Consider the following 57,671-nt stretch of genomic DNA (forward strand, 5'->3'; position numbering starts at 1 on the left):
CAGGAATGCGCCAACTACTTCGCCGCATGCGGATATGATGCAGACTGATCGAAAACCGCTCTAGCCAGCCGGCAAAGGTGCCGGCCGGCGACGATTGGAACGCGTTCTGATTGTCCGGCATGTGGCCGGGTAGCTCGGACGGGCCGGTGTGGTCCGTCCGAATCCGGCAAAAGTCCGGTCCACTGGCGGATGGGGTGCGGCATGCCGGGTCGACGTCGTTCGTACGGGTGCAGCGTTCTGAACGTTCGCGTCGTTCAGGACTAGTACGACCGAGGGAGACCCGGCGACGGGTCGCCTACTGGACCGCCGGATCGGCGGGGAATTGCGTACGGGCCGGGGCGAACAGCGTGCGGGCGACGGTCGCGCCCGGCACGGTCGTCGCGGTGCCGACCCAGCGCCAGTGCCATGGTTCCCACTTCACCTGCTGGCGATTGCCCGCTGGAAACGACATTTCGAACCCGTAACGCGCGGCATTGGCGCGGAGCCAGCGACCGGCGGCGGTTGCGGCGAAGCATGCTTCCGCATGGCAGGCCGGTCGGTCGATTGTCCCGAAATCGATGACATAGCCGGTGGCATGCTCGCTATGCCCCGGCGGTGCGGAGGCCCATGCGCGATCCGCGAAGCCCGCCGACCCATCCGGCCCGATCCCACCGCAGAAGGTCTGTGCCTGCAACGGTTCGGACCGGTGACACGATATCGCCCGCAACTGGCCCGCGACCGCCGGATCGGAGTCGGCGGCGGCGAGCAGGCGCGCGAGATCGGGCAACATCGCCGGATGGACCCGGCAACTGCCACCGGGCGATAGCGTCGGCGGGACCGGCACGAGCGCGCTGGCCGGCGTATCGGGATAGCGGAAATGGTGGAACAGGCGACCATCGGCGGCGGGACGTACCGTGCCCCGCCCGCACAACGCGATCGGCGGTGCGGAAGGCGCCACGCGGATCTCCGGCGGCGCGACAGTTTCGGCGGTAGGAGCCGGGGCAAGGACCGGTGGCGGCGCGACTGGAGTGGCGGCGGGTGCGCAACCGGTCGCGGCCAGCAATGATATCAGGGCCGATCGGCGGAAAAGGGAGTTCGATACGCGCACTGACGTCTCCGTTTCGCAGGATCGTACCGTTCCGGCTCTGGCATGGCGGGCGCAAGGGTGGCAAGGGAGGGAAATGCTCGACGACCTTGTCCTGTTCATCGATGGCGAGGCGATCGTCCTCGACAAGCCCGCCGGCCTTCCGGTCGATCCGCCGCGTGACGGATCGCCCAGCATCGTCGGTCGGGCGGACGAACTCCGCTTCACCTTCCTGCGCGAACCCACGCCGGTCCACCGGCTGGATCGCGATACCAGCGGCTGCCTGTTGCTGGCGCGCAATCCAAAGGCGCATGCCCGGTTCCAGCAGGCGTTCGAACAGGGGCGGGTGACCAAACGCTATCTGGCGGTGCTGGACGCCATTCCCGATGGCGAATCGGGAGAGATCGACCTGCCGCTGGCCAAGGTCAGCAGCATCGAGGACGGATGGCGGATGGTCGGCGATCCGGCGGGCAAGCCGTCGCGCACCAACTGGCGGTTGCTGCGGACGGTCGGCGATCGCGCGCTGGTCGCGCTGTTCCCCGAGACCGGGCGGACGCACCAGATCCGCGTGCATATGGCCGAGGGGCTGGGATGCCCGGTCGCGGGCGATCCGGTCTATGGCCGGGGCGGTGGGGCGATGCTGCTTCACGCCACCGGGTTGATGGTGCCACGCGACAACAAGCCCGCAATCGACGTGACTGCGCCATGGCCCACCAGTTTCGTGGCCGCCGGGTTCGAGGAATAGCGCAAGCGCCGATGCCGCGCATTCCCATCACCCGGTCGATCGCGATCGACAGTGGCGAACTGGTCGAAAGCTTTACGCGGGCGTCGGGCCCGGGGGGCCAGCACGTCAATACGACCGACAGCGCGGTGCTGCTGCGGTTCGACGTCGTCGCATCGCCGGGACTGCCCGACGCGGTCAAGCAGCGGCTGGCGGTGCTGGCAGGATCGCGGCTGACCAAGGACGGCGTGCTGACGTTGCGCGCCGACGGGTCGCGGTCGCAGGAGCTGAACCGGCGCGAGGCGCGCGAGCGGCTGTTCGACCTGATCCGCGAGGCGACGATCGTCCCCAAGAAGCGCCGCCCGACCAAGCCCACCCGCGCATCGCAGACGCGGCGGGTGGATGCGAAGAAGGGCCGGGCGCAGGTCAAGGCCGGGCGCGGCCGGGTGCGCGACGATTGAGCCGAGTCCCCCTCCAATGAAGGGGGACCGTCGCGCATCAATGCATCGGGGCGCTCGCCTCGACCTTTTCGACCCATGCCGGATAGAAGACCGGTTGCCGCAGCGACCAGCCCGACGCGGTCGCGGCAGCCTCGCTCAGCGATTGCAGCAGCTTGCGACGCAGGTCGGGATGCAGATGCGGCAGCGCCGCCGATGCGCAGAACGCGCCGGGCAGCCATGGCCGTGCCTCCGCCCCAACCAGCCGCTCGTACAGGAACCGATACGCGCCGAACGTCGTCAACCGACCCTGTCCCAGATCGAACGCGGTGACCATCAACAGCGGCGTCATGAACGGTTCGATCGCGTCCAGCCCGCTGTCATCGGGAACGCAGGCGCGGATGTCGGGCAGCCGATCATAGACGCGCGCCTGGGCGCGGATGCTGGCGGCTTCGACGACATCGCGCGACCAGCGCTGCATCGCGTCCTGACGGTCCAGCCCGATGTCGAGCGACCGGCGGATATATCGCTGCGTCGCTGCCGAAAACCCGGCGAACTCCTTCATTTCGGCCAGCGTCATCACGCCTTCTGCCGGCTTGCGTGCCCTACCCATCGTCCAAACTCCCCGCCCGTGACCATGCGACCCATGCAACAGGAGATTGCCCGAAACCGGTTGACAGCTTGCTGAACATGCCGTCCGGGCGTTCGTCCACGACACATCCGAACATGGTTCGTGTTGCGTTGCAACACGTTCGACGGCGGTTCGTCGCATTTCACCGATCGCGGGCATGACAATAAGACCGCAGATTCCGTTCATCTGCGGGTCATCGCCGTCGAAACACGCTTCGTCCGATATGGTTCCCGCATGGGTTTCCGTGGCTGCGAATCCCTGCTTGAGGACATTCACGGTCTTTTCGGGGCGTGGGGATTTTATGACGTTCGGTGCGGTTGCAGCGCGTTTCGCGCTGGTGGTTTCGTGCGCCCTTGCGATGGTGGCACCGGCGCAGGCGCGCTTCTGGCAGTGCGCCCCCTATGCCCGCGAGATTTCCGGCGTCGCGATCTTCGGCAACGCCCACACATGGTGGGGTCAGGCCGCCGGCCGCTACGAACGCGGTCACGTTCCCCGCGAGGGCGCGGTCCTGTCGTTCGCCGCTACGTCGCGCATGCGGCTGGGGCACGTCGCCATGGTGTCGAAGGTCGTCAGCGAGCGCGAAGTGCTGCTCACCCACGCCAACTGGTCGCGGCGCGGCGGCGTGGAGCGGGATGTGCGCGCGGTCGACGTATCGGCGGCGGGCGACTGGAGCGAAGTGAAAGTGTGGTTCGGCCCGCTGGGCGGCCTCGGCACGTCGGCCTATCCGGCCAACGGTTTCATCTATTCGGGCCAGCCGCCGCACGACGACGACACGCCCGCGATCGACCAGCCGGTGCAGCTTGCCGATGCCGATGCTGCAACCGTCGGCGGCCATGTGCCGACCCGGCTGGAACGGCCGATCGTCGCGCTGAACGACTGACCGGGTTCAGGCAGGGCGGAAGGTCAGCGCGTCGCCGTTCATGCAATAGCGCTTGCCGGTCGGTTGCGGGCCGTCATCGAACACATGCCCCAGATGTCCGCCGCAGCGGCTGCACAGCGTCTCGACCCGCTCCATCATCAAGCCACGATCGCGCCGCGCGGTCACCGCGTTCGGCAGCGACGCATAGAAGCTCGGCCATCCGGTCCCGCTTTCGAACTTCGTCGACGATGCGAACAGCCGGTTGCCGCATCCGGCGCACCCGAACACGCCTGCGCGTTTTTCCTTGTTCAGCGGGCTGGTATAGGGACGCTCGGTGCCCTGTTCGCGCAGGATATAATATTGCTCGGGCGTCAGCCGCGCCTTCCATTGGGCATCGGTCAGCCGAAACGGAAACACCTGCGCCGCCTCGCTTTCCGACGGGGCGCAGCCGATCAAAGCGGCAAGGGCGGACAGACCCGACAGTTCGAGCAGGCGACGACGGTGTAGCGACATGAAGCGTGTCCTTTCGTCCCGACGATGTGGGGTTCCGGCGGCCGCACGCAACGGCGCGGCGGAGGGTCGGTACGCCGGATACCTTCCTGCCTCGGGAAAGGGTGTTCTGGATCGGCGTCACCGTGCGGATGGTGGCGGGGGGGGGGGGGCGGCGGTCATGCACGGCATCGCGCGTTCCGGCGAAACGGCTTTCGCTACATCCGTCCATTTGCCGCAGCCATGCTGCCCGTTGCAGCGCCACCGTTCGAGACGTTCACTGGCAGCTAAAAATCGCAAGGTGGCAGGCCTGCGCAGCAAACGGATCACCCCCGACCGCGACCAGCGTCGGGTTGCCAGTTCATCGGAACGCCCGCGCGAGCGTCCCGATCTTCGGTCCCGCCCGCGAGGACCGCCGCCGACCGTCCTGCACGGGTTCCGGTGATCGCCCTACCGCCCCAGCAGCACCCGCGCCTGTCCCGCGATCTGCGCCAGCATCGCGGCGCCCGCCACCGGTGCCTGTCGCGCGCGATGAACCACCGCCGCGAACTGCGCCACGCGCGGACGGTTGGCCTCCAGCCACGTCTCGACCGCCGCCTGCGGGTCCTTGCCCGCATTGCGGTTGAGGAAGTCGAAGCGCAGTTGCTGGAAATCGCGTGCCAGGCCGGCGATCAACAGTCGTTCCCACGGATCGCCGGTCTGGATACGCGCCGCCACCGCCTGCGCCCAGTCCAGTCCGAGCGCGAAGCCCAGATGCGTGAACGCCTGCGTCAGCTTCGTCTCGTCCAGCTTCAACCGCCGGCCAAGATCGGCAAGCCCGACCACGCCGTCCAGCTCGAACAGCCGCACGACCTGTCCCGCCAGTTCCTGCGGCGCGCCGGCATCGTGCAGCACGCCGGCGATGCGATCCCGTTGCTGCGACGCTTCGGCCCGCAACAGCGCGCGGGTCTGACGCGACAGCGATTCGACCCCCTTCGCCAGATGCGCGACGGCATCGGCCGGGGCGGTTCCCGCCGGAAAGGCGCGCAACAGATCGGCGATCTGCGACCGCACGCCGACCGCCATCTCGTCGAGCAACGCAATACGTGCGCGTTCCGACACGTCGGCGTCCTCGATCGCGGCATATAGCGCAGCGATGCCGAACAGCCGTTCCGCGGCAACGAACATTCCGACGATGTCCGCCAGCGCCGCGCCTTCCTCCTCGGCCAGTTCATAGACGTGCAGCACGCCCAGCCGGTTGACGATGCGGTTGGCCAGCTTGGTGGCGACGATCTCGCCACGCAGCCGATGGGCGAGGATCGCATCGCGGTGGGTTTCGCGCATCTCGGACGGGAAGGCGGCAAGCAGTTCGTCCGCCAGATCGTCGCTGGTGGCGATCGGCGCGTGTTCGATCGATTCCTGCAACGCCAGCTTCACGCTGGCCAGCAACACGGCCAGTTCGGGTCGGGTCAGGCCGCGCCCGTCCTGTGCCCGGCGGACATAGTCGTCATTGGCAGCCAGCCCCTCGACCACCCGGTCCAGCTTGCCAGCGGCTTCGAGCATTTCGATGACGCGGACATAGCTTGGCACCGCGACCGGGCCATCATTTTCCATCACCGACAGCGCCAGCGTCTGGAGGCGATTGTCCTCCAGCACCAGTTCGGCGACGTCGTCGGTCATGCGTGCCAGCAACGCGTTGCGATCGGGCAGCGCCAGCCGGCCCTCCACGACCTCCCGGTTCAGCGCGATCTTGATGTTGACCTCGTTGTCCGAACAATCGACTCCGGCCGAATTGTCGATGAAGTCGGTGTTGATCCGGCCGCCGGCGACGCTGAACGCGATCCGCGCAGCCTGAGTCACGCCCAAATTGGCGCCTTCGCCGATCGCCTTTGCCCGCAACTGCTGTGCGTCCACGCGGATCCTGTCGTTCGCCGGATCGCCGACGTCCAGATGCCCTTCGTGGCGATCCTTTACGTACGTCCCGATGCCGCCGAACCAGATCAGGTCGACCGGTGCCTTGAGGATCGCAGAGATCAGCGCGGACGGTTCCATCTCCACGTCGGACACGCCCAGCATTGCGCGGACCGGTTCGGACAGCGCGATCGTCTTGGCAGTGCGCGGGAACACGCCGCCCCCCGCCGAGATCAGCGACGGATCGTAATCGGCCCAGCTGGAGCGGGGCAGGGCGAACAGCCGGTCGCGCTCGACCCAGCTCGTCGCGGCATCAGGGGCGGGGTCGAGGAAGATGTGACGGTGATCGAATGCCGCTTTCAGCCGGATCGTCTTCGACAACAGCATGCCGTTACCGAACACGTCGCCCGACATGTCGCCGCATCCGACCACGTCGACCGGCTGCGTCTGAACGTCGGTGCCCAGTTCGAGGAAGTGACGCTGGACCGATATCCACGCACCCTTCGCGGTGATGCCCATCGCCTTGTGATCGTACCCGACGCTGCCACCCGACGCGAACGCATCGCCCAGCCAGAAGCCGCGTTCGAGCGCCAGTGCGTTGGCGACGTCGCTGAACGTCGCGGTGCCCTTGTCCGCCGCCACGACGAAATAGGGGTCTTCGCCGTCGAGGATGGTGACGCCCGCCGGATGCACGACCTTGCCGTCGACGATGTTGTCGGTGATCGACAACAGCGACCGGATGAAGATGCGGTAGCTTTCGGTCCCTTCGGCCAGCCATGCGTCGCGGTTCGACGGGGCGGGCAGTTGCTTGGGATAGAAGCCGCCCTTCGCCCCGGTCGGCACGATGACCGCGTTCTTGACGCGCTGCGCCTTCATCAGCCCGAGGATCTCGGTACGGAAATCGTCGCGCCGGTCGGACCAGCGCAGCCCGCCGCGTGCGACCGGCCCGGCGCGCAGGTGGATACCCTCTACACGCGGCGAATACACGAACACCTCGCGCCACGGCAACGGCTTGGGCAGGCCCGGCACCTTGGCGCTGTCCATCTTGAACGCGATCGCTTCGGCGGCGGCAGGGGAGAAGGCGTTGGTGCGCAACGTGGCGGTGATGACCCCGCGATAGCTGCGCAGGATACGGTCGTCGTCGATCGCGGAAACCGCATCCAACCCGGTTTCGATCGCCGCATCGGCGGCGGCCACGGCCGCATCGCGGTCGGGCCGGTCGAGCGCGTGCGCAGCGGTGAAGCGTTCGATCAGCGCGGTAGCGACGCCCGGCGCGCGGCGCAGCGCATCGACCGCGGTCGACAGGCTGTAGCTGAGGCCCGTCTGGCGCAGATAGCGGAACCATGCGCGCAACAGCACGACCGACGATGGGGCGATTCCCGCCTCCACGGTCAGCCGGTTGAATGCATCGTTCTCGGCCCGGTTTTCCAGCACCGCCTCGATCGCGCGTTCCACGGTCGCGACGTCGAAACGCGGCGGCGTGTCGGATGCGACCATGACCTCGAAATCATGGATGTAATTGTTCTCGTCATCCTCCAGCCGGGTCGGCAGTTCCTCGATCACACGCAGCCCGAAGTTTTCCAAAACCGGCACCGCGTCCGACAATGCCAACGCGCCGCCTCGGCGATATACCTTGATCCGCAGCGTCGCGCCGTCGCCTGGCACGATCCGCACCGATCGCGTCGTTGCATCGGTGAGCCCGGCGACGCGGACGATATCGCGCGCCGCCTCGTCCGGCAGGTTCGAATTGCGGTAGTTGTTGGGAAAGGCGTTGGCGAAGCGCAGCGCCATGCGCGTCGCGCCTTCGGGCACCAGTTCGGCCAGCGCGCTTTCGACCGCCGGGCGCCAGCCGCGCACCATTCGTTCGATCCGCCGGTCGAGATCGGCCGTATCGGGCATCCGCCCGTCCTGCCGCAGGTCGAGCACGTAGCGGATGAGCGCCGCTTCGCCGTCCTCCATCGCCATCGACCAGTTGAGGACGGAGGCGTTGGCGGCCTGTGCCAGCATCTCGCCGATCGCAACGCGACGCTGCGTCGTCACATCGTCGCGGCTAAGCCACACGAACCCGAACAGATGCCGTCCCAGCGCAGAGCGAATGAGCACGAGGCGCGAGCGCGGGCGGTCGGCGACCGACATCGCGGTCAGCGCCAGTTGCTCCAGCGCGTCGGGGTTGAACGCGATGGTAAGGTCGTGCGGTAGCGTCGCGATCGCATGGCCCAGCGCCTTGCCCGCATGACCTTGCGGGTCGAAGCCGAATTTCTCGCGCAACTGCGTCAGGTTACGGCGCAGGACGGGGACATCGGCGGCGCCGGCCTGCAACGCCGCGCTGGTCCACAGCCCGCCATGGATCGACAGGCCGGTCACGCGCCCGCCTTCGCGGATCGGAACGAGGATTAGGTCGATCGGTGCGCGGCGATGCACGGTCGAAATGCAATTCGACTTGAGCAGCAGCACGCCGTCATTGCCCGCATCGAACCATTCGATCGCGCGCAGTCGCGACTGGTCGGCCAGCAACGGCACGTCGAGCCGCGCACGCGACAGCCCCAGCCGGTCGCCGACCACCCCTTCGCGCGACCAGCGTTCATGCGCCAGCTGCGTCAACTTCCCGCCGATGAACCAGTCGAGCAGCGCCGCATCCTCGGCCGTCGCGGCATTGGCGGACAGCGCGGCGGCATCGGCGCGCATTGCCGCCTGCATCGCGCGCCAGTCGGCCACGGCGGCACGGACATGGTCGAGGTTGCGCTCGACTTCCGCCACCACGGCGTGACGGACGCGGGCGTCGGCGCGTTCCATTTCGATATAGATCATCGATTCGCGACGGCCTTCGCCCGCCAGCCCGGTCAGCGTTCCCGCCGGATCGCGCGTGACCGCGATTACCGGATGCAGGATGCGATCGATCGCGATGCCATGGGCGACGATCGTCCCTGCGATCGAATCGACGAGGAACGGCATGTCGTCGTTGACCACCGCGAGGCGCATGCGCCGCTGATCGCCGCGCGTCAGTGTTTCCAGCGCGACGCTGACCGTGCCGGGCGAACGGTGCGCGGCGGCGGCGGCGACGAACGCGGCCGATTCGGCCTGTGCGGCGGCATCGAAGCCTTCGAGTTCGCCGGGCAGGGCGCTGTCGACCAGCAGTGTTTCCAGCGGGCGGGCCAGTTTCGCTTTCGGTGTCATGGGGTGGCTATGCGCCCGGAAAAGAACAGTCTCAACCCTTGTGGCGACTGCGAACAAAATGTCGCGCTGCGGTAATTATCTTACCAGCCGACGTTATCTATCTTCCAGCTCGCAGGCTCGTTCGGCTCTGACCAGCCCGGTCAGGCCACCCACAGACCCCGTAATCAAGGCGGGCAGTCCACCTTCGGACACGCCACTTCGCCGGGCGTGGCTCAGTACGGCTGCGGCTTCGGCATGCGCCTCGCCGAAGACGAGCCGTACGACCGTCGCGATCGGATCGGTCGCGGCGTGGCGCAGCCCGGCATCGGCCAGCATCGCGGCATAGCCATCGGCATCGCGTTCGATCGCCAGTGTCAGATCATAGGCGCTGCCCAGCGCCGCGATGCGCGCGGCATAGGCCGCCTCCTCGGCAACGTCTGCCGCATCGGCGCGTTCGCGTGCGACTTCCAGCCGGTCGGCCAGTGTTTCGCGGTCGGCAGGCGTTTCGCCGATGCCTGCGCTCGGCCCGTCCGCCCACGCGGTGGCGAGCGCCGGGCGAGGCGCTGTGCGACGTGACTCCTCCAGCTGGGCGGTCAGCAGCGACTGGGTATCGTCGTCGACCAGCTCCTTCCAGTTGATGACGCCGTACAGGTAATCGATCGTCTCCCCGGTCGACGAATAGGGCATCAGGATGCCGCGATACATCATCGGAAATCCGCGCGTGCCGACGAATTCGGCTTCGAAGCCGATCGGCGCCTGATTGGCGATGATCTGCAGATAATGGTCGGTCAGCCGCGACAGCAGCGACCTGCCGGGCACCTGCGACACGCGGGTCATCGACGTATCGGCACCGCATTCGCTGCGCAACGCATGCCCCAGAAAGCGGATCGCGGGGTCGTCGATCCCGTCGGTGAAGTCCAGCAGCACGCTGTTCGCGCCGAAATCCGCGATGCTGCCGGGATCGAGATCGGCGATCACCGGACATGATCGCCCGTTCAGCAACGACACCCAGTGGTTGTAGGCCCGAACGTGCATCCGGCGTTCGTCGGTGCCGACGACCATCGTCTCGCCACCGATGCCCTCGTCGCCGCCCCCATGCTCGCCCGGTCCGCGCACCAAGTCCATGTCGAATCCCCGCAGGCGATGTGCCCGATCCAGCCGATTGTGCGCCCGCTGTGGTAAACGATATGTAAATTTCGCCACCGGAGCGCCGCGCCAATTGATTTGCCGCGCGAACGTCCTTGCCAGCGCCTCCGACCACTGTTAAGCGGCGCCCCTCGGACGGCCAGACCGTCCAATGCCGCTTTAGCTCAGTTGGTAGAGCATCGCATTCGTAATGCGGGGGTCACAGGTTCGAGTCCTGTAAGCGGCACCACCTTTCTTATGATACATAACGAAGCTTCGCGGGACGTTGCCTTGCGGATGGGCTTTCGTTTGGGCGCGGAGGTTGGGTTTTGCGTGGGGCGTTTAGGTAGGATTCAGGGCTCGACCGACGTTATACCTATCTCAGGGCAGCGTAAGGCGAGCTTGGGAATGTCTGCTGGTCACCAGTTTAAGGGCAAAGCATCCGATTCCGTTGTAATTGCTTAAGTTGCACGCGTTTGGTTACACCAAACTGATTGACCGCACGGAAGACTCGGCGCAACTTCCGCTGGAGGGGTGAGCATGCGCAAGTCGCAGGTCGTCAAATCGATCTTTTGGGAGCTGCGCGCTGCGGGCGTTGAAGGAACGGCGCGAGACATCCTACGCCTAGCCCATTTTTTGGTTCGTAGTCATTTAGGCGAAATTTCGAAGCCGGACGATTATGGCCGTGTGGTTGAAAGCCGATCGCTTCCGTTGCTACCGGTCGATGTAGTGATGGCTGGAGGCGGCTGGCGGTTGGTCGATTTTGAGAACAGCAGGCTCAGTTATCGGGACTTCGACGCTCCGGAATCCTTCACGACGAGATTAAGAATAGAAAGGCTTACTGGACCGCTATGGCCGTGCTCAACTCCTCAGGATTAAATCTGGCCGCTAAAGAGCACATGATCGGCGGAAATCCGCTTACTCGCCTCGAGGCGATCATACTGTTCGGCGTCTCCAATCTGCCGGAGCTAGTGTACGAAATGAAGCGGGACGGCCATATAATTAAATCCAAGAAGATTGCATTTGCCGCCGCTATGGTCCGGGTTAATAAGCACGCTGTCTTGCAGCCACCATCGAATCTTCCAATTCGTGAGATTATGTTGACGGAATACTGGGTTAGTCGTTGAGACGTCTGTTTTCGCCGCGACAAAAATTCATCATGGCCCTTGTCAGCGGAGGGCGATGTGAAGAATGTGGCGAGCGACTACCTCGAATTTTCCACGGTGATCACCGCATACCATTCTCGCGGGGCGGTAAAACAATCCTTATCAACGGGCAGCCTCTTTGCCCGCCATGCAATCTGAAGAAAGGCGCGACCATGCTGAACCTGAGGCCGTGGCAGCAAGAGGCTCTGACGAAGTCAGTCCGCTGGCTGGTTGAGGACGGGCGCGATCGTCACTTTCTCATCAATGCGGCTCCAGGCGCTGGCAAAACCATTGGCGCATCAGTGATCGCTAAAACGCTCATCGACATGGGCTTGGTTGATCGGGTTGTGGTGATTGCGCCTCGCGTTGAAGTCGTGAACCAATGGACGCGTGATTTCAAAACCGTGACCGGACGGTTCATGGGAAAGATCGCTGGCTCGGAGACACAGATCGAGTACGATGTGGCCGCAACGTGGGCGGCGGTTGAAGGACTGCAAGACGCCTTTCAAGCGGTATGCCGATCCGATCGCACCATGGTTATCTGCGATGAGCATCATCACGCTGCTGTTGAAGCGGCTTGGGGAAACAGCGCTAACTCGGCTTTCGCTGAGGCCAGATATGTTCTGATCTTGACCGGCACACCAATTCGATCCGACAAAAAGAATTCAGTTTGGCTGGCCTACGATGACGAAGGCGCGATCGATCACCCTGAGGAAGGAACTTATACCCTGACTTACGGTGAGGCGGTGGATCTTGGCTACTGCCGTCCCGCCACTTTCCATCGTCACGAAGGCAAATTTAACGTCGATCTGGAAGACGGCCAGCATGTTGTCGTTTCCAGCAAGCAGAAAGCAGAGCTAACACCCGAGCTAAAGCGAATCCCGGGCCTGCAACGCGCGCTGAACTTCTATAAGCTCGCGTGTGCGCCGCAGTACGATGCAGACGGCAAAACTCCTCGCGTCGACGGCTATCAAGGAACGATGGTCGATTGGGGAGCCTCAAAGCTCAACGATCTCCGGTATAGAATGCCTAACGCCGGCGGTTTGGTGATCGCGCCGAACATCATCATGGCAGAATACATGGTCGCGCTCATCGAACGGATCGAGGGAGAAACCCCAACTATCGTTCACAGCAACATGGCGAACCCCGAGCATAAGATTGAAGGCTTCAGGCACACCGAGAAGCGCTGGATAGTTTCCGTTGGAATGATCAGCGAAGGGGTCGACATCCCCCGCCTCCGAGTGCTCATCTACTTGCCATCCGCACTTACTGAGTTGTCATTTCGCCAAGCGATTGGTCGCGTTGTTAGAAACGTGGGCGAGGACGATGACACTCGCGCCTACGTGGTGATGCCGTCGTTCGATATTCTCGAAAACTATGCTCGCAGCGTTGAAGATGAGATGTCCGTAGCCGCTCGCAAAGAAGCCGCGCCACCCAAAGCGAAGGTTTGCCCTGTTTGCACGACTGAGGCTGCGCTCGGCGCGAAAGAGTGTGCCGTCTGCGGCCATGAATTTCCGCAATCCGCGCCTCGCTTCAAACCATGCTCCGCCTGCGACGGACTGAATGTTATGAGTGCGAAAATCTGCCAGCACTGTGGCGCTAGTTTTGCCGCCGAATTTACGCTCACGCTCGATGAGGCGCTTAGAGCTGGCGCTATCGTCCGGGGAATGGACATCGATGAGGACGACGTGCGTGAAGGCGAGGCTATGGCGCATGGCTTCAGGAAGGACGCAATCGCGTCCGGCGATGCAAAGCTAGTTGATATGATCCGCAAGCTGCCCGAAGAGACTTGGGGTAAGCTCAAGAAAATCATGGATAGTAACTAGGTATTTAGTCCCGGCATCTAGTGGATCGGGTTGACGATGAACCGGTCTGGCTCTGACGTCCGGTTTTTGGCGATGTATTCGTAGGGGGTGAGGCCCCTGAGGGTCTTGAGCCGGCGGGCGAAGTTGTAGGCGGCCATGAAGTCGGCGAGGTGCGTTCGGCGCTGGTCGTGGCTCTCATAGTGGAAGCGTTTGACGGTCGCTTCCTTGATGGTCCGGTTCATCCCCTCGACTTGTCCGTTGGTCCACGGATGGTTCGGTTTGGTGAGCCGGTCCTCGATGTCGTTGGCCTCTCGCAGATCATGTCGAAGCGCATCTGACGCGACCAGGCGGTGTTGCGATTGCGCGGCTGCTCGGCGAACTGGATGCCGTTATCGGTCGTCGATCGTATGGCAGCAAACGCCGATTGTGTACTGTCCGCCGAACAGCCAAAGTCATACCGCCTTCCGAGAAAGCCCGAAGGTGGGCTTGGAAAGCCCTCTCATCAGCTCGGTAAACTGATTCAGGAGGCCAGGTCGAATGCACCCATATCCAGTCGACTCCGGCCGTAGAAAACGCGGAAATGACAGTATCTTATATGAGAGCTTACTCTCGGGTCAGTAGCGCAGAAGGCTCGATCCGTAAGCCGTCGGCCAACTGACCTAATGCCTTGACGGTCGGATTCCGCGTCCCCCGCTCGAGATCGCTGATGTAGCTGCGCTTGATGCCCGTACGCAGCGACAGCTCCTCCTGCGATATGTCCGCCAGCTTCCGATAGCGGCGCACGTTCTCACCCAGAAGCTTCACCACATCCATAGACCGATGTGGCCGCCTTCACGCACTCATGTCTGTCCACCAGACGTGTCAATTTTACTTGCCCGGTCATCGCGAACCGGGAACGATCCAGTTCAACAACGAAGGAGAATACCATGTCACCGAAACACCTCGTCTTGGCTGGGCTCTTCGCCCTCGCCGCCTGCACGACCGCCGCCGACGTTTCCAAGCCGCTGGCGGAGGGAAAAGGCAACGACGCCAAGATCAAGGTCGCCGACACCGCGACCCACGGGATCAAACGGCCGCCTATCAATAACGCGCGCGACCGTTATCTGACCGCCGCCGAAGCGCAGCGGCTGCACGCGGCCGTGTCGGAGTCTCGCAACACGCAACTGAAGTACATCGTCGGCCTTCTCTTGTTGACCGGCGCGCGTGTTTCCGAGTTGTTGAACGCGGAATGGCGGCATGTCGATGTAGATCGGCGTTCTTGGCTGATACCTACATCGAAAACGGGCAAGCCTCGTCACGTCCCTTTGTCTCAGGCGGCGATTGACCTAATCAAACAGGTGCCCCGCTTCCCGGACTGTCCGTACCTTCTGCCGAACCCGGACACGTTGAAGCCCTTCACGGAGATCAAGCATGCGTGGCAGCATGCTCGTTATAAAGCAAATCTACCTGACCTAAGAGTTCATGATTTACGCCATAGTTCTGCTTCATTCATGATAAATTCCGGAATTAATCTATTCGTAGTAGGTAAGATACTTGGACATGCTGATCATAAATTAACGATGAGATACAGCCATATTGCTAATGATACTTTGATGGCCGCCGTCGAGGCGGGCTCCACGAAGCAGGGTGTCAACTGGAGCTGACGCCATTTCACCTTTCCCCGTTCTCTGGCTTCGGCCGGGGAGCGGGGTTGGTTTCGTTTCAGGCTATTTTTTGGATGGGCAGGGGGGCGGGGCGTTCTGCGATACGCCGGATCGAGCTACGCTTCGTCTAGGCGGTCTCAGGGTATCCTGGGTGACATCGGGCATGGCCCCCGGGCGGCACAGGAGGCGAAGCTCAGCAGCTTCCTCGGCCCACCGAGAATCTGACCCAGCTTACTGTTTGGATCTTGTGTATGTCGATCAACCTATGCATGGTCTCGCGGAGTGAAGGCGGTGCCTTCGAACAGGATGGTGAATCGTGCGTGCTATCGACCTTTACGCTGGAATTGGCGGCTGGAGTCTTGGGCTGAAGCTTGCCGATGTAGAGGTGGTCAACTCCTACGAGTGGTGGCGGCCAGCGATAGACACGCATAACGCGAACTTTGGAGGGGCCTTGGAGCCTTTGGATATTCGCAAGCTAAGGCTTGAGGATTTGCCCACGGGTATCGATCTAGTGGTCGGTAGCCCTCCCTGCACGGAGTTCTCCTATTCAAACCGGGGTGGCAGCGGCGACCTTTCCGAAGGGCTCAAGGACCTCGTAAAGTTCTTCGAGGTGGTCAATCACCTAAAACCCAAGTTCTGGGCGATGGAGAATGTGCCAAGGGTCGAGCAGGTTATACGCATGGGGATGTCGACGCCGGGGCATGCGCTATACCGCTTCCGTCATCTTGTTCCAAAAATCGATGTCTTCGACTTCTCCGACTATGGCGCGCCTCAGGCTCGCCGTAGGTGCATCGCCACCAACATACCTCTTGCAATCCTCAAGGAATTTGGGGCTCGCGTTGAGCGCCAAACCCTGGGCGGGGTGGTGCGGTCGCTTGGCAGCACAGACAATGTGGTCGATCCGGTCTGGGGGGTGTGCTTGTCTGCTTCCGAGCTGACCGAGATGCAGGCAGAACCGCCGCTGAGAGGCGATGAGCTCCGGATGAATCGCGACGCCAAGGAGCATCACCCGGTCTACAACAATATGGCATTCCCGGACCCGTTGGACCGCCCCGCCCGCACGGTGACGGCTACGTGCACGCGCGTCTCACGCGAGAGCATTGTCATCGCTGACCCCAAGCGTCCGGATGAATTTCGGCGGTTGACCATCCGCGAGCGTGCAGCTTTGCAGGGCTTCCCCATCACCTACCAGTTCTTCGGGAGGTCATTTGGCGAAAAAGCGAAGATGATTGGTAACGCCATTCCGCCGACCTTCACATATCTGGTCGCGCTGGCGGCTAAGGGCGTTACTCCTGATCAGTTTTCAGGCTTCGCTGCCGCTGGTAAGGTGCTACGCATTCCCGAACGCGTCGCTCCAGTGACAGTGCCCGACGGTGAAGGCCGGACCTACCCTGTCAAGCGTGGCTTTCGTGCGGCATTGCCGGGCTTCCGTTTCAAGAGCGGTATGCGCTTCGACCTCTCTAACAGCTTGATGAGCGGCCAGGTGGAGTGGACAGTCCGATTCTTTTTTGGCCCGTCAAAGGACATCCGGCAGATCGAGTTGGACGGCGAGGTTACGAGGGATTTGCGTCGCAGTCCCTGGTTTGCGGAACTGCTTTCCGACTTCCAGCGCGAGTTCGCACGGGCCCAGTCGCTCTTAGCTACCACAAGCCCCGCCAGCTTGCAGGAGGTTTGGACAAAGAGGGGGACGGGTATTGGCCCCTTCGAGGTTACGGACAAGCTGGCTTCACTGGCCGAAGAGTTTCATTCGCGTATCCAGGCGGAACTTGATCCGTCCGACGGCACGCTCCTTGCTAACTATGTCGTGACGGTCGCGAGTGGCAGCGCACCTGCAGGCAAGATCGTCGGCCGGGGAAAGTTGGAGAGGAACGCCTCCCGCGTCATTGCTGGCATTGTCGTTGGGGAATGGTTCAATAGCTTGGCCTGGCATTGCGAGCACAAAGCGGCGGCGTGATTGCCTCAATCGCCATCCTCGGAAGGAATCTCGACGATTGAGTTCGCCATTGGGCCTGTGCCGGAAGCCTCGGTGACAGCATGGGGGTCATTCCCCGAGAATAGAGCGTTCGCGATCCGGTAGCGGTTGTGCTCGGAGGATTTCTTCCGGCCGTCCTTCTTAGTCAGGTTCTTGAGCGGAATCCCGATCTTGCTAAGGTCGACGATTGTCGTGGCATCGTCGGGTTCCACGCCAATGACGAGGATCGGCAAGGTGATCGACAGGTTTGCCGAGGGCAGTTCCCGGACCACCCGCTCGTAGCTCACGATGTTGGAATCGATCCGCCGCGCTAGTGCGCCCATCGGTACTATCGACAAACCGATGTCCACCAGAGACTGGGAATAGGCCGTCTGCAATTTGAAGATATCCGAGTACCAGCGACTCATGTTGCCGAACTGAACCTCCGCCTGGATTTTCATGTTCGGGAACGTCTTGTGGAAGTCAGCCGCCAAGCGTGAGTTCTCGATCGCAGTGGCGAGTGGGTGGTAGTCCCAGCCATGCTCGACGGCGAGCGCGCGGTCGAACCAAGTGTTTAGGCATTGCTGCACCACGTCGAGTTTATCGTTACTCCCGCTTTTGTTGCGGTGAATGAAGACCGGTGCCTGCGTGACGACGCCGATGATCTCTTCCCACGCTGTCCGGTGGCTAGGATGCTCAAGGATTTCCCGTGCATACCTGTAACTGAATACTTCGTATCTGATATTACATCCCCGATTCATGATTCCGACTAGACGGAGGACAGGCCAACTGCAACGACGCTTTAGGACCGACGATGCGTTGTGGGGGTGAGATGCCGAGCCTTTTCGAGGAACTTGAGGGCAAGGGCTTTCAGGTTGAGTTCCGGTCGCACGCTAAAGCGATCCTCTCTGTTGATTTCCCCGATGTCGCTGCAGAGCTGGTCGACGCCCTCTCCTCAACGACTATTCCCATTGAGGAGATTATCGCAGGCGGTGGCGGCGAGTCAAAGGGCACACAACGGCTACGGCGCGCGCTTGCAGCATTAGGCTGGCGGAAGATGACCTTCGTCGTTGAGAAGCGGATAAACGGGGTCCAAAGCGAAGCACAATCCCACGAAGTCGACCATGTCCGGGAATTCGGCCCTTCTCAGCGTATTGCGCTGGAGATCGAATGGAACAACAAGGATCCTTTCTACGACCGCGACCTAGAGAACTACAAACGCCTGCACGCCGATGGGGCGATCTCGGTTGGGTTGATCGTCACCCGCGGGCGGTCGTTGCATGAGAATATGCGCGGACTGGTCCGCCGCTTCCTGGACGATCGTGCGATCGACAACCTCGATGGCCTACGCGAGTGGGGCTACGATCCAACTACCCGACAGCGCAAGGCGATTAACGACCGCATGTCGCGGGCAAGAAACCCGGTCGCGTTCCGGGACGCATTCACGGACAAGTTCGTCTCCGACAAGTTCGGTGAGGCGACAACGCACTGGCGGAAGCTCGAAGATCGCCTTCACCGTGGAGTGGGAAATCCGTGCCCATTAGTACTCATCGGCCTTCCCGACTCCATTGTAACATTCGACGAGGGGAAGACCGCATTGGTTGAGGTCGAAGCTGCGGAGGCCGATGCAGAACGGCTGGCTACCATCGTATAGCGCCACGGTTCAGATTGCGACGATGGTGCTTGCCCTTGGCGCTGTCTCGCTCAATTTCTCGTGCCCGTTAGTCGCCATGGGTAGCCTGCCTTCGTAGAACCTGTCGCTCGCGATCGAACGCTTGCCGTGCCATACCGGGTTATGCTGTCGTTACTCATTCTCGCGCTCCAAACCCCCAAACGGTTGTCGACGGACCTCGACATGCGCCCACCAGCCGCGGGAGAAGTTGGAGCGGCGGAACGGCGCGCGGCGCGGCAGGTGCCAGTGATCGTCAAAGTCTGCCGAAAGGCCGCGCAAACGAGCGATCCCGAGCGGTTCATCAAAGCGTTCGCGGATCGCAACGGACTGTCCAGTTACGGACGGGTTTCACTGTCGACACAGTGCCGAATTTACCAGAAGGGAGTGACTGACGGGGAACCGCGTGCGGGAGGAGTGCCAGCAGCACTCCGAAAGATACAAGACTGAATAACTTGACTGCGCAAATTCAGCGTTTGGGCTGAAATCGGGTACGCCAGGCGCGCAAAAGAGGCCACCTTATATGGAGGAATCGCGAGCCTTCGACCGTCCAACCGAGACGCCTAATCCGGTTGAGGTCAAGCCTGACCATAATTGTAACGCCTTCCTTGAAGCCGGGGGCGGGGCGTGGAAACCTCTTCGTTAGAACTCGGTCGTCGATCTTCGGAGGCCGGGTGGCATGCGCGTATGTCCAGTCGGTTTGGCCGTTTGAGGCGCGGGGTTTTCGGTATCTTATGTGAGAGCTTACTCTTGGATCAGTAACGCAGAAGGCTCGATCCGTAGGCCGTCGGCCAGCTGTCCCAACGCCTTGACGGTCGGATCCCGCGTCCTTCGCTCCAGATCGCTGACGTAGCTGAGTTTGTTCCCTGTCCGCAGCAACAGCTCTTCCTGCGACATGTCCGCCAGCTTCCGTTGGCGCCGCACGTTCGCACTCAGAAGAGGGCGGTGCTCGGCCGGCGAAACAGCAGGTCACGCAGTTCGCCGCTTCACGTTTTCCTGGATCGTGCTCGGATCTTGATCGGGTTCGTTGATTGTTTGGCCCGAGCTTTGCCGGGCGTAGGCGTTTTGCGCACCGGGGTTTTCGGTTTTTTCGCCGACGCCTCAACTGTGCCCGGTCGCTTCGCCCCAGCCGCCGCTAGTTCCCGGCGGACGGTTTTGATCACGGCGCCAATGCCCTCAGCGATATTCACGTATGCGGCATCGTAGCTCGACCAGCGCTCCGGCTCGCGGCCGTCCTCAGGCAGCAGTTTAAAGCCGGCGGCGCGCGTCTGTTTCCAGCCGCAAGGTTTGACGACGACGCCGACCACGCGCAACTGGTTGCGAGCGCGACGATTCATTGCACGCTTGTACTCGATCTTCCAACAGTAGTTACTGTCGAGGTACGCTGGGCTGAACAGCGCTACAAAAATATGAGCGTTCCGAAGCTCACGAGCAATGGCGGGATCGAGTTGCGCTCCGGGTTCGATATTTTTGTCGTACCACACGGTAACATCGTCGCGCTTCCAAGGGGCCAAGTGAGTTTGAAGCTTTTCTTGAGCGGCTGCGTCCCTGTGAGAGTAGGAAACGAAGATGCGTATCTCCGGCGCCTTCACGGGTTTCGCCGGACGTTGTGTCGAAACTATGCGTTTACCTCGCTCGCCGGCCTTCGGAGAAGGGGCGGGGGTCTTCCGGGTACTGACTGCCATTTCATAAGTATAGCACAAGCAGCAGGTTTGCCGATGCGCTGAACCGTCAGTCTAGCAAATCGCCGAGCCGACATCCGAGCGCGACCGCAACACGGTCGGCCACGGTGATCGTTGGGTTTCGAACTACCCGCTCAATGCCGCTGATATAAGTTCGGTCCAGACCGGCTTCGTCGGCCAGCGCTTCCTGCGACCAGCCGCGCTCCTTTCGCAGCCGCTTTATGTTTTCAGCCAGTCGGTGACGCACGTCCATTCGACAGCTTCAGCCGCACTGTGGTCGATCAGACCACGGACTATGAATCTCATTTTTTCTAGCTTTGATCCCGACCGTCGGTAATCTCACCGCCAGCCGGTGTCTCAACCTGCCCAATCACGGGCCTCACCGAGGAGCATTCAATGAAATATGCCATTCTGGCCGGCCTGCTCGGGCTCGCCGCCTGCACGACCGCCGCCGACGTCTCCCAGCCGCTCGCGGAAGGGAAGGGCAACGACGCCAAGATCAAGGTGGCCGACACCGCCGACGGCTTCACGGTCGACGTTCGCTACAGCCGCTATCAGTTCATTCCCGAAAGCGGCGCGCTGCTGATCGCCTGCCGTTCGATCGCCACGGCCCGGGCGTACGAAGAAGCCAAGAGCCGCGGTCGCGAGATCGAACCCATCAACGAACAGACCGTCCGCGTGTCCACCGGCCGCAACGGCTTGGTCGGGCTGACGACCTGCCGCGCCTTCGCCGAAGCACAGTGGAAGCGCTGAACTCACACACACCGGAGAACCAACATGAAGAAGCACATCACAATCGCGCTGGCCGTCCTGCTGTCCGCTTGCGGCGGCGAAACAGGCTCAACGGACAACGGCGCAACCGCGGCACCCGCCGCTGAACAACCTGTCGCGCTCGGTAAAGCCGGTTCGGCGAGTGAAGTGGACTACACCGTCACCGCCGTCACCACGCCCAAGCAGATCGGTCCCGACGGGGTCGGCGGCAAAGCTGCCGCGGGCGAAACCTACGTCGTCGTCGATTACACGATAAAGAACACAGGCGACGCCGCGCTCCCCTTTATGGAACGGCCGGCGTTCACTCTCGTCGACCCGGAAGGCGCCAGTTACGCGTCCGACGACATGGCCGGGGCGATGAGCGCTTCGACCATGACCGATCCGTCCGGCATGATCGCCGAGCTGAACCCGGGAGTGTCGGCCAAAGCGCGTGCGGCGTGGAAGCTTGGCGGTCCGTTCGACAAGGCGACGTGGAAGCTCGTGCTGGCGAGCGATCCGCAGCTCACCTTCGCGCTGAAGTGAAGGTCGCCGCGCTGATCGTGTCGCACCTCGCCGTGGCGGGCGGGGTGTACGCTCTCACCGACACCAGACCCGTCGACACGGAAGTGAAGAACGAAGGGTACTTTCAGGTCGACACGACGAGGGTGCTGGCCGCCACCATCGAAAGCCTGCGCGACGAGAACCGGTTGCTGGTCTTCTCGTACAAAGGCGCCGCGAACGTGAGGGCGGAACGCACCGTCTGGTGGCTGTTCGGGGGCCGGCAGGAACTGAGCGTGCCGGCGGTGGTCAACTACTACGTCAACCTGTCGGACCTGACGCTGGCCGACGTCGCCTTCAACGAGAAGGCCAAGATCGTGACCGTTCGACTGCCCAAGGTCACGCTGGGCGAGATCGCGTTCCAGCCGGAGAGCGCCACCACCACCAACGGCGGCATTCTCACCTACGACGAAGATCAGATCGAAGCGCTGCGCAAGCTCAACTACCGGGCGGCGCGCAAAGCCATGGTGGCGCAGGCCCAGCAACCGGGACTGCTCAACGCCGCGCGCAGACAGGCGAAAACCAACGTCGTCAGTCTGTTCGAAATACCGCTCCGCATCGCGGGGCAACCGGACGTCAGGGTTGTCGCGACCCTCGACTGACGCCGTCACCGACAACCATCCGGCCCTCCGCAGCAATGCGGGGGGCCTTTTTTGATTCCGGGAGAACCACATGCTTTCCATCCGAGACACCCCCGCACTCCATCGTGCGCTGAACACCGCCCTGCCGCCCGACCTCCGCAACCTGCTGATCCGGCGCAGTGAGCAGGTGACGGGGCAGGGCGACTACGACTTCGCCGACCTAGCCCACTTCATCGTGATCGAACCGGACGACACCGTCCCGGCCCTCGAGCGGGAGGCGGGCGTGCCGCTCACGACCGATCCGTGCTTCGAGTTCATAGAGCGCCACCCGGGCGGCTGGTTGGAGGCGGTTATGATCCTGTCCGACGACGGGTTCGGGCTCGCCTTCTTTCTGCCCGACGACGCCCTCGATCCGCAACTCAGGTCACTGTTCGACTGACCGACCCCGTCACCGACCGACAGCACGCGTCCAGGGACCATCCCTCGGGCGCTATTTTTTTTTTTGTCTTCGAAAGGCTTCAACATGCTGCATCTTCACGACCGCGCCACCACCGAGCACGCCCTGACTCTCGACCTCGACCCCACCCTTCGCCGGTTGCTGACCGAGCGCATAGCCGCGCTGGACGAGGACCTGATCGACCAGACCGAGTTCCTCGTCGTCCAGCCGGGCGACACAGAAGAGGACATCGTCCGGCACGTCGGCTTCTCTCCCTTGGTCGAACCCATCGACGGTATCCGTTACGGTCTGCCGGGCTTCCATCCGTTCTGGGACTGGCTGGTGGAGCACGACGGCTGGTTCGAGATGATTGTCACGTTCGGGAGCACGTTCGCGTACGTGTTGCTAGTTCAGAATTCGCGTAACTCGACGAGTGAGGTCGTTAGCATTTGTCGGGAGTACTGCACTCTCGAGCAGTGAAACGATGGCGATTGATTCGAAGGCCTGATCCGCTAACCTACTGGTAATTAAAGGTAGGGAGGCAGTATGCGAAAAGGGACAGTAAAGCCCGGAGAAGAAACGCTTGTGGACGGGATAACAATTAAGAACTGGGACGCGGAATGGCAAATGGTAAAACAGGGTTTTACGAAAATTCAATCTGAACTCGGCCACGAAGTAGGATTATGGGCAGCAAAACGAGGTGATGAATTTGTGTATATTGCAGCTGCCCAGCAAGTAGATAATGGCGGATTAAGGGCTGGGCTTGCACGAGTGCGGAATAGACCTCAAACTAATAACCGAACTGACGCACTCAGAAAGATTAAAGATAGCGTGGACAGTCTCGACGCATGGATTCTTAAAGTAGACAAATCAAGAGTATTTGAGATAATCAATGATTTGAAAGAGGCAATGATCGATCTGCACGATCCAGAATGGAACAAATCACCAGAAATAATTGCTGCTGCGGAAAAAGCAGATTTAAAAAGGCGTTTGTTTTGATAATTATGCTTTTTAAATACAACAGGTGATTTTTAGTACCGTTTTGGGTTCATTACTAATCACTACTATCTGTAAGTTAATTACTGGGTTTTGTAAGGCAGGGCCGTAACTTCAGTGGTTTCTGAACCGGAGGCCGAATCACGGTGTCCGGTTCCAAACGATCATCACGTTCCGCTTGATGTTCGCGTGTGCCTCGCTGATCGCCGACAACGAGCTCCTGCCGAACCAGCTTCGTCGCCAAGGCCGAACTTTTTGCGCCGTGTGACTTGAAACAGCGGGGGCCTGCCCTCATTTTAATCGCTGCCGGTTCTCCCGGCAGTATCCAAGGCATTCGCCCAAGCCGTCAGCCCCAGTGGGTGGCGCAGTCTGACCGCGACGTAACCGTCGCCGACTGTGGGATGTTTTGTATGTACACCTATTCTCGACATCTGATTTGCACCGCTGATTCAAGCTTCAGCCGTTCGATTGTGCTCGCCTGTTTGTCATCGCTCCCGGGTGAGCGGCGACGGCAGGGTCAGCCCTTTTGGCGACCGCCACGACTTCCCCTCTTCGACAGAATCTAACGACCGCTAGGTCATGCTCTTTGAAGCCAATTCGGAAGGAAATGGCAGTGAATATTAGTAAATTGTCAGTGCGCAAGTCGCGCACTGTCGAGAAATCGCGTCCAATTGTAGCGGACGCAAAGGAAGAAGAATGGCAACCGGTCCGGATGGAAACTCGGATGTTCCCGGACCAGCCGTCGGGCAACGGGCCTCCGCCACCTACGATTGCGAACGTAAGATACTTGTTGGACGGGAACGGTATCGAGGCTCGTTATAATGTTATTCGGAAGCGTACCGAGCTTTCGATACCGAACTTGGGCGGCGTGCCGGACAACGGCGACAACGTTATGATCGCGCACGTGAAGAGTCTGATGGCGTTGCATGGCATTCAAAACGGCGACGCGCGGGCCATCGTCGAAGCAATCGCCAACCAGCATCCGTACAATCCGGTGGAGGAATGGATTCGTTCGAGAGGGTGGGACGGGATCGACCGTCTTCCAGCCTACTACGCCACGTTGCGAACCGTCCCGGACTACCCGACGAGCCTGAAGGAGTCGATCATGTACTGTTGGGTGCTCAGTGCCGTCGCTGCGGCGATCGTTCCGGGTTTTGCGACGAGGTTGGTGCTCACGCTGCAGGGGCCCCAGAGTGTGGGCAAGACACGGTGGTGCATGAGCCACGTGCCCGATCCGTTACTTCGGGCGGGGGTGTTAAAGACCGACCACCATTTCGACGGCGCCAACAAAGACAGCTTGATCACCGCCATCCGCTACTGGATCGTAGAACTGGGCGAACTGGAGAGCTCGTTCAGAAAGGATCAGGAGCGGCTCAAGGGCATTCTGACTCGAGACCGGGACGTGGTGCGACTGCCCTATGCTGCCGCCGACGCCGAGTTTCCCCGCCGCACGGTTTTCATGGCCAGCGCGAACGGGGCGGACTTCCTCAGCGATCCATCGGGATCCACCCGCTGGGGCGTAATCGCCGTGGAATCGATCGATTACGAACACGGCATCAGCATGCAGCAGCTGTTTGCGCAGTTGGCTGAGGCTGTGGACCGGGGCGACCAGTGGTGGTTCACCGCCGAACAGGAGGCCGAACTGGAGGCTTGGAACGAGCGCCACCAGACCACCAGTGTTGTCCGCGACAGCATCACCAGCGTCATTGATTTCGATCAGCAAGATGTCGGGACGATGGTTCGGGTGACGGCGACTGATCTGTTGCGTTTGGCGGATATCGTCAATCCGACCATGACTCAGGCGCGAGTGTGTGGGGCTTTGCTGCGAAAGGTATTTGGTCCGCCGAAGAAGAGCGGGGGCATCTATCGTTGGACGATCCCGCTTCGTCGTCAGGTGCCGCAAGATAACGTTCCAGACGGGCTCAAGCAGGTCCGAGATAAGTTCGACTAGTCTTTAAGACCTTTACCAAGGGGTAGGGGGGGGTGGGGGTAGGAGAGTTCGTAAACGATCTCCGAGCGACAGCATCCGCCGGTGGCTGACCGAGAGGTTCGCGCAGCCGCCGCCCCTCGCCCCCCTCCGCCCCCTCCGCACTTCGCCGCCGTTCGCAGGCACGAACGACATCGAATTGCTGCGAACACCCCGGGGGGTGCTGTGAATGGCCCCCCGGCGCTGACCGGAACGGCTCACCCGGCTTCACCGGAGGCTGAAGCAAACGTTGTCCGCCGTCGTAACGGTCCCGCCTTGAGCGCGAACCGCCGGGGCCAACCGTGCGGCGTCATTTTTCTCCGTTTTCAGATCGCACAGCGCCGCTCGCGGCCCTGACTGGGCCTCACCCCCCGGTCCGGCGCGGCGGCCGCTGTGCCTTTGCGCGCAACGCGCTTTCATAAGGAAACATCATCATGCCGAAGTTAACGCTCACCGCTTCCAGCGCGCTGCTGGCACAATGCGAGCCAGACAAGCGCAAGACCGATTATTACGACAATACCGTGACCGGCTTCGTGCTGGAATGTCGTTCGACCGGCGGCCGCACGTACTATCTGCGGTTCGATCAGGCCGGCCGACAGAAGCAGTTCAAGATCGGCCGTTACGAAGACATCACCTTCGCGGCGGCCAAGAAGGCGGCGCAACGGCTGCGATCCGAGGTCGTCATGGGCGGCGACCCCTCCGCCCGGAAGGCCGAGGCCAAGGCTGTTCCGCTGTACGCCGAACTGGCCGCGCAGCATCTGGCCGACGCCAAGCTGCACCAGCGATCGTACGACACGACCGAGGGTTACATGCGGCTGCACATCGTCCCCCGGTGGGGCCGCACGCGTCTCACCGACATCGACGGCAGGGCGGTGGCGCAGTGGCTGGACGACAAGCGGTCGGAAGGATTGGCGCCCGGAACGGTCGTCAAGATCAAGGCGATCTTCGGCCGGTCGTTCGAGTTGGGCGCACGCTGGGGGATCGCGGGCTGCGAGCGGAACCCGGTCCGTGGCATCCAGAGCAAACCGCTGAACAATGCCCGGGAGCGGTACATCAACGCCGATGAAGCCGCCCGCCTGCTGGCCGCCGCCGAACAGTCCCGCAACCCGCTGTTGGCTCCGATCGTGGGGTTGCTGTTGAAGACCGGCATGCGGGTGTCGGAGCTGCTGTCGGCCCGTTGGGAGAACGTGGACGTGGGTCGTCGCACCCTGTTCGTGCCGACGTCTAAGAACGGCCGGTCACGCCACGTGCCGTTGGCGCAGGCCGCGCTGGACATCATCGCTCGCCTGCCGAAGGCGACCGGGGCGGTCTATCTGTTCCCCAGTCCGAAAGACGCGAAGAAGCATCTGACCACGATTAAGCACGGCTGGCAGACTGCGCGTGACGCCGCGGTTTTGCCGGGACTTCGCATCCACGACCTGCGGCACAGCGCCGCGAGCTTCATGGTCAACTCGGGCGTCGACCTGTTCGCGGTCGGGAAGGTGTTGGGGCACGCCAACGTCGCCAGTTCGGCCCGGTACGCGCACCTCGCGAACGACACGTTGCTCGCCGCCGTCGAGGCCGGCGCCGCGAAGCAGGCACAGTCAGCCTGATCGCCTTTCCCCCCCGCTCGTTCTCTGGCTTCGGCCGGAGGCGGGCGGGGGGGCACCATTAACCGCCATTTTTTTTTTGGCCCGCGCAGTCGCGCTTCGAAGGAATCGAAATGAACACCACCCCCACACCGATCGCCGAAGTTCGGATTCGAAAGACCGCCGCCGCGGCGAAACCTCGCTCCGCTGCTCACCTCATCTTCCCCAAGTCGCCTGTGAGAACGGCGCCCGCTCCGGTCGCCCCTCCCGCTAGCCGATCGGCGGCGAACATCCACATTCGGAAGAAGGCCGTGTCGGCTCCGCCTATTGGTCAGATCGCGTTGATACCCCGACTTCGACGGCTGGTCCATGACTGCGGTCCGAACAGGAACGACGCGGTCATCGCGGCGATCACGGCGTGCATCGGCGAGGGCGTCAACACGATAGGCGGGATCATAGCGGTGCTGATCAAAGTGGGCTTCAATGGAGGGCACGTGGCGCGCTTCGTGAAGTCGGAAGCGGGGGATCACCCGGACCGGCATCGCTGGCGCAAGGAGCCGGACGGCACGTACGCGCTGCACGTCTGACGACCGGGGCGGGGGGTTGTCACGCTCCCCGCCTCACCGATCAGATCAACCGACAACGCAACGCCGCCCCAGACGGACCTTATCGCAGAAGCTGAGAACCCCTCGGACTGCCGCCGGGACCACACCCAGTGGAACCGGTCGCTTCGGCGCTCTCAGCTTCTGTAACAGGCCATAACATCGAACTCTCTACGTCGAGTATCGAAGTGCCGTTTGAAGTCCGCACCACCAGCCGTGGCGCGGCTTCGCGCGAATTCGTTGGCGAACCTCGCCCGGAGCAGTCGTGAAGAAGCTGAGGCCGACGGAGACCTCGTCGGTTGCTACGCTTCGTTTCTGGACAACGGCGCGCTGTTCGGTGGACGGATCACAGGACCACCGATCACCGGAACGTCCGTCGGCCATCGAGCGGCAACGCACCGTTCGCGCGCAATCCGCATGACGCTGACGCGGTCGCCTTGATTACCGCCCAGTACGTGAAAAGCTGCTGCGTCCTCCCCGACATAGAAGCCGACATGACCTCCGCCCGGACGCTAAAAAACGAGAATTGCCCCCGGCGCCAGCCGTTCGAAGCGCAGCCGGACGCCGTAAGTGGCCCAAGCCATGGCGCGAACCGCTATCGGCGCGGACGGCAGTCCTGCCTCCTGCATACATGTCGCCACGAAGACGCCGCACCACGGCACGCTGTCCGCGTTATAGACGATCCCCAGAACCTTCATGCCAAGTCGTTTGGCCCAGCCGATGATGGTGCCGTTGTTGGCGATACCGGCAGCTTCACGCGTGCCGAGCTTTGCACGTGCGGCGGTGAGCCACGCTGGATCTTTTGCCATCGCATTCTCCAGTTGTTTACCGGTCACCGGTTACGGGGCGATCGAGGCAAGGCCTCCTGTCGCGTACCTGAGCGATGATGCCTCGCAGCTCCGTCCTACACCGGGCGGGGCGTCATCGCCTCAACCAACGACAACTTATCGTGCTCCGACCATGCGGCGCCCTGCGGCGCAATCTGAGCCCGTTTACCATGCACATGACAGAATCCTTCATCGCGGGACGCGTAAGGCTGGCAAATGGGACAAGAGCGGCGCCTTCGCGTAATCATCGCCAGTATGCTGCTGGGCGCCACACTCGGCGCCGTCGGAGCGTTCAGTCTTTTACCGATCAGGTAAGTCGTTGGGAACATACCGGTCGGGCAAGCCGTACAGGCCGCCCTTGTGAGCGCGAAGGCTCTGTCCGTCCATCGACCCCCTGCCTATGGATTCGACCGGCAAGGCCTTTCCACCGACATGCGCCGTCTTCGATTCGAGCGTCTACCTTCACACGACGAGGATGTTGCGCCCGAGGCCCGTTAGCCTAGCGTGCTTCAATGCTCGCAACGCTATTTATCGCTGTCGCCGCGACCTCCGCAGGCAAACCGTTCGTATGCACTTGAACCCGCGTTTGGGACGGTGACGGACAGGTGTGGTGTAGGGTGCGAGTAGTCCGCCACTGCGCCCGAAGAAGAGCGCCTGGCCGAAGCGCTGTCAGTCGAGAAGCAACACGGCGATAGCGTTGTGGCTTAGTTCAAGGTGAGATGTAGTTTGAGGTTACGAACCAACCAACGTTCGCCATGGCCGGGTTCGGCAATCGGTAGGAGACGGCAAACCGGCAGCATCGCAATGAAGCGTCGCCAACGTACTTCCCCCGGGGATTTACAACCCAATCGATGCCTCTCATGATCTTTCTCAAGGGGAGGGGCATATGGCATCCATGATAAGCCGGCTGGTAACGGCCGCGGCGGTTATGGCGCAGACGCAAGTGTCGGCACCGGCTATCGCGCAGGTACCGTCTCCTGCCGGCGCTTCTAGCAGTTGGTCGATCGACTACGGCGAACGGTATTGCGCGTTAGTGCGCCAGTCCGCCGATCCAGCCGCCCCCGTGTTAACGTTGCGGATGACGCCCGGGCGTTCATCAGCCGAGTTGCTGGTGATGGGTCGCAAATGGGACACAGGGCTTGTTCGCCGCATCCTCGAAGGTGAGATCGTCCTGCTACCGGGCGGAACCCGGGTGAAGGCAGAACTAATACCCATGGGAACGCAAAAGGATACTCTTAACGGGGTGGCGGTCACTTCGGTGCCGCCAAACCTCTTAGACGAGATTGCGGCCAACGACACTTTTAGCCTTCGATACCGTGACAAGCCGGTAGCTGAATTTGCGACGCCGTCAGCACGTAAGGCGATTAAGGCGCTTCACGACTGTACCGATCGGCTGCTGGCGGCGTGGGGGGTAGACGTGCAGGCAGAAAAGACGTTCAGGGCTTCGGCGATGGCAATACGCCCGGACTGGTTCACGCCTGATCTCTATCCAAAGTCTGCTCTTTCGTCAGGCATATCCGGCAGCGTGACTGCCGTATTGACGGTTCGCACCGATGGTCGGGTGGGCGACTGCAAGGTGGTCGGTCCATCCGGCGATAAAACGTTGGACGACGTTACCTGCGCCACGTTCCTGACTAACGGGCGCTTCAGTCCTGCGATTGATGCGGCGGGGAAGCCGGCAGAAAGCAAGTTGGTAATGATGATCAACTGGCGTGTGCCACGGTTTGGAAATTAATATGCGCAGAAGCTGGCTTCTGATCGCGGTCGCGTGCTGCTGGGCACCGGCGGCTGCTAACCAGGCTGCCCCACCGCCCGGCGCGTCGCGCTGGCAAGACCCGGTGGCAGGTGCGTTGATCGAGCAGGGCTTGGCCGCCGTACGCGCGGGCAGATACGAGCGTGCGTACAAAATCGGCGACGCCTTGGAGCGACGCTATCCTGCCGAACCGGCCCGGTTCGTTGTCCGGTTTTCCGCGATTGCGGCGCAGCGCCGTAGTTGGGCGGCTTCGATCTTCGCCCGTATGGCCTCTGAACGGCCGGTCCGCCTAGCCGCCCCGCTATTGCTGCTCGATCCGCTTCACGTTCGGACCGCCATATATTTGGCGGAGGGTCAGGATCGCTTGCAAATGGCGCGTGCCATCCTGACAAGCGGTTGGTCGAGCGGGCCACGCGGCTGGGAACCGGTCTATGCCCGGCGCGTGCTGATCGACGATGCGATCGATAGGAACGATCCGGTTGCTGCACGGCGGTGGCTTGATGGCATCGACGATCCCGAGATGTTGCGGGCCTTGCTGGAACAGGATCGCTACGCCGCGCTGCATCCCGCGATCGTAGAACGCTGGGGCGAGAATCTGGCAAAGGCCGACGCGGCTGAGGGTTTGGCATTGGCCGATATTGTCCGTGGTCCGGGTGCGTCGCTGACTTTGATCGCGCGGCGTGCCGACTGGCTGGCTGCACATGGGGACCCTGACGGCGCCCTTACGGTGCTGAAGGCTGCGTCATTGATCGACGCTACCATCGAAGACCGGGCGCTAATTGCAATGGCGACGGCGAAGGCGATGGCGCAATCGGGGTCGGGGAACGAAGCGGTTCAGCATCTCGCCGCTCTCACCGCCACCTTGCCCCGCAAACATGACAGCTACACCGAGGTGGCGAAGTTCCGGGCGGTGATGCTGGGCGATCTTGGCCGCCCAGCCGACGCGTTAATGCAAGTACGCTCGCTTGAAGCGGGCGAGGTTAAGGACGGCGGCTGGATTCAAGCCTCGCTAAAACGGATCGAGGTTTGCGCCGCAGCCGACGCAGGCGATCTTACCTCCGCGCAACAATATCGTGATGCGCTACTCGGTCTTGCGGAATCGGACCTGTTCAAGGCGCAGGCTCTCTTCTGTTTGGGCGAGAACGACAGAGCAGCCGGAATTGTAGCCAGCGCGCTAAGGCGTCAACGCGGCAGCTCGTCGCTCGAGTGGCTTCAGCAGCAACCGGTTCCCGCGTGGGGCCGGTGGCAGCGCCGCTGGCAAACTGGCTTCGATGGAATTCGAGATCGGCCGGCCATCCGGGAAGCGTTAAAAGGGTACGCAACCATCCGCACGTTCGTTACTCGTCCCGCACCGATGTAGAACGCCGCCGCAGCCAGCCATCCACTCACGCTTCTATAACAAGATCCTTCTGATCGGTTATAGCACACTGCACGACGACTATCTCGGAGGATCCGGCTCCCACGTACTTATACTCGCATAGTGCAAGACTGGAGCGAAGTTTCGCTACATGACCGTTGCGGCATTCAAGCGGTCGAACCGCTGCGCGTTGAACTTGACTGTTCGCGGCCGGAGATCAAACTGGCGTTGCGAAGCCGATAAGCGAGTGCGACACCGTCGTTATGAAAACTGTACTTTCCGCGTTCCTGATCGCCGCCATGCCGCTGCCCGTCGCGGCCCAGATCGAGGCGATGCCCGATCAGCTGGTGGGCAAGTACCACTTCGAGGAGGAAGGGTTTGCGGTGGACGTCCACCTCAACCGGGACGGCACCGCCCTGTACAACATCAGTGGGCAAGAAGGCGTTCGTTCCAACGGCTACTGGACCGTCCGGGGCGACCGGATACACATTTTCAACAAGCCGGGACCGGTGCGACTTGACCCTGCGGGCTCCCCCAAGCGAGATCCCGGCGTCGCGCTTCGCGTCGTGGCGACGCTGCCCAACGGAGCGCCGGCCGACGGGCTTGCCGTCACCTGGCCGAACGCGGCGGGCCTGTTCTACATGAGCGACGGGCGGAACGAAGCACGGCTGGAAGACGGACCGGTGACCGGCGAAGTGACCATCGTGCGCGAAGCCGACAGCAAACCGCTTGCGACGTTCATGATGACGCCGGGCGCGCCCAACGATCACCGGTTCACCTACCATCCAAGCGATGTTGAGCCGTTCGACTACGAGGCCAGAGCGCTCGACCCGCGCGCCGACGTCCTTGAGGTTGAGTTGGGCAGCGCGTCGGCGAAGCTGCGCCGTGTCCGGTAGTGAGCAGGTAGCGTATGTGTAACCGTGCCCGATATGCGGGTGAACCAGCCGACCTGTTCGGTTCGGCCGCGAAACTGTTCGTCGAGCGACCTCGCGACAACCGGTTCAATCCGCAGGAGCTGCGTCCCAAAGGCCGCGCCTACGTCATCCGGGAACAGGACGGCGAACGTGGCTGGGACGTGATGAGCTGGGATGTGCTGGGCGGCGCTGCACCGTGGCCAATGACCAACGTCCGCAACCTCAAGCTGCCGCAATGGCGCAAACTGGCGGCCGAACCGGCGAACCGCTGCCTGATCCCGCTCACCGAGTTTTGCGAGTGGACGCCGGACAAGGTCGATCTGGGCGACGGCAAGCCGCCACTGAAAGGCGAGATGTGGTTTCAGGTCACCAATCAGCCGACGTTCGCCGTGGCGGGGTTCTGGCAGACGACCAAGGAGGGCAACGGGTTCACGATGGTGACGTGTGATCCCAACGAGCTGGTCGCGCCGATCCACCCCAAGGCGATGATCACGATCCTGCGGCCCGAGGATTGCGACACGTGGCTGCGCGGGAGTTATGATGACGTGCTCGCGTTGCAGCGCCCCTACGACCCCGACGTGATGACCGTGCGCGGACCGGTGTTTCCGACCCGAAAAGCCGCCTAACGATGCGCACCCGGCTCAGCGTCTGCCGGAAGAAGCGCCGGTTCGACACCGAGGCGGACGCTCGGGCGGCTGCGGCTGGGTTCGGATTGGCGCTCCACCCCTACCTTTGCGACCGCTGTCGACGCTTTCACCTGACCAGCCGATCGAAGGGCAAGCTTACCGTTTGCGGACGTCGCGACGACGATTTACACGCCCTGCATGGCAAAGGCTGACCGGTTCGCCCGCATCGACGATCGAAGGGCGGAGCTCGAGGATGAGTACACGGCGGCGCTGATAGCCGCTTTGCGAACTACTGCGTCAGGAAAACCGGGTCTGTTCGGTCACACCAGTGATGCTCGCACAGGCGCACTGATCGCCCCCATCGTCGACAATCTCAACGAGATAGCCGATGCCATTGATGGCGCGCGGAAACAGCTTGCGATGCCTACGTACGATCTGCACCTCCAATTTCTCGCGTCGCGCGGACCGGTCGGGCCGCAAGCTGTAGGCGAGCGGAAGCAGGCTCAGGCTTGGCTTGATCGTCTTGCCGGAACGACGGGCGCAACACGATAGTACCAAGCGGAGGAAGTCCGTCCGCTCACTCCTAATCGGCGGAACGTTCGCAAACGCTCACTTGCAGACGTTCATTTGGGCGGCGTCTCGCCCTTACGCATGTTGGCGCGCATCACGTCATATTCGAGCAGGTCATAATCTGGAGTGCCGCGATAGTTGAACGCATTTGTAGCCGAAGCGATGAGCCATCGGCCCCCGACCTTGCTCAGCGTCATTGATAGGTAGCCCGACTGAGCTCGACCGCTGGTTGCAGGCTTCGTCCACAGTCCGTCCCACACGCTATAGGTGACGGCAGTGGTGGGGTTAAGAAATCTGACCGTGAGGTTTTTATAGGTCACGTTATTCTTTTCGGCATCGACCATCCGGAAAAACCAAGCGTTACCTTCGATAATCTCCTTCCGGCCATCCATCTTCATGCCCTCGACCGTGATGAAAACGGCGTCAGTCGTAAACAGGGCACCGTAAGCATCTGCCTGACGTTGACCGAACGTCCGATAATGCTGAGCCACGACAGTCTCGACGGCTGCTCGGTCATCAGCGGTTTGAGCGTTTCCGGGTGCCCCGAAGCTACCAGCACATAACGCAAGCGGCGCGAAATATTTCAGGTGTCGCATGCGATGCTCCCTACACGTTCGCCGAAGATGGCGGGCCATCATGCCGCATCCGGCGGAACTGGCAATAGCACGGGCTGAACGCACCCGTTTAGGACGACCGCTTTCCACCACTTCCGGACATCCAACACGCGGGCACAACAATTAGGCGGTGCCGCGCTTTGGGGAACCGGCCCTCGGCATGTCGCGCAAGGTGTGTCGGCATGTCCGCGTACCGTCCATAGCCTACATCTCGCCTCCTTCCCGCCTGTTGCGAAAATCAGCGGTGAATGCGAGGGCGTGCCCAAAGGGGAGCACTTGTGAGCGCATTCGAGTTTGTTTTCTCGCTGTTCGGGCTGCTGCTCGGCTTCAGCGTGGTTGAACTCGTAGGCGGGTTAGCTCGCACCCTTGAGGCGCGGCTACGGCTGGAGCAGGCGTATCGTGTGGGCTGGCTGACGCCGCTTCTCGCGGTGTTCGTCATGATGGACCTTATGACATTCTGGTTATCGGCTTGGCGGCTACGTGACAGTCTTACCGTCACGGGCGGGACTTTGACGGCAGGCTTAGCATTCGCGGGTAGTTACTACCTCGCAGCCCATCTCGTTTTCCCACCACGGGAAGCCGATGCGCCGGACCTAGACCTTCATTATCTGAGGGTTAAACGCTGGGTGCTCGGCATCCTCTTTGCACTGTTCGCAGTTCAAGTTAGCTACTTTCTCTCTGTCCCCGCTTTGGCAGTGATGGTGAGCAACGCGCCCGCAGCCGCGTCGGTGATACTCTTCGGTTTAATGCTCGTTATTGCAGCGTTTGCGCGAGGACGCCGCGCCAACCTCGTCCTGCTGTCATTGCTGATCCTGCGATACCTAGTTGCGCTATTCTGACGCACCTACCCCGTAGCTAACGCTCGTTCTCGATCAGATTCTCAGACCGATGGAGATACCCATAAGGAAGAGCAGGACTACGCCCATAACGAGTGCGGCAATTAACATCGTCTTCTTAGTCATAAACCGGTAGCTCCGCTGGCGGTGGTCTATAGGCCTCGACGGCACCTCGCAACGACCGATCCCCAGCAGGCGACCGGCGAGGAGCCGAGCATAAAGCCGAGTCTTTCGCATCTCGGCCTGCCCGCAGGCTGCATAAATCGATTATGGCTGAAGCGGCAGACTTCATCGCGGGCGTGGCGGTCACGAAACCTCAACCGTCCCTCCTGAGAGGCAATCTGACCATCAGCATGGTGTGCAAGACGTGTTGTCAGCGACCCGGCGGAATGGCGGCTAACGCCCAGAAACGGTCATTCGCAGGGGCCCTCCCGCTTCCCGAAAGCTGCCGTTCGTTCATATGAGTGGAGCAGCCGCTCAAGCAATCAAGCTCTGCCACCGGAACGGCCGAGATTGGGACTTTTCCGCCCGTCAGCTATCGGGAGCACCGAAGCGGATAGCTGCCTCTTGTAGGACTGCCAGCTTTCCCGAGTGATCCAATATCGGGAAACAGATATCTTTCCTAAAAACCCGTCAAAAACCTCAGAATCGAGAAAAGTCTATCGCGAGGCGATCACGCTCAGCAAAGCGTCTGCAGCTTTCGTGCGATAGCGCTCCTTATGGCGTAATCCGAAGAAGGGGCGAGGCTCGAACGCGATCGGGGCGACGTGCAATGTGCCTGCTTCAATGGCCGGTCCGACCACCAGCGCCGACAGGACGGCGACGCCTGCCCCCGCCTCCACAGCCGTGCGAACGCTCTCGTTAGAGGGCATCATCAGCGCCATGTCGAGCATGGCTGGATCAACGCACAGTCGACGCAAGTGGCTGTCGAACGTCGATCGTGTGCCGGACCCTGGTTCGCGCAGTACCCAACGGGCCTGACGCAGCCATGCGGCGTCGATCGGCATGTCCCCGAACGGCCTGGCACCGACCAGTAGCAATCGATCCTCGCCAATCGGCCAGTGCGCCAGCGCCGGATCGTCGATCTGCCCTTCGATGATGCCCAGGTCCGCCTCGCCGTCATGGACGCGCGCGGCTGCCTGTTCGCTGTTGCCGATCGCAAGGTCGATATCGATCGCGGGATGGCGCGAGTGGAAAGTCGCGAGGAAAGGCGGCAGCCAATAGGCCGCGATGGTCTGGCTGGCGACGACCCGGAGCGTGCCGCGCTCCAGCCCGCCCAGTTCGCGTAGCACCGTCTCGGCCGTTTCCGCCCGTGCGAGGACTCCGCGCGCCTCGGCCAGGAACAGCCGCCCGGCCTCGGTCAGTGCGATACCGCGCCCGACGCGGTGGAACAGCTTGATCGCATGTCGTTCCTCCAGCGCAGCAATGGCCGCGGAGGCCGCCGACTGGGTAACGTTCAGGGCCCGGGCGGCCGCGGTCATATGCTCGCGCTCGGCCACGGCGACGAAAATGCGAAGCTGCTCCAACGTCATGTCGGGCCCATAGCGCGATCAATCATATTTGACGATTGGAACAACAATATAGATGCGTTGGATCGATCGGTAATCGCGGCATAGATGACTTAGCGGAAGGAACATCCCCGTGACCACCGTTGCCGAACCTCAAAATGCCGCTTCGATCGGCCCGTCTGACAGACTGATCAAACTCCTGCCGGGTATCGGTCTGTGCTTGGTCGTGACCGGCATGGCCTATGCGTTGGAGGCAGGCGAGCGGGCAATGGCCGGAAAGGCATGGCTGGAGGCGCTGGTGCTCGCCATCCTGATTGGCACGGCGATCCGCAGCCTGTGGATACCCGACGACACATGGCACGACGGCATCGCGTTCAGCGCCAAATACCTGCTGGAAGTCGCGGTCGTCCTGCTTGGGGCCTCTGTCAGCGCCGCCACCATCCTGGCCGCTGGCGTACCTCTGCTTGTTGGAATTGCCGGTGTGGTGGGAAGTGCGATCCTGCTCAGCTTCGGCATCGGTCGCCTGCTCCGCCTGCCAACCCGCATGGCGTTGCTAGTCGCGTGTGGAAACTCGATCTGTGGCAACTCGGCCATCGCAGCCGTGGCACCGGTGATCGATGCCGATAGCGACGATGTCGCCGCCTCCATCGCGTTCACCGCCGTGCTGGGCGTGATCGTCGTGCTCGGCCTGCCGCTGCTCGGGATCGCGCTTGGCATGAACGGCATCGCTTTTGGCGCGCTTGCCGGGCTGACCGTTTATGCGGTGCCGCAGGTGATCGCGGCCGCCTCACCGCTGGGGGCTGCGGCCGTGCAAATGGGAACGCTGGTCAAGCTGGTCCGCGTGTTGATGCTTGGGCCCGTGTGCCTCGTCCTGTCGCTGATCGCGCCGCGCCTTGCCCCGCAGGAGGTGCCTGCGGGAGACGTCGTAGCGGGCACCGCGCGGGCAAAGACGTTCGACCTCGCCCACCTGATCCCGTGGTTCATCATCGGCTTTCTCGTGATGGTCGCCTGTCGGTCGATGGGGCTGATGCCGACCGCTGCGATTGCGCCGATCAGTCGGGTGGCGACGCTGCTTACCGTGGTGTCGATGGCCGCATTGGGGCTGGGCGTGGATGTTCGCACCGTCGCCAAGGCGGGCGGACGGGTCACGGCGGCCGTCATACTGTCGCTGCTAGGCCTTGGCGCCATCAGCCTGACCCTGCTCGCCCTGTTGCACATCGTCTGATGGTCGGTCCCGCACAAAGCGGATCGAATATTATCTGTCCATGTTGAGGCAGACGCATCCACCATCCCGTCCTACCGTTCATCTGCCAGGAGTTGCCGATATCGTGAAAATGCCATTCAAGACAGCGATCGCCGCTGCCGTTCTATTCAGTGGCACGGCGCTGGCTCAGACCAGCGACTTCGCCACCGCGATGGCCGGTGCGATGCAGCGGATGCATCAGGCGATGGCAGTCCCGTCGACCGGCGATCCCGACCGCGACTTCGCCGCGATGATGATCCCCCATCATCAGGGCGCCATCGACATGGCCGAAGCGGAACTCCGCTTCGGCAAGGACGAGCGGCTGCGCCGTCTGGCGCAAGGCATCATCGTCGAGCAGCGGCAAGAGATCGCGGTGATGCAGGCCATCCTGAACGAAAAGGGGGGCACTCCCGTCGCACCCCAAGCCCACGACCCGGAAGGAACCCATCGGTGAAGCATCTGATCCTCGCAGCCCTTGTTGGCACCATGCTCGCACCCGTCGCGGCGATTGCGCAGCAGGTACCAAACGCGCAGCCCGACATGCCCGTGTCGTCGGCCGATCGGTTCTACACCTCGGACCAATTTTCCAACACCGTGTCGGTCATTGATCCGTCGACCAACCGGCTGCTCGGCGTCATCAAGCTCGGCGACCCGACACCGATGAACCTCAGCCCGCTCTATCGCGGGCAGTTGCTGGTCCACGGCATGGGCTTCTCGCCCGACCGGCGGACGCTGGCCGTGGTATCCATCGGATCGAATGCGGTCAGCTTTATCGATACCACGACCAATAGCGTTCGCCACACGACCTACGTCGGCCGCAGCCCACACGAAGCGTTCTTCCGCCCCGATGGCCGAGAGGTCTGGGTCAGCGTGCGCGGCGAGGACTATATCGCTGTTCTTGATGGTACGACCTACAAGGAGACGGGGCGCATCCCGGTTCCGAACGGTCCCGGCATGACGATCTTCTCGCCGGACGGGAAGTACGGCTATGTCTGCTCCAGCTTCTCGCCCGAGACCGTGGTGATCGATACAGCGTCGAAGCAGATCGTCGGCCGGGTGAAGCAGGAAAGCCCCTTCTGCCCCGACATCGCCGCGACGCCCGACGGCAAACAGGTGTGGCTGACACTGAAGGACATCGGCAAGGTCATGGTGTTCGATGCCAAGCCGCCATTTGCGGTGCTGAAGAGCTTCGCAACGGGCGCAATCACCAACCACGTCAACATCGCCAAGACGCCGCGCGGCCAGTTCGCCTATGTGACGGTCGGCACCGAAAATGTCGTGAAGGTGTTCCGCACTGACAATTTCAGCCAGGTCGCGACGATCCCGGTCGGTGCGCTACCCCATGGCCTGTGGCCCTCGGGTGACGGGAGCCGCGTATATGTCGGCCTTGAGAATGCCGATGCGGTTGCCGCGATCGACACCGCGACGAACAAGGTGATTGCCACCATTCCGATCGGGCAAGGCCCGCAAGGGGTCGCCTATGTCCCGGGCGCGACGCCGTCAGGCGATGGCATGGCCAATCTCCAGCCGCTCGCCAAGGCAGGGGAAAAGGTTCAGCTGATGCTCTCCGGCACCGGACGAAGCCAAGTGACGTTGTTCGATCAGGGGCAGGTGCAGATATTGCAGGCCGCCGTGGCCGGACTGCCGCCCAAGATGCCCTTCGTACTAGGCTTGGCTTCGAATCCTGACGGTAACGGCCCGGTCGAACCGCTTGCCAAGTTCATGACCAACCCCGCCGGCGGTGCGATCGTCAACGCGATTGGACCGCTGCGGCAGATCATCACGCAGGCCGCCCCCGCAGGATCGCGTCGCTATCTGGTGATCGCGTCCGGTCAGCCGGACGCCTTAGGCAATGTCGTTCAACGGCAAGTCAAACAGTAACGGACACCCGCCCCGGTATGAGCGCCGGGGGTAACCCTGGCGCTCTGTTCCTGACTGCACATCGTAAAACAGGGGCCGTCAGCACGTTGGGTGCTGGTTCCAATCTGACTGACCCGCACATCCACCCAAAGCTGACGCGTCTTTCTGTGATGGTGACCTTAATGCCCGTTCCTAAAAACGAAGGCCCAGCGGGACAGACACGGCGGGATTTGTCTTCCGATGCCTCCGAATTGGGCCGTTTTCGCAAAACCTGTTCCCGATTGCGTTTCCCGAAATGGTCCATTGGACATGAAGAAACGGGACTGCTGCGAGTGTCTGGAATGGCCGGTTGGGGGATGCCACGCCGATCTATCGAACGGCCGGCAAGGGGTCGCAAGCTGCCGCTTCCTCCCTTTTACCTCTCAACTCGCCTTATGAACGAACGGCAGCTCATCGCGGCGGGTCGCACGAAAGCAGCCTGTCCGGTCTCCACCATTTGCGGACGTTTACCCATGGCTGACCGATTAATGGACAGGCGGTACGGCTCTGTCTAGCCGCGTGCCCGACGGATCAGGTCGCGACGATCGCGATCGTCTTGGGCGCGGTCCTACTCACCTTTGTCGATCCCCGGCGGTCGCCAGTGGTCCTCAGAGCGTCGAGTGAAGCGTGGGCGCGGCGGTTCGGGATTGTGCGGGGGAGGGGCCTTACCCGCGATCCACGAGACGCGCGGGTTACGCTCCCCGCAGCCTTCCGGTGGCTTGCAGCGAAGACGGCGAGCGAACGCGGGCCATTTTAGTTCAGCGCTATAAGGCAGATCGTCGCTAGTAGATGAGCAGAGGCGTGCGCTATCATCGCTGCTTCAAGGCCACGTCGAACAAACAACGCGCCAAAAAGGATGCCCGGCAACGCATTAGCCACCAGCACGGTTGTAACGATTGCTGGGCTCGCGTGCGGAGCGATCAAGAACAACAGCGGCAAGTGGCCTGCTGCAAATAGGGCTGCTGCTCCGATCACAGCCGAGGCGACTACCACATTCGGAAGTGTATCTGGACGACCGGCTAACCGCCAGCCGAGCCAAGCAAATACTGACACCAACCCCCAGCGTGTCAGTATTTCCTCAGTAATGCCACCGTAAAGGAGCTTCGAACCGAGCGGCAGGTCGAAGCTCGCGATCTGTGCTTGTGACCCGGCATTTGCTATGAGCCGCGCGCCGATCGTTAAGTTATAACCGATCAGCACGACTGCAACTGCCGCGCCTACGACCAACGCGGGTGCGATCTGGCTTCGTAAGATGTCACTTAACGCTTTGGAATCAATCCACGCTTCTACCAACGGAACACGGAATCCGACACGTTGAGCCGTGAGTTCTCCTGCGAACACCGCGATGATTGTCAGTATTGCTGGATTGATGAGCGCCAGAAAGCGAACTGAGGCTGACGAACCCGGCATCGGTAAGAAGACCTCAAAAGGCACCAACAGGAGCGAGGCTACGCCAACCAAGCCCCCAATCAGTAGCACCTGCCAACGCCGCATTTTCCGGTTCCCCATCTCGGACCGCTTGAGCGACCCAGTTCAATAAAGCACGGAACGAGTCGTTTCCGAAACGTTATGACCTAAGTGGCAGATACCCGGGGTTATCGTCCGCTTGCCGCCATTTACAGACTTTTACCCATGGCTGACGGATTGATCGACGGGGGGTACGACTCTGTCTAGCCGCGTGCCCGACGGATCAGGTTGCGACGATCGCGATCGTCCTTGGCGCGGTCCCACTCGCCTTTGTCGATCCCCGGCGGTCGCCAGTGGTCCTCAGAGCGTCGGGTGAAGCGTGGGCGCGGCGGTTCGGGATCGTGCGGGGGAGGGGCCTTACTCGCGATCCACGTGACGCGCGGGTTACGCTCCCCGCAGCCTTCCGGTGGCTTGCAGCGAAGACGGCGAGCGAACGCGGGCCATTCGGTCGACCAGCCCTTGCGTCGCCAGTGCAACGCCAGTTCCGACGGTTCGAACAGCGCGACACGACCGCACCTGCAGGTGCACTGGACGGTGCCGCCGTGCGCGATCAGGTCTTCCAAAGAACGAACAACGACGGCCACGTCACAACGGCAGGCGGAGTTGCTCACGATCCTCGACCACGCCCGGCTTCGACAGGTGGTCGCAGAGGTGATCGGCGAGGCCGGAGATGGCACGTTGCCTGACACGCGGGTTCGGGGCGGTCAGACCCACACGCGTCCACCCGGGCGCGGTCAACAGGGCATCGGCGAGACGCTGCGGGTCGATGGTCATGATCGTTCCTCCTACCCGCTCAGGTAGAACGAAACAGGAACGATTCGCAAGCGGTGTTGTCCTCGGCTGGCATCGTTGTCGGCGAGTATGTTTTAGCAGCATGAGTACTACGAGAATCCCAAACGGTGGGATACTCCGGACAGCAACGCGTCTCGCGTGTTGAGGGGCTGCTTTTCCGTTTCCCTAATACCTGTATGCTACCGAACCAAGGGCGGGCGTTCAGTGGGGCAAGTGGTGATAAGTTACTTCAAGACAGCAGTGATGGACAAACCGGACTCAACAACGATTTTCGATCAGAAAGGAAGCGATCAAAGGTCCGCAAGTCACTATCGTCCTGACATTGACGGTCTCAGGGCAGTTGCAGTTCTATCAATATTCGCGTTTCATTTGGGGTTGGGAATCTTTCCCGGTGGATTCGTTGGAGTTGATATTTTCTTCGTTCTTTCCGGTTACCTTGTCGGCGGTCAGGTACTAGCGAAGGTCCGCAACAAAACATTTTCTATCACAAATTTCTACGTAGCGCGGCTAAGGCGGATAATACCCGCATTAGCGTTCTTCCTAATTATCGCTACCATTGTAGCATTGGTCGTCTTACTTCCTCGAGATCTAGTGGATTACAGCAATAGTTTGGTCGCAGCAGCTTTATTTGTTTCAAACCACTATTTTTTGGCGACTTCGGGGTACTTCGAGACTGCTAGTGAGCTAAAGCCTTTGCTTCACCTATGGTCTTTAGCAGTTGAAGAACAATTCTACCTAATGTTGCCCTTATTGTTGTATGCTCTCCGCGCTATAACTGCGCGAACGGTTGTAGTTGCGATATGTGCGATCGGCTTTGCATCGTTGGTATGTGGCCAGTACCTGCTAGCAAGCCATCCGGACGCGACGTTCTACATTCTGCCTACGCGATTCTGGGAGTTCGTCGTCGGTATCGCCGCCGTCGAATTTGCCATCCCTGCGGCAAAGTCACGCTGGGTTCGTGAAGCGCTGAGCGCTTGCGGCGCGATGTTGGTTGCCGGTTCAATCTTGGCATACAATTCCAAGATGCCGTTTCCCGCAGCATCGGCGCTTGTCCCTTGCGTTGGCACCGCGTTCATTCTCGCCGCGGGCAACGGTGCGCAAACTTTTGTATCGCGCGTTTTGGCAATTCGGCCATTGGTTGCAATAGGGCTTGTGTCTTATTCACTCTACTTATGGCATTGGCTTGTAATCGTAACCTTCAAACAGCACGCATTGGTTTCCGAGCTGGACAACATATCACGCATCGCCATCGTAGTTTTTGCGTTCACGATGGCATATATTTCTTGGAGATTTATCGAGCGTCCCTGGCGAGACCCCAGCGTGTCTGGCCGTACAATCTTTGCCGAAACGACGACTGTTGGCGTGCTGGCTCTAATTACTGGATTGGTTCTCGGTGCCGCGAACGGCTTACCGGCTCGCTTCAACTCAGATTCTGTACGTCTTGCTCGCTACGCTGACGACTATGGAACGAACGATATGCGACGCGGCAAATGCTATCTGTCTTCAAACACCTCGCCGACCTTCGATCGGCTGACGTGCCTCTCCACGACTGACAGAAAGGCGAACGTCTTACTCCTAGGCGATAGTCACGGAGCTCATCTATGGTCAGGGCTTCAAAGCGAATTTCCGACTATCAATTTCCTTCAAGCCACGGCTTCTGGGTGTAAGCCGGTCGCAGTGGAGAAGGCGGCGGGCGAAGCGCGCTGTACAGCATTGATGCGGTATATCTTTGACGACTACCTGCTTAGAACTAAGGTTGACGGTGTGGTACTTGCCGCGCGATGGAAGAATTCCGATGCTACTAACGTCGCGTATACACTCGAACGTCTTCGCAAGCTAAAGATTCCCGTCGTACTCAGCGGGCCTATTGTTGAGTATAAAGCTTCGCTACCTCGAATTTTGGCTTTGGCAGTTCAGAGAAAAGATCCTGCGATCATCAAGCAAGGGCGGCAAGCTGGCATAGCCAAGCTTGATAAACAATATGCTGCGCTCGCTGCCGCAAACAACGTGCCGTACATGTCACCTTATCGCACACTTTGTCCGGACGGGCGCTGTCGTGTCGTGAACGCAGAAGGCACGCCTCTCCAGTTCGACTATGGGCATCTCACCCGTGAGGGTTCCAGGGTCGTAGCAAGAGGATTCCCGCTGACGTATGTCACCGACGCGAAAAACTAGTGCAACAACCGGTTTTCGTAGCTTAGTCGATCTGAGAGATTTCGTTCTACTGGTCAGCCTTCAAGAACCGAAGTGGCGGATCGATCCCGACATCAAGCGGTTGCGTGGCACTCACGAACGTATTGGTAGTATTTGGTGCAGGGATTAGGATGCTAGTGGTTTGTAATCTGGAACGCCGGGAACTGCACCAATTTAATAGGCTATAGGATAATATTGCACGGAACGCACTGCAGCGATTGCAGTCGATAGCCAATGCGAGAATTTGTTCGTCCGCCTGACTGAGGCGCTGCCATTCAGGTAACCGTTCTGCGTTCCGACCAAGCCGTCATTTGTCCCCAAGCCAGTCGACGGTGTTTGCGGGGCCAGTTGTCATTCGTACGAGGTTTGAAGCCAGAAGGCCGGATGGCGTTACGTAAATGCGCAACGCCAATCCTAACCTCTTACCTTACTCGCTGACGTTAGCGGCTTGGCGAGGTTTCCGTCCGAGACCGATCGTCTTGGCCATAGCACGGCGGCTTTCGCTGTAGGAGGGGGCGACGATCGGGTAATCAGCCTTCAGGCCGTAACGCTGGCGGTAGTCGTCGGGGGTCATGCCGTGGCCGCTCAGATGACGGCGTAGCGTCCGGTACGGCTTACCGTCGATCATCGAGATGATGTGATCGGGCGACGCCAGCGACTTGCGGACCGATACGGCCGGCGTGTGCTGCTCAGGTTCGTTTTTGGCTTCGGTTGCAACGGTGTCCGGCGCTTCGAGCTTTACCAGCGTGTCGTGCATCGCCTGCAGAAATGCGGGAACGTCCGCCGTAGTCGCTCGCGTATTGGAGTTGCCGAGCCAAGCCACCGTCAGTTCGGCGGCCAGTTCGATGGTATTCGTCATATCGGTCATTAAATCATACTCAACCTGGATTGCCGAGCGTTCGAGAAGCAGGTCTGAATCGACGGCAATCAATGGAAAGGGACGCCTATAGGCTTATATTGCGCCTGGCCATCTCGGCTTTCGCAATATCCTTGATCGGACTGTCCGGCTTGCCTTCAAAAATGTCGGCAAGATCAAGCAGATCGTCGTTATCGAGCGCGACGATCGAAGCCTCTATCGCAACCAGACGACTCTCAATGCGCTCGCTTTGTCCAGCGAGCCGCTTCATCCTGATTCTTAACATAGTGTCACTTTATCAACGTCGTAATGCCCTGTGTGTGGTGCCATGAAAGGCTTTCAGAAACACTAGGGTTCGCCACTTACGCATCTTCATCTTTGGATACGACAAAAAAGGCGCTGTTGGGCGTCGGCTTGTGATCGAGCAGTTCGTCCACATCGCGAACGATCGAGTCCCACTCCTCCTGCTCCATCTGGACCAGACCAAACAGCCGCATCAGGAACGCGCCTTCCATCGCGAAGAACGCTGTTCGCAGTCGTCGTCCGGCGTCCGTGCCGGCGTCGATCAGCGAGATGCGCTCGCGGTACCATTCGCGCGTCAATTCCATATGCTGCGGTGAGTTCAGCAACGATACCAGCATGCTGGGTGCGCGACGTTTCGAGCGTTCATCGAAATTGCTGGTGGAAGCGATATGGGCTCGGGCGACGGCATAATTATCCGGCTCGCGCTCGTCCTTGCATATCTCGTCGATACGATCGACGTAATCGGCGTTCCACCGTTCGAACATGGCGTCGATGAGCGCCTCCTTGCTTCGGAAGGTATATTGCACGCCACCGTTCGTGATCCCCATACGCTCGGCGACGGCGGCAATCGTAAGTCCGGCTGCGCCTCGTTCCATCGTGATGGCTTCCGCCGCATCGAGAATGGCACTCCGTTCAATTGTTTTGGCACGCCCCAACTGTATTGTCCTTCTTATCGTTCTGCAGTGAACGTCATTGCACGGATCGAACGGTGCCGTCGCTCTGCCTAGTTCGTCGTCGGCGTATCTGTCCCCAGCCGCACGATGGCGTCCAGCGCTTCCCGTGCAAGCTCGATCGACCGTACTTCACCCAACTCCATCGCCCACGCACGCAAGGCCGCACCCATCAGCGCCGCCCCGGCGTCGCGACCGCACAGCTCGACTGCGGCGACCGCCAGAGCATGGCTCGCTCCCAACGTCCGGGCCTCGATCTCGAACTGTTCCGTTTCATTCGACATTCTTCGTCCAGTCCTTCGCCACTAACGCCGCCTTAACGCGAACGTGCAACGTGAACCATCATGCCGTTTCTTCTGCTCGCTTGGAGGCTAAGGACGGACTGTCGCTGATGCGTGTTGGCATGCGCAGTGCTGTACCGCCATTCGGCGCTTAGTAGATCCTTAACCTTGAACGTATAAAGTTCGCGGTAGTAGGCTTCCGAGCGGGATATCAGCCGGCTGCTAGAAATTATCACTTTTAGCGAGATGCATGATGGTTCGCCCTCTGCGACAGTACATTCCTGCCGCGCGGTCCGTGGCCCGCTCTATGCTTAGTCGGCACGGGGTGGATGCTGCGTTCATCGCTCAGCGCGAGGTCGATGACAAAATTAAGCAAGGAGACCTTCACGGCGCGATCGAAACTGATCAAGTGCGCCGTCGAGTTCTGGATCTGATTATAGACTTGGCTCCCCCCGCGCCCTACTGATTCTCCCTGCGCCAGTGAGCAAGCGAACCCCACGCCTCGGCCCGCGCGGTAAGTGTCAGGTCGTCGCGATCACGGTCATGTTTGATGCGATCCACGCCGCCCGTCTCGGGCAGGCTGGCGCTGAGTGGCCTCGCTGGGCCAGTCTGCCCGGCAGTTAACGGACCCGCTACTCGCGGTTGGCGTCGGGTCGTGCCATATACGTTAAATGTTCTGGATGCTTCTGCTCACAGCGCAAATACCCAAGGTGTCGTCACCGGATATCTACATCCGGCCACCAGCCGGCGAGGAGGTTCGTGCGGCGGAACGGCGTGCGGCGCTGCAGGTGCCGGTGATCGTCAAAGTCTGCCGAGACGCCACGCGGGCGAGCGATCCGGACGGGTACATCAAGGGGTTCGCGGATCGGAACGGTCTGTCGAGTTACGGACGGGTTTTGCTCACCACACAGTGCCGGATCTACCGACAGGGTGTAACGGACGGGAAGGGGCGTGCGCGGTCACATCCAGAGTAGCCGTCGCAGGTATAGCGCAGGTCACATTTTCACTGTTTCCCAAGCTAACGCACTTCCACAAGGTAACCGTCCTGAGCAGCGTTCAAGCGTATCTGGGAAGCGGCTGGGTCGGATGGTCTAAACACCGCAAATGGCAACCTAAGTCATTGCAAATCAACGCAATTTACGGTTGCTACAGTAGCCTTCGTAATGCGGGGGTCACAGGTTCGAGTCCTGTAAGCGGCACCACCTTACGGTCGGAAATAGGCGCCATGGTTATGGCGGCGTTGCGTCTACACGACCGCGCCTTACTGTCATGGATGCGGATAGCGTGCGATCCACGTTGCCGCTTTCTCGCGTCGGGGCACGATCTAGATACTGACGCATCGCCGCATCGCCGCATCGCCGCATCGCCGCATCGGATCTTCGAGCACGGCGTGAAGATTGCGACCAGCCGATCGCGCTGTAGAATGCGATCCTTCGGGACCGCCAAGATGACGCTGTCGAGTTCGTCGTCGCGGATCGCACGCGTCCCGCAGCGCGATACCTTCGGTCCGCTTCGCGTTGCACGCATAGTAATATGCATTGCACGGACATGCCGGTTGGGATTGTCATTCCGCTCCGCGCTGGGTGGCATCGAAGAATGCCCGTTAGCAGCGTCCGCCCTTGGTGAACCGCCGGCGTAATCGTCGGGTAGCCCCGGCGCGGCGAGCCGCGACCTTCACGAAGATATTGGGCGAGACGATCACGCCATCGACGCTGCCGCGCAAGAATTCTCGACCGCGGTTCCCGTGCGCCGGCGCATTCACATGCTCCGCGATCGCACGGGTGCGGTACGTTCGCCCCAGGGCGGGCGCCTAACGAATACGGCGCCCGTAGACGTCCTGCACCTCGACCGGGCCGAGGTTCAGCGCGCGGACGTCCGCTTCGATCCGGGTGAGATCGCCTGCGATCGTCCAGATGAAGTCGTCGGTCCGAAACTCTTCCTTCGCGAGTTTTCGAACGTCTTCCAGCGAAATCTGACGGACGATGTCCGGCAAGGTCTTCAACGAGTCCAGCGGCATCTCCCGCGCATCGGCGTCGGTCACCACCGCCATGAACGTGGCGTTCGACGATAGGGAAGGAGCGAACGAATGGATCAGGTTCTCACGCCCTACCGCCAGTTCGGCTTCGGTGATCGGCCGATCCGTAACGTAATCGCCGACTTCCCGGACGATCTCCGTGATGGCCGATTGGGTCGCGTCGGTCTGAACCGATCCGTTGACGTAGAAGGTCCGGTGCGATCGGATCGAACTGCCGATCGCGGTCGATATCCCGTAGGACCATCCCTTGTCCTCGCGAAGGTTCAGGTTGAGACGGCTGGTAAAGTTCCCGCCGATCGGGCCGTTGGCAAGGATTTCCGTGAGACCGCGGCGCATATTCCAAGGCGCTACAAGGCGGCCGGCCATGATCTTGGTTTGTTGCGCACCGGGAACGTCGATCAGGATGACCTTGACGCCGGTTGGCGTGGGGGTGGTGCGTCGATAGTGCGGGCGGGCTTTGCGTGGAGATGCCAGCCGGCGAAGCTTTTCTCCACCAGCGCGCGGGCATGGGCCAGCGTGACGTCGCCGACGAAATAGACCGTCATGTTCGTCGGAGCGAGTTCGTTCTGGTAGAATTCCAGCATCTTGCGGCGATCGATCTGACGCATGGTTTCGCGGGTATCGACCTTGCCGTTGGGGTGGTCGGTGCCCCAAAGCGCCAGCGAGAAGAGCGTGTCCTGCGCGCCGCCGGGATTGGCTTCGAAGGTATCGTACGACGGTCCGACCTGCGCCATATATTCGTCGATCTTGCGCTGCGGAAAGGCCGGTTCACGCACCACTTCGGACACGAAATCCATCACTTCGTCCAGCCGGGGCGAAATGGTGGAGAAGCGGATGCTGCTGCGCCGCGCGCCCGACACCGCCCCCGGGAAGATCGACAGTTCGCGCATCCGTCCCGCCATCCGTTCGGCGGGGAAGCGGGCGCTGGCGTCGAACAGCCTGCCGAACGTGAAGCCGGCCAGTCCGGGTACATAGGGCCGGTCGATGAACTTGCCCGTGGCGAACTGGATCGAGACATCGACCAGCGGCAGTTTCGGCCGGCGGAGCACCACGACCTTCGCACCATTTGCCAGCGTAGCCTGTTCGATCGGCGGAAACGTCACCGTCGCGACGGTAGGCGGCACGGCCGGCAACTTCGTCCGATCGACCGACCCGGCAACCGCCGGCTGCAACCGGGGTTCGGGCAACGTTTCGGTCGTCAGATGCGGACGGCCCAGCCATTTGCGGGCGACCGCGCCGATATCGGCAGGCGAAGCCGCGTGTTCCCATCCGCGTGTCTTCTGGAAGAACAGCGGGTCACCGGCTTCCAGTTCCCCGGCTTCCAGTATCCCGCCCATCGATTCGGGATCGACGAAGGCGGACAGCAGCGCTTCGTCCTTGTTCGACAGATACTGGCCCAGCGCCTTCGCGTCCGGTCCATTGCGCAACGCACCCGCCATCGCGGCGTCCAGCTTGCGTTCGACCGCCGCCAGATCCGCGTCCGGCTTAACCTCGACATTGACGGAGAATACGCCGTTGACCTGGGAGTCCGCGAAGATCGCGTTCACCGACAGCGCCGGTCCCCCGTTTTCGACCAGTGCCCGATCGAGCGGACTATCGGCCGTGCCGAAGAGCGTGGCGGCGAAGGCATTGAGCAGCACACCTTCCCGACCATGGGCATGCGGCACCGGCCATGACCGGCTGATCTGGCGATTGGTCGTCTTGCTGTGAAAGCGCAGGCGGCGACCTTCGGTGATCGCAGGCACCCATTCGGCGATCTCCTGAATCCGCTGGCCGGGACGGACGTCCTTGAAATAGTGGCCAACCTTCTCCCTGGCCGTGGCAACGTCGATATCACCGGCCAACAGCAGGATCGCGTTGGCGGCACCATAATAGGATTCGAACCAGCTCTGCACGTCGGCGACGCTGGCATTGTCGAGATCGGTCATCGATCCGATGACGCCATGGGCGTAGGGGTGCCTTTTTGGATACATCGCCGAGAGAAAGGCGTCCGATTGCGCGGCACTCGTCGGCGTCTCGCCCTGACGCTTCTCGTTCTTGACGACCGCGCGCTGGCTGTCGAGTGCGGCCTGATCGATCGCGCCGAGCAGATACTGCATCCGGTCGCTTTCCATCCACAATGCAAGGTCGAGTTCATTGGTCGGCACCGATTCGAAATAGCGCGTACGATCGGTCGTCGTATTGCCGTTCATCTTAAAAACGCCGTTCTCGCGCAGCGGCGTGAAGAACTCACCCTTCCGGTTGGACGTTTCCTGAAACATCAGATGTTCGAATAGATGCGCGAATCCCGACTTGCCTTCCGGTTCGTCTTTCGAACCGACGCGATAGGTCGTCGAAACATATATTTTCTTGAGGCTGTGATCAGGGTAAACGATGACCGTCAGGCCATTGGGCAGCGTGAATTTTTCGTAGTGGATCTTCAGCTTGTCCAACGCGACGGCAGCGGGGTCCGCCGCTGCCCGGACGGCCGCAACCTTCGGGCCGGTGGTGGTCCGGCGCGCGGGCTGCCTCGCGGCAGCTGGCTCCATCGCCAATGCCGATACCGTCATCATCAACAGCCCTGCCGTCAGCTTCGCCGCGTTCGTCATCGCTACCCTTACACTCCAGCATGTCCCGGCTGCGGGACCTTGCCGACATTCTGGAGTCGAACCTTGCACTATCCTTGCAGTGCGGCGGGGGTCGCACCGCGCGACGAATATTCTGCGGACGGCGCTCGCGCACCCGCTGCAAGCTTGCTGCAATGTTTGCCCCGGACGCTGCGATACGAACGGGGTGACGCACCGAGCCGCACGAGCGGAGGGAGCGTCGAAAAGGGGGGTTCCAACCATGTCACGACGTCACAAGACCGCGCTGATTCTGACCACGATTCTAGCCGGACCAGCAATATTGTTCACGGCACCGGCATCGGCGCAGACCGTTCCGGCGCAGGCAGGCCCGCCTGCGGACGCTGACGCGCCCCCGCCGCCCGCGATCGACCAGTCCGTGCCGGCCGCCGAGCCAAAACCGGACGTGGAACAGGAAGCGGCCGACGAGACTCCTTCTTCGGTCGGCGGCAGGAACGACGAAACGTTGAACGTGACGGGCACCCGGTTGCCCACCAACGATCCGACCAGCGACGTCAGGGTCTATACCGCCGACGATATCAGGGCGCTGGGCGTGTCCAACGTGCAGGATTTCATCCGCACGCTGCCGCAGAACCAGGCATCGGTCGGCACCGGCCTGAACAATCGCGCCGAAACCGAAATACGGTTCGACGATGGCGGGCTGGGCGGGCTGGGCGTCGGCGGCGTCAACCTGCGCGGGCTGGGTACGAAGAACACGCTGGTGCTGGTCAATGGCCGGCGCATCGCGGGGGCGGCAGGCATCGAGGAGGGGTTCGCCAACATCAACAACATCCCGCTCGCCGCGATCGAGCGGGTGGAGATCAGCCTTGGCGGCGGCAGTTCGGTCTATGGATCGGATGCGCTGGGCGGCGTCGTCAACTTCATCCTGAAGCGCGGCTATAACGGCTATTCCGTGACGGCCCGCACCGAATTGAGCAGCACCGGCGCGCACACGGCGCAATGGACCGGCAGCGCGGCACGGTCATGGGGGTCGGGGTCGTTCACCGGGACGGTGTCCTACTCCCGGATCAATCCGGTGGAGAACAGCAAGCTCGGCTATACCACGCACGACTTTACCGGACGGTACACTGCCGAGGAACTCGCGGCGGCGGGTCGCACCCGATATCCGCTCGATCAACGCAGTGCGAGGGATGGTGCCCAGCCGGCCGCACTCGCGCTCGTCTATAACGCGCCGACCGGTGTCGGTACTTCGCTGGGCACATACCGGGAGTCGCTGCAATGGCGCGGCGGCGCGAATTACGACAATCCGAGTTTCGCCGACCTCGGGCCGTTCGATTCCCGGACGTCGCCCAGCGTCATTCCGCGCGACGCCGGCGAGTATATGTCGAACCTCGGCTTTTCCGCCAGCATCGACCAGCGTGTTACCGACCGGTTGCGCATCACGATCGATTATCTCGGTTCGATCAACGAATCGAAGCTGCGTGAGGTGAGGGAATTGCTGGAACTTGGCAGCGTCCCATTGACGCAGGCCTATAATCCGATCGCCCTGACCGACCTGCGCCCGGGCGCGCGCAACGCGGTGGTTTCGGCCTATTATTACCCGACCGCCGAATATGAGTCCGGCCGGTTGCAGCGCGGCTCTCAGGAAACCACGGGGCGCTCGCACAGCGTAACCGGCGGCGTGATCTACGACTTCGACAAGGATACGGCGTTTCGCGCCAACTATACCTGGTCGCGAACCACGGTTTCCGGTTCCGAACGCGGGTTGCGGAACATTGCGTATTTCAATCCGTCGACCGGCCGCTGCGGACCCAGCGCCGGCGCCCGAAACTCGTACGAGATCGCCGACATCGACGCGATCGCGGCGGCACAATGCGCCGCGATGCGCAGTTCCGATCCCAACCTCGCGTTCAATTTTCTCAGCGACGGAACCGCAACGACCGGCGCGCCGATCGACGTATTCTTCGTCAACCAGCGACAGTTGAACAACAGTTCGTCGCAACGCTATGGCGACGTGCTGTTCACCGCCGTGCCGTTCGCGCTGCCGGCGGGCAAGGTCCGGCTGGCGATCGGCGGGGAATACCGGACCAGCAGCATCGACAGCGAACGCATCCGCAAAGTCACGTTCTTCGACGCGGCAGGACTGCCGTTCACCCGTGAGGCACTGGCACCGGCATCGACCGACGTCGCCGCCGCCTATGCCGAATTGCGGTTGCCGTTGATCGATCACGACATGGGCGTGCCGCTGATCCAGAGCCTCGATCTGTCGGCGAACGCGCGGTACGACCGCTATTCGTCCAACGGCCCGGTCGGCACCGTCGACAACATCCCGTTTCCCGAGGGCGGCGAGGTGATCGAGGGCAAGTCGACGTTCGACCGGGTCAGCCCGCGGATCGGGCTCGCATGGACGCCGGTAACCGGTCTGACGCTGCGCGGTTCATGGTCGTCGAACTTCACGCCCCCGCCGTTCAGTTCGCTTTACAATGTATCGTCGGGCCTGACTGCCGAGACGTTCCTGTTCCAGGACCCGGTGTCGCCCGATGGCGACCTGTTCGAGTTCCGCAACATCCCGTTGCAGATCGAGGGTAATCCGCAGTTGCGGCCGGAAACGTCGCAAAGCTATCAGGCCAACGTCACGTGGACCCCGGTCGGCGTGCTCGGCGGGCTGAACGTCGACGCGAGCTATTACAAGACCAAGATTGTCGATCAGATCGGGACCTCCGCCGACCTGATGTCGTTCGTGTCGTCCGAACTCTATTTCGGCAACCCGGAATTCTTCCAGCGCGATGGAAGTGGCGAGATCGTGTCGCAGACGATCCGGCCACTGAACATCGGTCGGCTGGAAACCGAGTCGGTCGAAGTGAAGGTCGATTACTCGATCTTTACTGGGATCGGCACGATCACGCCGTCGCTGTTCTACCTGCGCAACCTCACCCAAAAGCGGGTGCCGATCGAGGGCGGCGTCGCGCCGGATCTGATCGGCACGGCACGGGGCCTCGATAAATATCGCGTGATCGGGTATCTCGACTTTCAGGGCCGCCAGTTCTCGGCACGCCTGACCGGCCGGTATACTCCCGCCTATCTGAACAATTACGGCGTCAACTATCAGACCGGCGAACCAACGGATTCCGATTTCGACGGCACGCCGGACGGATCGTTCCCGGTCAAGGCGATGACGACCTTCGACCTGTCGATGGCGTGGAATTATAGCAAGACGGTCAGCATCAATGCCGGTGGTCGCAACATCTTCGACGAGGCGCCGCCGTTCGCGCTGATCGACCGCCGACCGTTCGACGCATCGCGATACGACATTCGCGGGCGGGTGCTGTATCTGGAAGCGCGCCTGACGTTCTGATCCGGCTGGCGCGGGTGTGGGAACCCGGGGGGCGTGAATGCGGCTGTTGTTGGTGGAGGACGAGCCGAGCATGTGCAAGGCGTTGGCCAAGTTGCTGACGCGGCACGCGTTCATTGTCGACGTCGTGCCCGACCTGTCGCAGGCCCGCGCCGCGATTCAGGGGTTCGTGTACGATGCGGTGCTGCTCGACCGCACCTTGCCCGACGGCGACGGGTTGCAGTTGATCGACTTCTGCAACCGCATCGCCCGCCCCAACCGGTTCATCGTGCTGTCGGCGCTGAACCGGACCCCGCAGCGGATCGAAGGGCTGGAGCTGGGGGCGTATGATTATATCGTCAAACCGTTCGAACCCGACGAACTGATCGCCCGGATCCGGGTGGCGCTGCGCCACCCGGCGGGAATCGCGCGCCGGCGGCAGCGGATCGGCAACGTCACCTATGACGAGGATACGCGCGAGTTCTTCATCGACGACCAGCCGCTGCTCGCCCGCCGTCGCGAACATTTCCTGTTGGAGGTGCTGTTCACGCGCGCCGGACGGATCGTCCAGCGCCACGATATCGAGGAGGCGCTGTACGGGTTCGATATCCAGATCGAATCCAACTCGATCGAATCGCACATTTCGCGGCTGCGTCAGAAATTGCGGCAGGAAGGGGCGACGCTGCTCGTGCAGACCGTCCGTGGACTGGGCTATCGGCTGGAAGCGGCGGACGGTGCGGCCGCGTCGGAGCGAAACGGCGTGGCGGGGGCGGTGCGCGGATGATCGTGCGTGCCCTGCGGGTGGTAGGATCGTCGATCGTGGCGCAGGTCGCGCTGCTCGCCATGGCGCTGCTGCTTCTTTCCGCACTGCTGGCCATGCAGGTCGACCGGCTCAGTCGCGCGGCGCCGTTGGTGCTCGAAGCGGGATACGACATGCTCGCGATCCAGCTCGTCGGGAACAATCACCGCGATGGTTTCGACCACCGATCGTTCATGGCATCCGACATGGTCCGGCGGACGATCGCGCGGAACCCCGACTTCCGGTTCTTCATTCGCGGCAATGGTCATACGGGCGGTAACATGCCCGCTTCGCAGACGCTGGAACGCGAGTTCCGACGGCTGGGAGCACGTCCGGCGGGACTGAGCGGCCTCCAGATCTGCCAGTTGTCGTCGCTGAAGCGTCCGGCGACGCGGCGGTCGGGCGGACGGTTCGTGATCTACAATGATTGCGGCGCCGCCAGCTATTATCTCGAACTACAGAATCTGCGCCATGTCGTCACGATCGCGCCGGACCAGCCGGATGCGACCTTTGCCGGGCGATTGCTGGGCATGATGACGGGGTATGGCAATGCGCTGATGCTGGGCGTGCTGCTGTTCGCGGCGGCGGGGCTGCTGACGTTCCGCGCCTTCCGCCGCGTCCGGACGGCGGTGCGGGGGTTCGATTTCGATGGCGGCCGGATCGAGATGCCGGTCGAGCGGTTCCCGCTCGAGGTACGGCCGCTGGCGCGCATCATCAACGCGCAGGCGGCACGGGTGCGCGCCGATTACGAACGGCAATGGCTGTTCCTCGGGGCGGCGGCGCATGAACTGCGCACGCCGCTGGCGGTGCTGCGGGTAAGGCTGGAGGCGCTGGAGGATTCGCCGGAAAAGGACGACGTCAAACATGATGTGCAGATGTTGTCGCGCATCACCAACCAGTTGCTCGACCTGATGCGGATCCAGTACCGGCAGGGGGAACGGCACGACTTCCCGCTGCTGGGCGCGATCGAGGACGCGATCGACGACGTGCGCGACGAGTTTCCGGGCCACCGCTTCCGCCTGCAACAGGAAGGGGAGACGGTCTGGCAGGTGACGAGCGGCAATGCGTCGCTGTTCGGCGTGGCGATCCTCAACCTGCTGCGCAACGCCGCGTCGGTGTCGGACCCCTCGATGCCGGTGACCGTCGCGATCGGTCGCGACGGGGAAGTCCGCGTCATCGACGGTGGCCCGGGCATCGCCCCCGCCATCCGCGACTATCTGTTCGATCCCTTCGTCAAACATCCCTCCAACCGCGCCGGATCGGGACTGGGGCTGGCGCTGACCAGAGAGGTCGTGGCGTTTCACGGGGGCGTCATCGACGCCGCCTCCCCGGCGGGCGGAGGCACCGTATTCCGCGTCGATATCCGTGATGCGTTGCGTCCGGACGACGAACCGGATGCCTAGGCGATCATAGGGAAACGATCGTGTCGCGGGATCGCCGATCGATCATTCGATGGCGGTGTGATGCGCAAAACCTGTTCAGGTCACCGTCCGAGGGACCGCCTCTGCCGATAATGCGGGACGGGTCGAGGAAAACGGATCGCTGCAGGTCGCGCGGCCGGCCACGTCGAACCGTCCCGCTACGCGTTGCAGGAAACCGGGAACCGTCGTCGACGAGATCGTCACGTCGTACCAACCGAAGCTGTCCCGCAGCGCCCAGCGACGCCGCGAACCGTTCAGGCGTTCCGGTTCGGCCGGCGCATCTATCCGCTCGGTCCGTGCGGTCAGCCCGTACGCCCGATGGCCATCGGGCAATCGCAGGATGAGGTCGTCGGCATCCACGGTCCACGTCAGACGGGTCAGTTCCGGCGCGTCATCCCTGTGACCGGCGAAATGGCGGTGGAACCCGTTCGGCCCCAGAACCCAGAGATCGTACCGTCCGGTTGCATCGAACCGCCATCCGTCATCGAGCACGCGATCCGGTCCGACGATGAAGCGGCGGGGGGGCAGGGCGAGGTTGGTCCGGTCATAGACGTGAAACACCGCTGCCGCACCGGCGCCCGCAGCGAAATGCAGCCGCACCGTTTCGCCGGACATCGTTGCGCGCACCGTCAGCGCATAGGGCAAAGGCCGGGAACGGCGGATGCCGGGTTCCTGCCATGGCAGGGAAGATATCGCGGGCGCCTGCGGCCGGATCTGCTTCGGTATCGCGGACGCGCGCGCGGCGTCGTTGCGGGGATCAGGGATATCGGCGAAGGGCGCGGGATCGGCGACGGTGAAGTCGAATGCGGACGTCAGGTCACCGCAGACCGCCCGCCGCCACGGCGCGATATTGGGTTCATGGAAGCCGAACCGCTGTTCGAGGAAGCGGATCACCGACGTGTGGTCGAACACTTGCGAGTTCACCCATCCGCCTCGGCTCCACGGCGACACGACGTACATCGGCACGCGCGGCCCCAGACCATAGGCCCGGCCGCGATAGGCGGGCAGGTCGATCGTTGCGTCGCCCCTGCTCGGCAGCAGATGATAGGCGCCGGCAAGATCGACGGTCGATCCGCCCAGCAAATTGCCAT

General features: G+C 61.8%; 50 protein-coding genes, 1 tRNA gene and 3 pseudogenes (1 of these 54 running past the window's edge). 32 read left to right on the forward strand and 22 right to left on the reverse strand.

What is annotated here, in order from left to right:
- Positions 1–295: 295 nt before the first annotated feature.
- Entirely contained in the window at positions 296–937 is a 642-nt protein-coding gene (locus IFT55_RS14395; protein WP_342029322.1) for a M15 family metallopeptidase, read from the reverse strand.
- A 223-nt stretch (positions 938–1,160) separates the two neighbouring features.
- On the opposite strand from IFT55_RS14395, the gene IFT55_RS14400 reads away from it, so the two are divergent.
- On the forward strand, positions 1,161–1,808 hold the full coding sequence (locus IFT55_RS14400; RefSeq protein WP_192093049.1) for an RluA family pseudouridine synthase: 648 nt from the start codon (positions 1,161–1,163) through the stop codon (positions 1,806–1,808).
- An 11-nt stretch (positions 1,809–1,819) separates the two neighbouring features.
- Positions 1,820–2,245, forward strand: a complete 426-nt coding sequence (gene arfB, locus IFT55_RS14405; protein WP_192093050.1) for an alternative ribosome rescue aminoacyl-tRNA hydrolase ArfB — start codon at positions 1,820–1,822, stop codon at positions 2,243–2,245.
- 37 nt (positions 2,246–2,282) lie between these two features.
- Here the strand turns inward: arfB and IFT55_RS14410 are convergent, their stop codons facing one another.
- Positions 2,283–2,834: a hypothetical protein gene (locus tag IFT55_RS14410; protein WP_192093051.1), complete on the reverse strand. Its 552-nt coding sequence runs from the start codon at positions 2,832–2,834 to the stop codon at positions 2,283–2,285.
- 319 nt (positions 2,835–3,153) lie between these two features.
- Here IFT55_RS14410 and IFT55_RS14415 point away from each other — a divergent pair, with 319 nt between their 5' ends.
- Positions 3,154–3,732 carry a CHAP domain-containing protein gene (locus IFT55_RS14415; RefSeq protein ID WP_192093052.1) on the forward strand — a complete coding sequence of 193 codons (579 nt, stop codon included), beginning with the start codon at positions 3,154–3,156 and terminating at the stop codon, positions 3,730–3,732.
- 6 nt (positions 3,733–3,738) lie between these two features.
- Here the strand turns inward: IFT55_RS14415 and msrB are convergent, their stop codons facing one another.
- From msrB to IFT55_RS14430, 3 genes are all read right to left on the reverse strand, one after another.
- A complete protein-coding gene (gene msrB / locus IFT55_RS14420; protein WP_192093053.1) occupies positions 3,739–4,224 on the reverse strand; it encodes a peptide-methionine (R)-S-oxide reductase MsrB in 486 nt (161 codons plus the stop codon).
- Between the two features lie 426 nt (positions 4,225–4,650).
- The gene (locus IFT55_RS14425; protein ID WP_192093054.1) at positions 4,651–9,264 is read right to left on the reverse strand and encodes an NAD-glutamate dehydrogenase domain-containing protein; all 4,614 of its coding nucleotides are present in this window, start codon (positions 9,262–9,264) and stop codon (positions 4,651–4,653) included.
- 93 nt (positions 9,265–9,357) lie between these two features.
- On the reverse strand, positions 9,358–10,368 hold the full coding sequence (locus IFT55_RS14430) for a PAS domain-containing protein (protein WP_192093055.1): 1,011 nt from the start codon (positions 10,366–10,368) through the stop codon (positions 9,358–9,360).
- A 174-nt stretch (positions 10,369–10,542) separates the two neighbouring features.
- On the opposite strand from IFT55_RS14430, the gene IFT55_RS14435 reads away from it, so the two are divergent.
- The 4 genes and pseudogenes from IFT55_RS14435 to IFT55_RS14445 all read left to right on the forward strand — a co-directional run bounded on the left by IFT55_RS14435 (position 10,543) and on the right by IFT55_RS14445 (position 13,339).
- Positions 10,543–10,618 (forward strand) — tRNA-Thr (locus tag IFT55_RS14435).
- A gap of 601 nt (positions 10,619–11,219) precedes the next feature.
- Complete coding sequence (locus tag IFT55_RS14440) at positions 11,220–11,495, forward strand: hypothetical protein (RefSeq protein WP_192093056.1); 276 nt, start codon at positions 11,220–11,222, stop codon at positions 11,493–11,495.
- Between the two features lie 32 nt (positions 11,496–11,527).
- Positions 11,528–11,671: pseudogene (locus tag IFT55_RS17795) on the forward strand (HNH endonuclease); the annotation flags it as partial.
- 15 nt (positions 11,672–11,686) lie between these two features.
- Entirely contained in the window at positions 11,687–13,339 is a 1,653-nt protein-coding gene (locus IFT55_RS14445) for a DEAD/DEAH box helicase (protein WP_249403846.1), read from the forward strand.
- Positions 13,340–13,356: 17 nt separating this feature from the next.
- On the opposite strand, the pseudogene IFT55_RS14450 reads toward IFT55_RS14445, so the two are convergent.
- Together IFT55_RS14450 and IFT55_RS14455 are read right to left on the reverse strand one after the other, a co-directional pair.
- Positions 13,357–13,617: pseudogene (locus tag IFT55_RS14450) on the reverse strand (integrase core domain-containing protein); the annotation flags it as partial.
- A gap of 304 nt (positions 13,618–13,921) precedes the next feature.
- The gene (locus tag IFT55_RS14455) at positions 13,922–14,131 is read right to left on the reverse strand and encodes a helix-turn-helix domain-containing protein (protein ID WP_192093058.1); all 210 of its coding nucleotides are present in this window, start codon (positions 14,129–14,131) and stop codon (positions 13,922–13,924) included.
- A gap of 113 nt (positions 14,132–14,244) precedes the next feature.
- Here IFT55_RS14455 and IFT55_RS14460 point away from each other — a divergent pair, with 113 nt between their 5' ends.
- Together IFT55_RS14460 and IFT55_RS17720 are read left to right on the forward strand one after the other, a co-directional pair.
- Positions 14,245–14,961, forward strand: a complete 717-nt coding sequence (locus IFT55_RS14460) for a site-specific integrase (protein ID WP_192093059.1) — start codon at positions 14,245–14,247, stop codon at positions 14,959–14,961.
- 316 nt (positions 14,962–15,277) lie between these two features.
- On the forward strand, positions 15,278–16,915 hold the full coding sequence (locus IFT55_RS17720; RefSeq protein WP_192093060.1) for a DNA cytosine methyltransferase: 1,638 nt from the start codon (positions 15,278–15,280) through the stop codon (positions 16,913–16,915).
- A gap of 5 nt (positions 16,916–16,920) precedes the next feature.
- Here the strand turns inward: IFT55_RS17720 and IFT55_RS14470 are convergent, their stop codons facing one another.
- Positions 16,921–17,673 (reverse strand): BglII/BstYI family type II restriction endonuclease, encoded by a 753-nt coding sequence (locus tag IFT55_RS14470; RefSeq protein ID WP_192093061.1) that lies wholly within the window; start codon positions 17,671–17,673, stop codon positions 16,921–16,923.
- Positions 17,674–17,744: 71 nt separating this feature from the next.
- Between IFT55_RS14470 and IFT55_RS14475 the strand changes: the two genes are divergently transcribed.
- Positions 17,745–18,566, forward strand: coding sequence for a BglII/BstYI family type II restriction endonuclease (locus IFT55_RS14475; RefSeq protein WP_192093062.1), 822 nt, complete (start codon positions 17,745–17,747; stop codon positions 18,564–18,566).
- 759 nt (positions 18,567–19,325) lie between these two features.
- Here the strand turns inward: IFT55_RS14475 and IFT55_RS14480 are convergent.
- The 3 genes from IFT55_RS14480 to IFT55_RS14490 all read right to left on the reverse strand — a co-directional run bounded on the left by IFT55_RS14480 (position 19,326) and on the right by IFT55_RS14490 (position 20,516).
- Positions 19,326–19,505 (reverse strand): helix-turn-helix domain-containing protein, encoded by a 180-nt coding sequence (locus IFT55_RS14480; RefSeq protein ID WP_342029323.1) that lies wholly within the window; start codon positions 19,503–19,505, stop codon positions 19,326–19,328.
- Positions 19,506–19,567: 62 nt separating this feature from the next.
- Positions 19,568–20,173, reverse strand: a complete 606-nt coding sequence (locus IFT55_RS14485; RefSeq protein ID WP_197976480.1) for a TIR domain-containing protein — start codon at positions 20,171–20,173, stop codon at positions 19,568–19,570.
- Between the two features lie 139 nt (positions 20,174–20,312).
- Positions 20,313–20,516, reverse strand: coding sequence for a helix-turn-helix transcriptional regulator (locus IFT55_RS14490; protein WP_192093065.1), 204 nt, complete (start codon positions 20,514–20,516; stop codon positions 20,313–20,315).
- A 143-nt stretch (positions 20,517–20,659) separates the two neighbouring features.
- Here IFT55_RS14490 and IFT55_RS14495 point away from each other — a divergent pair, with 143 nt between their 5' ends.
- The 9 genes from IFT55_RS14495 (at position 20,660) to IFT55_RS14535 (ending at position 27,705) form a co-directional block, all read left to right on the forward strand.
- Positions 20,660–21,016 carry a hypothetical protein gene (locus IFT55_RS14495; RefSeq protein WP_192093066.1) on the forward strand — a complete coding sequence of 119 codons (357 nt, stop codon included), beginning with the start codon at positions 20,660–20,662 and terminating at the stop codon, positions 21,014–21,016.
- Between the two features lie 24 nt (positions 21,017–21,040).
- Positions 21,041–21,556 (forward strand): DUF4352 domain-containing protein, encoded by a 516-nt coding sequence (locus IFT55_RS14500; RefSeq protein WP_192093067.1) that lies wholly within the window; start codon positions 21,041–21,043, stop codon positions 21,554–21,556.
- Positions 21,553–22,173, forward strand: a complete 621-nt coding sequence (locus tag IFT55_RS14505) for a DUF4230 domain-containing protein (protein WP_192093068.1) — start codon at positions 21,553–21,555, stop codon at positions 22,171–22,173. Before IFT55_RS14500 ends, IFT55_RS14505 begins: the two co-directional genes overlap by 4 nt.
- 70 nt (positions 22,174–22,243) lie before the next feature.
- Positions 22,244–22,591 carry a hypothetical protein gene (locus IFT55_RS14510; RefSeq protein WP_192093069.1) on the forward strand — a complete coding sequence of 116 codons (348 nt, stop codon included), beginning with the start codon at positions 22,244–22,246 and terminating at the stop codon, positions 22,589–22,591.
- Positions 22,592–22,675: 84 nt separating this feature from the next.
- Positions 22,676–23,068: a hypothetical protein gene (locus IFT55_RS14515; RefSeq protein WP_192093070.1), complete on the forward strand. Its 393-nt coding sequence runs from the start codon at positions 22,676–22,678 to the stop codon at positions 23,066–23,068.
- Positions 23,069–23,134: 66 nt separating this feature from the next.
- Positions 23,135–23,587: a hypothetical protein gene (locus IFT55_RS14520; RefSeq protein ID WP_192093071.1), complete on the forward strand. Its 453-nt coding sequence runs from the start codon at positions 23,135–23,137 to the stop codon at positions 23,585–23,587.
- A 610-nt stretch (positions 23,588–24,197) separates the two neighbouring features.
- On the forward strand, positions 24,198–25,535 hold the full coding sequence (locus IFT55_RS14525; protein ID WP_192093072.1) for a VapE domain-containing protein: 1,338 nt from the start codon (positions 24,198–24,200) through the stop codon (positions 25,533–25,535).
- Positions 25,536–25,984: 449 nt separating this feature from the next.
- The gene (locus tag IFT55_RS14530) at positions 25,985–27,142 is read left to right on the forward strand and encodes a tyrosine-type recombinase/integrase (RefSeq protein WP_192093073.1); all 1,158 of its coding nucleotides are present in this window, start codon (positions 25,985–25,987) and stop codon (positions 27,140–27,142) included.
- A gap of 110 nt (positions 27,143–27,252) precedes the next feature.
- Positions 27,253–27,705: a hypothetical protein gene (locus IFT55_RS14535; protein ID WP_192093074.1), complete on the forward strand. Its 453-nt coding sequence runs from the start codon at positions 27,253–27,255 to the stop codon at positions 27,703–27,705.
- Positions 27,706–28,232: 527 nt separating this feature from the next.
- Here IFT55_RS14535 and IFT55_RS14540 read toward each other — a convergent pair.
- Entirely contained in the window at positions 28,233–28,529 is a 297-nt protein-coding gene (locus tag IFT55_RS14540) for a hypothetical protein (protein ID WP_192093075.1), read from the reverse strand.
- 904 nt (positions 28,530–29,433) lie between these two features.
- On the opposite strand from IFT55_RS14540, the gene IFT55_RS14545 reads away from it, so the two are divergent.
- The 5 genes from IFT55_RS14545 (at position 29,434) to IFT55_RS14565 (ending at position 33,749) form a co-directional block, all read left to right on the forward strand.
- A complete protein-coding gene (locus tag IFT55_RS14545) occupies positions 29,434–30,282 on the forward strand; it encodes an energy transducer TonB (RefSeq protein ID WP_192093076.1) in 849 nt (282 codons plus the stop codon).
- 1 nt (position 30,283) lies between these two features.
- Positions 30,284–31,660 (forward strand): hypothetical protein, encoded by a 1,377-nt coding sequence (locus tag IFT55_RS14550; RefSeq protein WP_192093077.1) that lies wholly within the window; start codon positions 30,284–30,286, stop codon positions 31,658–31,660.
- Positions 31,661–31,920: 260 nt separating this feature from the next.
- Positions 31,921–32,553 carry a hypothetical protein gene (locus tag IFT55_RS14555; protein WP_192093078.1) on the forward strand — a complete coding sequence of 211 codons (633 nt, stop codon included), beginning with the start codon at positions 31,921–31,923 and terminating at the stop codon, positions 32,551–32,553.
- A gap of 14 nt (positions 32,554–32,567) precedes the next feature.
- The gene (locus IFT55_RS14560; protein ID WP_192093079.1) at positions 32,568–33,197 is read left to right on the forward strand and encodes an SOS response-associated peptidase family protein; all 630 of its coding nucleotides are present in this window, start codon (positions 32,568–32,570) and stop codon (positions 33,195–33,197) included.
- Positions 33,198–33,395: 198 nt separating this feature from the next.
- Positions 33,396–33,749, forward strand: a complete 354-nt coding sequence (locus IFT55_RS14565) for a hypothetical protein (protein WP_192093080.1) — start codon at positions 33,396–33,398, stop codon at positions 33,747–33,749.
- Between the two features lie 71 nt (positions 33,750–33,820).
- Here IFT55_RS14565 and IFT55_RS14570 read toward each other — a convergent pair whose 3' ends face one another.
- Positions 33,821–34,363, reverse strand: coding sequence for a YybH family protein (locus IFT55_RS14570; protein ID WP_192093081.1), 543 nt, complete (start codon positions 34,361–34,363; stop codon positions 33,821–33,823).
- A gap of 296 nt (positions 34,364–34,659) precedes the next feature.
- Here IFT55_RS14570 and IFT55_RS14575 point away from each other — a divergent pair, with 296 nt between their 5' ends.
- Positions 34,660–35,220: a hypothetical protein gene (locus IFT55_RS14575; RefSeq protein WP_192093082.1), complete on the forward strand. Its 561-nt coding sequence runs from the start codon at positions 34,660–34,662 to the stop codon at positions 35,218–35,220.
- A 656-nt stretch (positions 35,221–35,876) separates the two neighbouring features.
- On the opposite strand, the gene IFT55_RS14580 is transcribed toward IFT55_RS14575, so the two are convergent.
- Positions 35,877–36,749, reverse strand: coding sequence for a LysR family transcriptional regulator (locus tag IFT55_RS14580; RefSeq protein ID WP_192093083.1), 873 nt, complete (start codon positions 36,747–36,749; stop codon positions 35,877–35,879).
- Positions 36,750–36,858: 109 nt separating this feature from the next.
- Here IFT55_RS14580 and IFT55_RS14585 point away from each other — a divergent pair, with 109 nt between their 5' ends.
- From IFT55_RS14585 to IFT55_RS14595, 3 genes are read left to right on the forward strand one after another with little or no spacing between them, the layout of a single operon-like run.
- The gene (locus tag IFT55_RS14585) at positions 36,859–37,950 is read left to right on the forward strand and encodes a YeiH family protein (protein ID WP_342029324.1); all 1,092 of its coding nucleotides are present in this window, start codon (positions 36,859–36,861) and stop codon (positions 37,948–37,950) included.
- Positions 37,951–37,990: 40 nt separating this feature from the next.
- Positions 37,991–38,422 carry a CopM family metallochaperone gene (gene copM, locus IFT55_RS14590; protein WP_249403847.1) on the forward strand — a complete coding sequence of 144 codons (432 nt, stop codon included), beginning with the start codon at positions 37,991–37,993 and terminating at the stop codon, positions 38,420–38,422.
- Positions 38,419–39,849 (forward strand): YncE family protein, encoded by a 1,431-nt coding sequence (locus IFT55_RS14595; RefSeq protein WP_446740731.1) that lies wholly within the window; start codon positions 38,419–38,421, stop codon positions 39,847–39,849. The genes copM and IFT55_RS14595 overlap by 4 nt, the downstream gene beginning before the upstream one ends.
- 771 nt (positions 39,850–40,620) lie before the next feature.
- Here IFT55_RS14595 and IFT55_RS14600 read toward each other — a convergent pair.
- Together IFT55_RS14600 and IFT55_RS14605 are read right to left on the reverse strand one after the other, a co-directional pair.
- Complete coding sequence (locus IFT55_RS14600; protein WP_192093084.1) at positions 40,621–41,361, reverse strand: CPBP family glutamic-type intramembrane protease; 741 nt, start codon at positions 41,359–41,361, stop codon at positions 40,621–40,623.
- A gap of 558 nt (positions 41,362–41,919) precedes the next feature.
- Positions 41,920–42,108, reverse strand: a complete 189-nt coding sequence (locus tag IFT55_RS14605) for a DUF6771 family protein (RefSeq protein ID WP_192093085.1) — start codon at positions 42,106–42,108, stop codon at positions 41,920–41,922.
- 261 nt (positions 42,109–42,369) lie between these two features.
- On the opposite strand from IFT55_RS14605, the gene IFT55_RS14610 reads away from it, so the two are divergent.
- Positions 42,370–44,301, forward strand: a complete 1,932-nt coding sequence (locus IFT55_RS14610; RefSeq protein ID WP_192093086.1) for an acyltransferase family protein — start codon at positions 42,370–42,372, stop codon at positions 44,299–44,301.
- Between the two features lie 445 nt (positions 44,302–44,746).
- Here the strand turns inward: IFT55_RS14610 and IFT55_RS14615 are convergent, their stop codons facing one another.
- From IFT55_RS14615 to IFT55_RS14640, 5 genes and pseudogenes are all read right to left on the reverse strand, one after another.
- Entirely contained in the window at positions 44,747–45,187 is a 441-nt protein-coding gene (locus IFT55_RS14615) for a MucR family transcriptional regulator (RefSeq protein ID WP_192093087.1), read from the reverse strand.
- 76 nt (positions 45,188–45,263) lie between these two features.
- On the reverse strand, positions 45,264–45,446 hold the full coding sequence (locus IFT55_RS14620) for a hypothetical protein (protein ID WP_192093088.1): 183 nt from the start codon (positions 45,444–45,446) through the stop codon (positions 45,264–45,266).
- Positions 45,447–45,537: 91 nt separating this feature from the next.
- Positions 45,538–46,134, reverse strand: coding sequence for a TetR/AcrR family transcriptional regulator (locus IFT55_RS14625; RefSeq protein ID WP_192093089.1), 597 nt, complete (start codon positions 46,132–46,134; stop codon positions 45,538–45,540).
- Between the two features lie 68 nt (positions 46,135–46,202).
- Entirely contained in the window at positions 46,203–46,433 is a 231-nt protein-coding gene (locus tag IFT55_RS14630) for a hypothetical protein (protein ID WP_192093090.1), read from the reverse strand.
- 1,807 nt (positions 46,434–48,240) lie between these two features.
- A pseudogene (locus tag IFT55_RS14640) lies at positions 48,241–51,293 on the reverse strand (M16 family metallopeptidase).
- Between IFT55_RS14640 and IFT55_RS14645 the strand changes: the two are divergent.
- Genes IFT55_RS14645 through IFT55_RS14655 form a run of 3 tightly spaced genes read left to right on the forward strand, consistent with a single transcriptional unit; the run spans position 51,292 to position 56,562 of the window.
- A complete protein-coding gene (locus tag IFT55_RS14645) occupies positions 51,292–54,384 on the forward strand; it encodes a TonB-dependent receptor domain-containing protein (protein ID WP_192093092.1) in 3,093 nt (1,030 codons plus the stop codon). The pseudogene IFT55_RS14640 and the gene IFT55_RS14645 sit on opposite strands and share 2 nt — an antisense overlap.
- Positions 54,385–54,421: 37 nt before the next feature.
- Positions 54,422–55,144, forward strand: a complete 723-nt coding sequence (locus IFT55_RS14650; protein ID WP_192093093.1) for a response regulator transcription factor — start codon at positions 54,422–54,424, stop codon at positions 55,142–55,144.
- Positions 55,141–56,562 carry a sensor histidine kinase gene (locus IFT55_RS14655; RefSeq protein WP_192093094.1) on the forward strand — a complete coding sequence of 474 codons (1,422 nt, stop codon included), beginning with the start codon at positions 55,141–55,143 and terminating at the stop codon, positions 56,560–56,562. Before IFT55_RS14650 ends, IFT55_RS14655 begins: the two co-directional genes overlap by 4 nt.
- 75 nt (positions 56,563–56,637) lie before the next feature.
- Here IFT55_RS14655 and IFT55_RS14660 read toward each other — a convergent pair whose 3' ends face one another.
- On the reverse strand, positions 56,638–57,671 hold the end of the coding sequence (locus IFT55_RS14660; protein WP_192093095.1) for a phosphocholine-specific phospholipase C. It continues 1,114 nt past the right edge of the window; 1,034 of the gene's 2,148 nt are visible here — the last part of the coding sequence; the start codon falls outside the window, past its right edge; the stop codon is at positions 56,638–56,640.

Origin of the sequence: Sphingomonas sp. CFBP 13720, from assembly GCF_014842075.1 — a bacterium.
In the GTDB taxonomy this organism is placed as follows: domain Bacteria; phylum Pseudomonadota; class Alphaproteobacteria; order Sphingomonadales; family Sphingomonadaceae; genus Sphingomonas.

Bases quoted from the DNA above. Each gene is read 5' to 3' on its own strand.
- IFT55_RS14540 (WP_192093075.1), bottom strand. From the start codon at position 28,529: ATGGCAAAAGATCCAGCGTGGCTCACCGCCGCACGTGCAAAGCTCGGC.
- IFT55_RS14455 (WP_192093058.1), bottom strand. From the start codon at position 14,131: ATGGATGTGGTGAAGCTTCTGGGTGAGAACGTGCGCCGCTATCGGAAG.
- IFT55_RS14425 (WP_192093054.1), bottom strand. From the start codon at position 9,264: ATGACACCGAAAGCGAAACTGGCCCGCCCGCTGGAAACACTGCTGGTC.
- IFT55_RS14565 (WP_192093080.1), top strand. From the start codon at position 33,396: ATGGCAAAGGCTGACCGGTTCGCCCGCATCGACGATCGAAGGGCGGAG.
- IFT55_RS14560 (WP_192093079.1), top strand. From the start codon at position 32,568: ATGTGTAACCGTGCCCGATATGCGGGTGAACCAGCCGACCTGTTCGGT.
- IFT55_RS14430 (WP_192093055.1), bottom strand. From the start codon at position 10,368: ATGGACTTGGTGCGCGGACCGGGCGAGCATGGGGGCGGCGACGAGGGC.
- copM (WP_249403847.1), top strand. From the start codon at position 37,991: ATGTTGAGGCAGACGCATCCACCATCCCGTCCTACCGTTCATCTGCCA.
- msrB (WP_192093053.1), bottom strand. From the start codon at position 4,224: ATGTCGCTACACCGTCGTCGCCTGCTCGAACTGTCGGGTCTGTCCGCC.
- IFT55_RS14475 (WP_192093062.1), top strand. From the start codon at position 17,745: ATGCCGAGCCTTTTCGAGGAACTTGAGGGCAAGGGCTTTCAGGTTGAG.
- IFT55_RS14555 (WP_192093078.1), top strand. From the start codon at position 31,921: ATGAAAACTGTACTTTCCGCGTTCCTGATCGCCGCCATGCCGCTGCCC.
- IFT55_RS14500 (WP_192093067.1), top strand. From the start codon at position 21,041: ATGAAGAAGCACATCACAATCGCGCTGGCCGTCCTGCTGTCCGCTTGC.
- IFT55_RS14655 (WP_192093094.1), top strand. From the start codon at position 55,141: ATGATCGTGCGTGCCCTGCGGGTGGTAGGATCGTCGATCGTGGCGCAG.
- IFT55_RS14615 (WP_192093087.1), bottom strand. From the start codon at position 45,187: ATGACCGATATGACGAATACCATCGAACTGGCCGCCGAACTGACGGTG.
- IFT55_RS14445 (WP_249403846.1), top strand. From the start codon at position 11,687: ATGCTGAACCTGAGGCCGTGGCAGCAAGAGGCTCTGACGAAGTCAGTC.
- IFT55_RS14440 (WP_192093056.1), top strand. From the start codon at position 11,220: ATGGCCGTGCTCAACTCCTCAGGATTAAATCTGGCCGCTAAAGAGCAC.
- IFT55_RS14530 (WP_192093073.1), top strand. From the start codon at position 25,985: ATGCCGAAGTTAACGCTCACCGCTTCCAGCGCGCTGCTGGCACAATGC.
- IFT55_RS14535 (WP_192093074.1), top strand. From the start codon at position 27,253: ATGAACACCACCCCCACACCGATCGCCGAAGTTCGGATTCGAAAGACC.
- IFT55_RS14580 (WP_192093083.1), bottom strand. From the start codon at position 36,749: ATGACGTTGGAGCAGCTTCGCATTTTCGTCGCCGTGGCCGAGCGCGAG.
- IFT55_RS14470 (WP_192093061.1), bottom strand. From the start codon at position 17,673: ATGAATCGGGGATGTAATATCAGATACGAAGTATTCAGTTACAGGTAT.
- IFT55_RS14520 (WP_192093071.1), top strand. From the start codon at position 23,135: ATGCGAAAAGGGACAGTAAAGCCCGGAGAAGAAACGCTTGTGGACGGG.
- IFT55_RS14495 (WP_192093066.1), top strand. From the start codon at position 20,660: ATGAAATATGCCATTCTGGCCGGCCTGCTCGGGCTCGCCGCCTGCACG.
- IFT55_RS14605 (WP_192093085.1), bottom strand. From the start codon at position 42,108: ATGACCATCGACCCGCAGCGTCTCGCCGATGCCCTGTTGACCGCGCCC.
- IFT55_RS14415 (WP_192093052.1), top strand. From the start codon at position 3,154: ATGACGTTCGGTGCGGTTGCAGCGCGTTTCGCGCTGGTGGTTTCGTGC.
- IFT55_RS14400 (WP_192093049.1), top strand. From the start codon at position 1,161: ATGCTCGACGACCTTGTCCTGTTCATCGATGGCGAGGCGATCGTCCTC.
- IFT55_RS14610 (WP_192093086.1), top strand. From the start codon at position 42,370: ATGGACAAACCGGACTCAACAACGATTTTCGATCAGAAAGGAAGCGAT.
- IFT55_RS14570 (WP_192093081.1), bottom strand. From the start codon at position 34,363: ATGCGACACCTGAAATATTTCGCGCCGCTTGCGTTATGTGCTGGTAGC.
- IFT55_RS14515 (WP_192093070.1), top strand. From the start codon at position 22,676: ATGCTGCATCTTCACGACCGCGCCACCACCGAGCACGCCCTGACTCTC.
- IFT55_RS14545 (WP_192093076.1), top strand. From the start codon at position 29,434: ATGGCATCCATGATAAGCCGGCTGGTAACGGCCGCGGCGGTTATGGCG.
- IFT55_RS14410 (WP_192093051.1), bottom strand. From the start codon at position 2,834: ATGGGTAGGGCACGCAAGCCGGCAGAAGGCGTGATGACGCTGGCCGAA.
- IFT55_RS14490 (WP_192093065.1), bottom strand. From the start codon at position 20,516: ATGGACGTGCGTCACCGACTGGCTGAAAACATAAAGCGGCTGCGAAAG.
- arfB (WP_192093050.1), top strand. From the start codon at position 1,820: ATGCCGCGCATTCCCATCACCCGGTCGATCGCGATCGACAGTGGCGAA.
- IFT55_RS14630 (WP_192093090.1), bottom strand. From the start codon at position 46,433: ATGTCGAATGAAACGGAACAGTTCGAGATCGAGGCCCGGACGTTGGGA.
- IFT55_RS14550 (WP_192093077.1), top strand. From the start codon at position 30,284: ATGCGCAGAAGCTGGCTTCTGATCGCGGTCGCGTGCTGCTGGGCACCG.
- IFT55_RS14510 (WP_192093069.1), top strand. From the start codon at position 22,244: ATGCTTTCCATCCGAGACACCCCCGCACTCCATCGTGCGCTGAACACC.
- IFT55_RS14460 (WP_192093059.1), top strand. From the start codon at position 14,245: ATGTCACCGAAACACCTCGTCTTGGCTGGGCTCTTCGCCCTCGCCGCC.
- IFT55_RS14645 (WP_192093092.1), top strand. From the start codon at position 51,292: ATGTCACGACGTCACAAGACCGCGCTGATTCTGACCACGATTCTAGCC.
- IFT55_RS14620 (WP_192093088.1), bottom strand. From the start codon at position 45,446: ATGAAGCGGCTCGCTGGACAAAGCGAGCGCATTGAGAGTCGTCTGGTT.
- IFT55_RS14600 (WP_192093084.1), bottom strand. From the start codon at position 41,361: ATGCGGCGTTGGCAGGTGCTACTGATTGGGGGCTTGGTTGGCGTAGCC.
- IFT55_RS14650 (WP_192093093.1), top strand. From the start codon at position 54,422: ATGCGGCTGTTGTTGGTGGAGGACGAGCCGAGCATGTGCAAGGCGTTG.